The sequence below is a fragment of the Mesonia profundi genome (assembly GCF_031085155.1).
Lineage (GTDB): Bacteria > Bacteroidota > Bacteroidia > Flavobacteriales > Flavobacteriaceae > Mesonia > Mesonia profundi.
This window is the reverse complement of sequence record NZ_JAVHUL010000004.1, coordinates 1-57,671: the sequence shown is the minus strand read 5'-3', so window position 1 is coordinate 57,671 and position 57,671 is coordinate 1. Positions and strand designations below refer to the sequence as shown.

The window sequence follows — 57,671 nt, the reverse complement described above, 5'->3', positions numbered from 1 at the left end:
AGAATGATGAAATCAAGAAAAATAAACCCAAATACAATCGCGCTTTAAAGAAAGACATCTTTAATTATGCGGTTGAATCTTTTACCAACGAAGCCGGTTACATAGAATTTAAGGTGATGAAATCTTCTTTGGTAGAAGCGCCTCTAACGACTTTTACCACGTTAAAGCAAGCTAAAAACTTTATGGAAATACTTACGGAGACTTATGGTCTTTGTCAAAAATTTACGGGCTTGCATAAAACCGATTCTAGTTGTTTTAACTACTTCATAAAATCATGTGATGGTGCTTGCATAGGCGAAGAATCTCCCGAAGCCTACAATGAAAAAGTCCAAGAGGTTTTAAAACACTTTAGCTACCTTAATAAGAACATGATCATCGTAGACCGCGGAAGAGAAAACGGAGAAAAAAGCATTTTACTTATAGAGGATGGTAAATTTCAAGGCTATGGTTATGCATCTCTCAACCACCAAATTAGCAATATTGATATTTTAAAGAATATCATCGCTCCTATGCCCAATAATAGGGATGCGCAGCATATCATCCAGAGTTATATGCGCAGAAAAAAGAACATTAAGGTAATTGAATTTTAATACCGGAAGTTTATTCCTATTTTTATCATCTTAAAAAAATAAAAAAATATTGAAAAATAAATCCTCACTTACGTGGCGAGAAAAATTGCATGAAGTTATTTATGAAGCGGATACCGCCAAAGGAAAAACCTTTGACGTTCTTTTGCTCATACTTATTCTACTAAGTGTATTCTTTGTAGTGATTGAAAGTATCAAAGGTCTAGATGACTGGATGTACACGTTTTTATTTTATGCGGAATGGGTAGTGACTATTCTTTTTTCATTAGAATATATTGCTAGGGTCATAAGCATTAAACATCCAAAAAAATATATTTTCAGTTTCTATGGAGTCATCGACTTTTTATCTACGATTCCTTTATACCTTTCTTTTTTCTTAGCAGGAAGTACGGCTTTCTTAACCTTTAGAGCCTTACGTCTTTTAAGGATTTTTAGAATTTTAAAAGTAACGCGATACATTGGGGAAGGAAATAAATTGGCATCAGCTTTAAAAAGTAGTAAAGCCAAAATACTAGTATTTCTTTTTGCCGTAGTGATTCTTTCTTTAATTGCAGGTACACTTATGTACCTTATTGAAGGAGAGGATAGCGGCTTTACAAGTATTCCTATTGGTATTTATTGGACGATTGTTACGCTTACTACCGTTGGTTTTGGGGACATACACCCTGTAACTCCTTTAGGACAATTCTTAGCTTCTATCATTATGATTTTAGGATATGGAATTATCGCCGTACCTACAGGAATTGTTAGTGCTGAATATTCTAAATCTACAAGCTCTGGTTCTTTAAAGAACACGCAATCTTGTTATAATTGTGGAGAAGACAAACATCTAGACTCTGCTAAGTATTGTAATAACTGCGGATATTCATTACACGTCGATGAGTAAACCTTACCTCATTAATATTGTAGGTCCTACGGCAATTGGTAAAACCTCTAAAAGCATTGCTTTAGCACAGCATTTTTCTTCTGAAATACTCTCGGCAGATTCTCGTCAGTTTTATAAAGAAATGTGCATAGGAACCGCTGTCCCTACTCCAGAAGAATTAGCAGCTGCGCCACATCATTTTATACAGCATGTTTCTGTTTCAGAGCAGTATTCGGTGGGGGATTTTGAAAAAGATGCTTTCAAAAAGCTCGATGAACTTTTTGAAAAACATAAAATTCTATTCTTAGTTGGAGGAAGTGGATTATATGTGGATGCTGTGAACAAAGGATTAGATCATTTTCCTAAAGTAGAAGCTTCCATTCGGGAAAAATTAAATGTACAAGTACAAGAACACGGACTAGCATCTCTTCAGCTTCAGCTAAAAGAACTAGATCCAGATCATTATAAGAAAGTAGCACTCTCTAATCCGCAGAGAGTCATTAGGGCTTTAGAAATTTGTTTAGGAACAGGGAAACCCTACTCTAGCTTTTTAAATCATTCTGCTAAAGAAAGAAATTTTAACTCCATTAAGATTGGTTTAGAAGCACCCCGCCCATTAATTTATGAGCGTATAGAGAAAAGAGTGGATTTTATGCTAGAAAACGGACTTCTTGAAGAGGCCAAAGAATTATATCCGTTAAGAGAATTAAATGCGTTAAATACGGTAGGCTACAAAGAATTGTTCCAGTATTTTGATGGCACTTGGAGCTTAGAATTTGCCCTCAGCGAAATCAAGAAAAATACGCGTAGATTTGCCAAAAGACAACTCACCTGGTTTAGACGGGACGAGCATACGTTTTGGTTTCCCTATGATGCAGCACCACAAGAAATAGCAGACTTTATAACGCAAAAGGTTGACTAATAAAAACACAAGTTTTTATTAGTCAACCTTTGAAACTGAAAAGCTAATTTTTTTCTAAAAAATTATTTACTTTCCTCTTCTTTATTTCTGATCACAAGTCTAAATCCTTCCCCGTGAATATTTAAGATCTCTACATTTTCATCCTTTTTCAAGTATTTACGTAATTTTGCAATATAAACGTCCATACTTCTAGAGGTGAAGTAGTTATCATCTCTCCATATTTTGGTTAGCGCTAATTCTCTTGGCATTAAATCATTCTCATGCAAGGCCAATAATCTTAACAGCTCATTTTCTTTAGGAGATAGTTTAGATGGTTCTTCTTCATTAAAGGTTAAGAATCTCAATTTAGAATTCAGGAAGAAACCTCCTATTTGGAATTCAAATTGCTTACTATCTGCAATGCTATCTGTAGCTTTTCGCTGCATAATAGCTTTTATCTTCATAAGAAGTACTTCACTATCAAAAGGCTTGTTTAAGTAGTCGTCTGCTCCTACTTTATATCCTTTTAACACATCTTCTTTCATCGCCTTAGCGGTTAAGAAAATAATAGGCACTTCTTCGTTTTTCTCTCTAATTTCTTTAGCTAAGGTAAATCCGTCTTTATAAGGCATCATTACATCTAGAATACAAAGATCGAAATCGTCTTTTTTGAACTTTTCAAAACCTTCCATTCCGTTTTTAGCATGCACCACTTCATAGTCGTTCATAGCTAAATAATCTTTAAGAACGATTCCGAAATTTGGATCGTCTTCTACTAATAAAATCTTCTTGCTTTCAGTTTCCATATTTTTATGATATTAATGGTAATTTAATTATGAATGTACTTCCTTTTCCTTTTTCACTAAGAAGGCTAACTTCTCCGTGATGGTCAGTAACAATTTGTTTTACATAGGCTAAACCTAAACCGTGACCTTTAACGTCGTGAACGTCTCCTGTATGTTCTCTAAAAAACTTTTCAAACACTTTTTTCTGAACGATTTTACTCATTCCTTTTCCTTGATCTCTAATCTTTAGAATGACAAAATTTTTGACATTCTCTGTATAGATATCTATTTTTGGATTTCCTTCTGTATATTTTACTGCATTATCCAATATGTTTACAATCACATTGGTAAAATGAGTTTCATTCGCCAAAATAGAGGATTTTAACGCTCCAAAATGAGTTTTCACATAACCTTCTCTATCATCTACAATCAACTCAATATGTGTTACTGCATCTTCTATAAGCTCATGCAGCTTTAAACGTTCTTTCTTTATGTTAAGCTCGTTCTTTTCTAATTTTGAAATGCGAAGCACATTTTCTACTTGGGCATGCATTCTCTTATTTTCTTCCCGTATCATGCGCATATAACGCTGCATCTTTTCTGGATCTGAAGAAATTTTTGGATTCTTCACCGAATCTAAAGCCAAGTTAATAGTGGCAATAGGCGTTTTAAATTCGTGCGTCATATTATTGATAAAATCTGTTTTAATTTGAGAAATTTGCCGCTGCTTTATTAATTGTGATAAAGCACTAAAATATGCGATGATGATGATAAGTGTAAAAACAATGCTCAAAATCGCCATAAAAGCGATGGAAGAAAACACCTCTTTCTTTTTTTCAGTAAAATTAATGAACAGCTTATAGTTGGTGTTATCTGATTTGAAGATTGGAATCCCATAAGTTGCTGGAGAATTAAGTACGAAGCCTTCCGACTTAATTTTTGTGGCCAATGCGTCACTAAAGATTCCTATTTCAAATTTAGAATCTATATCTCTTGTTTTCATTTCAGCTTTCACCAGATGCCTAATTAAAGTGGTATCTACCCTCTTATATATAGGAAGTTCTGCTGCTTTTTCTTTTATTGCATCCAATAAAAGGAACTTTTCATTATCTTCTAATCTAGAAATTCTTTCAAATTTCTCTTGTGCCGAAAGTTGATTGGTACCATCAATATCATCATTTCTAACAATTCTCGTTACCTTACGATTGACTAACTTTTTAAAATCTATACTATCTTTTTCTTCACTTAAAAAAGAAGAGGATAATTTATAATCTTCTTGTAATACACTATTGGTGTAAAAGAAAGTCTCGTTGGTTAACTGGTCTTGTTTTATCTGAAAAAGCTCACTTAGTCTTGCGCTAGTAGGCTTGCTAGAATCAGCTAAAATGGCATATTGAATATAATACTTGTCAACTTCTTGGCTCTCTATCTCGCTTACTACATTAATAAGAATTTGCTTAGCATTGAATGAGAATTGTTCCTCATTTGTTTCTACCGTATTCTTAATCCAGTAGCCTTGCACAAATATGATCCCTATCAATGATAAACTCATTAAAAGAACAAGAAATAAGAATACTTTCTTTTTCATGTCTTCAAAAGTAAGATTTTAACATTTAGAGATAAACTGGTTTAACCAAAAGTTAACATATCATTTTCTAAGCTTTAACAAGGCTTAAGAGCTTGTTGTGAAGTTGGTAAACTTGAGCTTTGGTATCTGCTAAATCTATGTTCGTAATTACGAAGTCAGCGAGTTCTATTTTTCTAGAATCTTTCCACTGCTTGTCCATTCTATCTTCAATCTCTTGCAGGCTGCTATCGTCTCTTTTCTGAAGTCTTTTTAGCTTTATATTTTTGGGAGCTGTAACCAAAATGGTGTAGTCACATTTATCTTGAGCATTGTTTTCAAAAAGAATGGCCGCTTCATAAATAATGTAAGGAGCCTCTTGATGATTTGTCCAGGTTTTAAAATGTTTTTCTACCTGCGGATGAACAATCTGATTTAATTTTTCAAGTAAGTCTTTATCATTAAACACTTTTGAAGCAATCCACTTGCGGTTTAATTCATTGTTTTTGAAAGCTTCTTCACCAAATAAAGCAGTTAATTCTTCTCGTACTAGTGGAGAAGTATTCATGAGTTGCTTTGCTTCTACATCGGCAATATAAATAGGAATCCCTAAGTCTTTAAAAAAGTTTGCTACAGTTGTTTTCCCACTACCTATTCCGCCTGTGATTCCTATAATCATCATTTCTTTAAAACAAATTGAACCTTATTAATATTTAATCGTATAGCATTTACGCTACTAGGTTTCTTCTTGATCTTCGGAATTAAAAAATTTTGATTTTCACTTAAATCTGAAAAATCACACACTACCACAAACTCATTTTTAGATATCATTTCAAAACCATCAAGACTAACCCTATAAATTACAATCACTTCTTTAGGAAATATACTTACGGAAGCATCTTTAGGCGCATTCAAGATTTCTATAGGGATATTTAGTCTGCCTTCCGTAAATTTTTTAGTCTTTACAAGGTATTCTACTTCCTGCTGATAATAAGTTACCTTGGGATATGGAGTAGTATCAATCCCCACCATGCCTTTGGTATTGGAGCTTATATTTTTAAGTATCACTTTTTGGGTATAAATAGATTTAATCGAATCCAATACTTTTTTTGATCCACTAATTTCAATGGAATCCGGCTCAATTACAAATTGCTCGTCTGAGTTGTATCCCGGAGCATAACTTACTTCAATATCGGGAATTACAGACACTACTTTTGTCTCCTTCTGAATAAAGGGAATCTTTATTTTTTTGGTAATAAAATGAACATTATCATAATCTATCCGAATTTCAGAAAGAATTTCTGCTTCTTTATCGTCGGTATGATAGGTTATAATATTCCCACCAACCGGAAGCTCCTCCAATGAACTTGTAATGCTAGGACTTCTTAAGGAAAGCCAAGCCAACACGAAACCATTCTCTGTTACTCTCAGTTGGATGGAAGACTTAGTTTTTTCAACAATCTTGTCTTTAGGAGTTTCAATAAACTGTATAGGAACCGAAATCTCCTTGGTATAGGTTTTAGAAAATTGAATTAATAACCAAATCATTAAAGCGAAAAAGAAGAAAAAGAAGAACGCCTTAAAATTGGTTTTTTTAAAGGTGGTTCTATTTAAACGTTGTATTTGCTCTTTTAACATTATTCGAAAAATAATTCAGGAAAAACTTCTTTAGGTTTTCTTTTGAGCAACCTAATATAATAGGTAGACTTTAGAAAGCCAACTCCGTAACCATAAAACTGTACTAAAAGTGCCATCACAGATAAAAATCCAATTTTTATGCTTTTATTTTCTAGGCTTGAAAGAAGAAAAATTAAGCATAAATATCCAAGTACTAAAATAAAAGGTAAATAAAATTTTAAAAGCAATAAAGCTATTGATGCAATAAAAGAAAGAATAAAACAAGCCGGGAACCAGAACGCAATGCTCGAGGTTTCTGGATGCCATGAGGTTAAAATGGGTCTTACTTTTCCAAATTTATTGACTTGAATAAAAAACTTATTCCAATCAATTCTGCGTTTATGGTACACGAAAGCCTTCTCAATAAAGCCGGTTTTAAATCCTTTATTTTTAATCCTAATGGCTAAATCTGGGTCTTCTCCTGGATGAATTTTCCCAAAGCCTTTTGTAGCTAAAAAGGCTTCCTTTGAAATCCCCATATTGAAACTTCTAGGTTCATATTCTTTTACCGCATTCTTTTTACCTCGTATTCCTCCAGTAGTAAGAAAAGAAGTCATCACAAAATTAATGGCTTTTTGGATAGGAGAAAATACTTGATGTGCCGCATCTGGGCCTCCAAAGCAATCTACTTTATTTTCACTTAAATAATTTCCTACTTCGTCTAGATAATTTTCTGGCATAATAACATCACTATCCAGAATGATAAAGAAGTTCCCCTTTGCTCTTTTCATTCCATAATTTCTAGAATCTCCAGGTCCCGTATTTTCCTTTTCAAAATATGATAGGCTTAATCTATTCGCAAACTCATCTACAATTCTTTTGGATGATATAGTAGACCCATCTTCTACCAAAACTACTTCAAAAGGAATTTTAGTAGTAAAAGCCGTAAAGGAGGTCAGTAATTCCTCCACTTCATCGGGCCTGTTATAGACTGGGATAATAAATGAGTACTTGATATTCATTTGGCTAAAATACGTAAACAAAAAATTCCAAAAGAACTTATCTACGGACTTTTTAACAAACAAATAAATAGGGAACAAGAGGGAACAATTTTAACCAAAAAAAACCCAAAGCAACTGCTTTGGGTTTTCAAATTTTAAATTAAATGATCGTTAAATTTAGTTCTTGATCACTTTAAACGTCTTGATATCTCCATTAATGCTAACTCTTAGCATATAGGGTCCAGCTTGTAATCTACTTAAATCTATTTTCGCGTTAAGCGAATTAGGATTTAATACAATAACTTCTTGACCTAGTAAGTTGTAAACAGATACTTTCTCTATTTCTAAACCTGCTTTTAAGCTTAAGTTAGCTTTCACAGGGTTAGGATAATAACTAAAGTTTTGGAAATTAGAGTTATTTACAGAGAATTCATCTGTAGTAAATGTCTCTACAGCAGTCCAATCACTTTGAGTTCCATCTGCACAAATAGCACGAACATAAACATCATAAGTGGTTTCTGGTGATAGGTTTTCTAAAGTTTCCCCTAGAGTACCATCATTATCTTGAACGACAGTTCCTGTTCCAGGTGCGAACCCTGGCTCACCATACTCAATCTCCCATTCTACTGCAGTACCGTTTTCTGTCCACGATACATCTGCCGTAGCATCAGTAATTGGATCTACAACAATATCTGATGGAGCTGCACAAGGATTAACTGTTCCTTCAGATACATTTACCATGTAGTCTTCTATTTGACCATAACTATTCGATGCGCAAGGATCTGTTACTGAAGAATTATAGTTTTTATAAACTCTCATTCTAGTTTCACCAATCATAGCATCTGCAGGTACTGCGATGGTTCCCGTCGCTTGCTGACCGTCAGTTCCTGTAGAACCAGTTATAGAACCAATTTCATACACCTCAGAGGCGTCATCTAGCAAACCATTCTGGTTCCAATCTACAAATACCGTAAAGAAATTATCAAAACCTCCTCCAGTATTACCTTCTAAAGCAATAGCATAACTGTCGCTTTGCTCAACTTCTACAATTTGGTCTGTAAAGTTTTCAACTGCTGGACTACCATCTACAGCTGCATCACTTACATTAGAAATGTTTGCAATTTCAACCAAGGTGATTGGCTCTACAGAAAAATCAATTATAGGCTGACAATAGGTATCTACTGTACTTACTGTTAATGGACCTAAAGGGTTACTATCTCCACCTGTACAATTGGCAGTTACATAAAAGTCATATTCTGTTAAACTGTCTAATCCAGTAATGGTGATTCCTGGCGTTCCATCGCTATCAACTTCTACTGTTCCATCACCTAAAGTGAATCCTGAAGCACCATATTCAATGGTCCATTCTGTAGCGTCTCCTACTTCTGTCCACATTAAATCTACACTGTCTATAGTGATGTTAGATGCTGTTAAAGCTTCTGGTTGTAAACATCCTTCAATATATTCACATTGACCTGTGATACTAAAGACTCCGTCTGCATCACCAGCAGTCCATTCCGTTGTATTTTCGTTATCAAATACATAAGGATTTCCTATTTGATTTAAAGTAGTAGTCTCCCAACCTAATTGTGTTCCTGCTGTTGTTGGTACGCCTACAAGTTGCACCCAATAAGTTACGGCATTAACGCCATCTCCTGCAAAATCTACTGGAGTTGGTAAGTCTAATACTACTTCATGAGCATCAAAACCAAAAGCATCTCCTATGATGTCTTGAGAAGTAGGAACCACATCTTCAAAAGTTTGAATCTCTGTTCCTGGAACTCCATCATTATCTTCATAAAAAATAATGTCCATAGAGTCTATTCCTCCTTGAGAAAGTATATTTGCTGTAATATTATCTACAGAAAAATTTAAGGTGTTTGCTGAAACGATAAAATCGTTAGCTAGCAACTGCCCTCCTTCTTCCATAAATAAACCATTTTCAAAAGCATTACTAAATTGCTCTTGTCCACAATCTTCTGTCGTAGAACCACCGCCGCCTGTAGATGTTACTAATAAATCAAAAGCCCCTTCTGCATTATCTGTAGAACCGCTCCAATTTGCTATATTAACATAATAGTTAGTTCCTGCTTCTGAGGTAAATGTCAATTCTTCAACATCATTTGTCGTATCAACATTATCTACACACGTAAAGCTTCCACAGCTTCCTGTAAATACTCCAATTTCTGAATCCCAAGAAGAGGTTTCTGTTACTTGTACAGTAATATCTCCTCCATCTCCAACAATAGTGTACCAAACGCCGTCATTAGCACTTCCACAATCAGTAACAGCTATAAAACCGTCGTTATTAGTTGCTGTACTTGCATCTTGTGAATTAGTATAAGGAAAAGCTGCAATTTCAATAGCATCTTCACAAGCGTCATTGGCTGGTGGAGGTGGTAATGTTCCCACGCAAACATCAAAAGTTGCTTGTGCTGAATTTGTTGATCCCCAACCATAAACACGTAAGTAATATGTACTTCCTATAGTTAATCCTGAAACATTGAAAGAATTAGGATCTGAGTCATCTACTAAAACTAAAGCTTCGCAACCTGCTGTTCCATCATAAACAGCCATAGCCATATCTAGAGAGGTTCCTAAAACTGCAGTTATATTAGAAAGTTCAATTCTATGTTGAGTATCTTCTGCTTCAAAGCTAAACCAAACATCATTGTCTGGAGTTCCAACAACATCATCTTCTTGTGAAGAAGCAGTGGCAGATACTGTTGTGCCAGAAGTAACTACTGCACAATCTAAATCTTGATTCACAGTTAAAGAAATAGCATCATCACATTCGTCATTCGCTGGTGGTGTTGCTAGGCTCGTAAAACTAAGAGGTCCGGCATAATCACTTTCATCATTCACTGCACATATTGCTTTTACATACACCTCATATGGTGTTGCAGAAGTCAACCCAGTTAAAGTAGTTGCTGCAGTTCCTCCTGTAACACTAACACTCGTACCTTCAGTTGCAGTATCAAAACCAGTTTCTCCATATAAAACTTCCCATTCAGTTTCTGCATTTCCAGCGGTCCAAGAAACATCTGCTGAATCGGAGTTTGTATTATCTGCCAAAATATCGGTTGGTTTTGGACAACTAGGTGGCGCACCTACATAAATATTATCGACCAACCAATAATAATCAAAAGATCCTACATATCTAAAACGCACTTGTGCATTAGTAATACCTTCCACCTCATTAGAGATGTCAATAATTACTGAAGCTGGATTACTTGTATCCGAATTATACATTGCAACTTCCACCCAAGAAGTACCATCATAAACTTCTACAAAAGCTTCTCCATTGGTAAAGGTTGCATCTTTAAAATAATGATCAAAGCTTAATTGAACAGCGGTCGCTGCCGAGGCATCAAAAACATTGGTTTCTAATGCTGCATTTTGATTATTTCCACTACCATAATTATCACTATCTAAAATAGCTATAGGTTCAGACATTGGAGCAACTATCGTTCTTCCGGCTGGGTTGTCAAATTGCCAAACATCCCCAGATCCTTCAATATCATTATTGACCCACCCAGATGGTAAACTCCCATCAGAAAAGTCTTCTTCTACATATACCTGAGACCACCCCAAGTAACTAGTAAGAAATAAACAAATTAATAATGTAATTTTTTTCATAATAAAATTTTTAAGTTAAATATTACCACAAAATAAGAAATATTTGTTAAACAGACACTTCTTTGTTAATAACTTTTATCGAAAGTAGTTGAAACGAAAAAAAAGCCGCTCAAAGCGACTTTTTTTTAACAAATGGGTTGAGTTTTTCTATTCCTTCTCTACAAAGGCTTCCATGACTTGCTGGCTCACACCCATATTGGAGAAACCTCCGTCGTGATATAAATTTTGTAAAGTAACTTTTTTGGTTAGATCAGAGAATAAGGTTAAAGTATAATCTGCACATTCATCTGCCGTAGCATTTCCTAAAGGCGACATTTTTTCCGCGTAAGCGATAAAACCATCAAATCCTTTTACGCCTTGCCCTGCAGTAGTTGGTGTTGGAGACTGAGAAATAGTATTTACACGTACCTTTTTATCTTTTCCGAAGAAATAACCAAAGCTTCTAGCAATAGACTCTAAATAAGCTTTATTGTCTGCCATATCATTATAATCTGGGAACACACGTTGCGCAGCCATATAGGTTAAAGCTACAATACTTCCCCACTCACTCATTGCATCTTTTTTGTACAATACCTGCATGGTTTTGTGAAAAGAGACCGCAGAGACATCCCAACCTTTGGTAGTGAAATCATAATTCATGTCTGTATAATGATTTCCTTTACGCACATTAACAGACATCCCTATAGAGTGAAGTACAAAATCTATCTTTCCTCCTAAAATTTCGGTTGCTTTTTCTACCAAGTTCTCTAAGTCTTCTACTTTGGTGGCATCTGCTGGAATAATTTCAGAACCTGTTTTTTCTGCTAAATCTTTAATTTTCCCCATTCTCATGGCAATAGGCGCATTGGTCAATACAAAAGTTCCTCCCTCTTCATGTACTTTTTCGGCAGTTTTCCAAGCTATAGAATGCTCATCTAAAGCTCCAAATATGATTCCTCTTTTTCCTTTTAGTAAGTTATATGACATGTTTCTTGTTTTTTATAATTGTTAAATATATGAAAACTAACTTAGTTCAATAATTGTTTGGCATGAGCAATTGCCGAGCTGGATTTTTCTTTTCCTCCAAGCATCTCTGCGATCTCCAAAATTCTTTTTTCTTCGTCTAATTGTTCAATATTAGTCGTGGTGATGTCTTTTTGGGTTTCTTTATATACTTTTAAATGCTGCTTTCCTTTGGCTGCAATTTGTGGTAGATGCGTAATGGCAATAACTTGCATCTCGGCACTCATACGAAGCATAATGTCTCCCATTTTTTGTGCTACATCTCCAGAAACTCCCGTATCTATCTCATCAAAAATAATGGTGGGTAATTTTCCATAGACCGCTAAGATACTTTTTACCGCCAGAGTAATTCTAGATAATTCTCCCCCAGAGGCTGCCTTTTTGATTTCTTTGAAGCTTCCTCCTTTATTCGCTGCCAAAAGCCAATTCATTTTATCTATTCCGTGGACATTAAATTCTTGCTGCGGAAGTATTTCTATGTTCAATTTAGCATCTGGCATTCCTATTTGAGCCAAAATAGCTTCCATCTTTTTTATAAAATTAGGAATTTCTTTCTTCCTTGCTTTATAAAGTGCTTGCGCGATGCTTAAAGCTTGCTTCTTCGCAGCTTCAATTTTATTTTCCAAATCTTTTAATTCTTCCTCGGCATTTTCTGAACTGGAAACTTTCTCTTCCAACTCATTCCGTAAAGCGAGTAAGTCTTCCACCGATTCTAAATCGTGCTTGCGTTGTAAATTATAAAGTTGCTGAAGCTTTTCATTTACCAATGACAATTCTTCGGGATCATCTTCCATTTTATTTTCTAGACGAGCGACTTCTTCAGACACATCTTCCAATTCCAATAAGCTGCTTTGCACGCGTTCATAGAGTTCTTTATAGCTTTCGCTGAAGTTTTCTAAACGAGAAAGATTGTTTTTTACCTCTCTTAAGACTGCCAACACCCCTACTTCTTCTTGTTCTAAATGAAAGGAAGAAGCCGAAAGGTTTTCTTTTAACTCCTCTACATTATTAAGGGTCTTAAATTTCTCTTCTAAGTCTTCTTGGATTCCTGGTTTTAAATCGACCTCTCTTAATTCGGTCAACAAAAACAAATTGTAATCGTAAGCGGCCTTAGCTTCTTTTTGCGACTCTTTTAAACGCTCCAATTCGTTCACAAGCGATTTGTAAACCGAAAGCTTTTTCTTGAATAGAACTAAATTGTCTTTATGATTTGCTAAAGCATCAATGATCTTAAATTGATAATTGACTTCTCCCAAGGATAAGGTTTCATGCTGACTGTGAATATCAATCAATTGATTTCCCAATACAGCTAATTTTTGAAGCGTAACCGGCGTGTCATTAACAAAAGCTCTAGACTTCCCCGAAGGTAAAATCTCTCTTCGTATAATGGTATCTGGTTCGTAATCTAAATCATTTTCCGTAAAGAAAGCTTCTAATTGGTAAGCAGAAACTTTAAAAAGTCCTTCCACGACACATTTCCTTTCAGGGTTTCTAACCGCATTAAGATCTGCGCGCTTCCCAATAATTAAAGATAGGGCGCCCAATAAGATAGATTTTCCTGCACCGGTCTCCCCTGTGATGATCGTAAAATCATTTTGAAGCTGTAAGGATACATCTTCAATAAGTGCAAAGTTTTTTATAGATAAGTTGGTAAGCAAATTCTCTTCAGTTTTAGGGTAAATATACAAGAGAAATTAATGGTAGACATCAAAAACAAAACAGAATTTTAGAATTTAATCTTATTCCAGTTTTTATTGTAAAGTGGTGCAATTCGTTTTAAATTCTCCACTACTTCGGTTAAGGATACGGAAGGGCCTCCACTAAAAACACTTTGAATTTCTGAAGACTTAGCATCAAAAAAAGCACGCATCGGCGCTGAATTTGGTCGGCTATTATTTACGTCTCTCAATAACTGAATAGAGTTAACGATACTTTCTTTTCCTGCTTCTAAATCTTGGTGCATCACATCCAAACCTTGACGATGGTACATATACATTGCTTCTCTAAATTTAGAAAAATTACTAGACAGGAGATCTGCGTTAAGCTTATATTTAGATTGATTACCGTCGTTAGCTTTCCATCCGCCGCCGCCTTGCTGAGCAGAAATATTTACAATTTGCTTAGCTTCTTGGAGGTAATCTTCTCCGCCTTCTAAGGCATAAGTATCTGCGTCCAAACCTAAAATCGTGAAGGCATAAAAGCTTAAGTTAGAAACCAGATTGGAGTTGTAGGTATTCTTACTGTAACGTAAAGGTTGATATTCGGTATAATTAAAGTTAAAGTCGTTGTCCTTAAAGTTCAAAACAGGCGTGGTATATGTGCTCCCATAAATAGGTCTCGACGACTGCACTTGCAGGGTAGCCTTAAAACTATCTGAATTGTAATCCTTTATCGTAATAAAGATATTACACTGTATTCTTTCATCATCTTCTAGGTCTAATTCTGTCCAACTTTGATTCATAAACTCTTTCACCGAAGTTTCTAAAGTTTTAAATACAGAAAGCTGTGTTTTACCGGTCTGCTCTGCATTTACAGTGACGGTACAATTAAGTTCTTGCGCACTTAAGCCACAAGAAAACAATATAAATAAAGAATATACTAAGAGGTTTTTCATACTAATCGATCCACTAATTCATTAAGGATATCTTTGGCTACTTTTTGCTTCGATTTTAACTCGTAAGACTTTACATGATCTGCATCAATAATTCTAACTTTATTGGTCTCTTTTTGAAAACCAGCGCCTTTATCTTGCAACGAATTTAAAACAATAAAGTCTAAATTCTTTTTTTCTAACTTCTTTTGAGCGTTTTCTACTTCATTTTGGGTTTCTAAGGCAAAGCCAATTAAAAACTGATGCTTTTTCTTTTGCCCCATAGTAAACAGAATATCTTGGGTTTTTTCCAATTCCAGCGTTAACGTGGGATCAGATTTTTTTATTTTTTGAGTGGCTTGGGTAACCGGTCTATAATCTGAAACTGCCGCCGCCGCAATCGCTACATCTATTTTTTCATAAATGGCATGAACCGCTTCGTACATTTCCTTTGCGGAAACTACATCTACTCTTTTTATACTAGCGTCATGTAGCTGAAGCACACTAGGTCCGCTAATCAAAGTCACTTCTGCTCCCAGTTTTGCGGCTTCTTCTGCTAAAGCATATCCCATTTTTCCGCTAGAATGGTTTCCTATAAAACGCACCGGATCTATAGCTTCGTATGTGGGGCCTGCCGTAATCAATATTTTTTTTCCGTTTAACGGCAATTGACTGCTAATGTCTTTCTTGATAAAATTGATAATTTCCTCGGGCTCTGCCATTCTTCCTTCTCCGCTTAATCCGCTGGCGAGTTCCCCAGTGCCTACAGGAACTATTTTATTGCCAAATGAATTTAGCTTTTCTAAAGAGTTTTTGGTAGAAGGATGCTGGTACATATCGAGATCCATTGCTGGAGCGATATATACAGGACATTTAGCCGAAAGGTAAGTAGCTAGTAAAAAATTATTGCTTTGCCCACTGGCCATTTTTGAAAGCGTATTGGCTGTGGCGGGTGCAATGAGCATAAAATCTGCCCATAAGCCCAAATCGACGTGGTTGTTCCAAACATCAGAATCTTTTTCCGTAAAGGAAACCACCACTTCATTTTTAGAGAGCGTAGATAAGGTTAAAGGGGTCACAAACTCCTTAGCTTTGGGCGTCATCACCACTTTAACCTTTGCTCCTTCTTTAATAAATAAACGAACTAAAAAAGCGATTTTATAGGCTGCAATTCCTGCAGTGACTCCTATGAGTACCTTTTTGTCGTTTAAAGAGATCATAAATTATGCGTTATCGCTCTTGGTATCTCTGTAATAAATCTTGTCATCTAACCATTCTTGTACGGCTAAAGAATGCGGCTTAGGTAATCTTTCGTAAAACTTAGAAACTTCAATTTGCTCTTTGTTTTCAAAAATTTCATCTAAGCTATCGTTATACGTAGCAAATTCATCTAATTTCTCTAAAAGCTCTTTCTTAATCTCACTATTGATTTGAGTGGCTCTTTTAGAAATAATTGCGATGGCCTCATAGATATTATCTGTAGGTGCATCTACTAAATTCTTATCGATAGTAGTTGTACTTACCGGTGCATTTACATTTTTTATATCCATTGTTAAAGTATTAACTGTTATAGTTTTCTAATCTCTCATTAATATCCAAAAGGATGATATTAGCTTCTTCTGCTAACTCTCCTTCTGGGAAATATTTTTTGTAACTTTCGTGGTATTCTTTTGCGGTTAGCAAACGCTCTTTCACCAAGTATTTGTAACTGTTGATCGCCAATAAATAAGCAGAATCCATCTTGTAGAAATATGCTTTTTCTCTATAAATAGAACCTGGATTAGCTTCAATAAAATTATCAAAGGATGCTATTGCCGATTTATAATCCTCAGTATGGTGGTATTGTTTTGATATTTCGTAAGATTTTTTCTCTAGCTTCTCTCTTAAAGCTGAAGACAGCTCATTAGCGTTCCCTATATTTTCTCCATCAGGAAATCGAGTGATGTAATCTTGAAATTTATCTATTGCCTTATAAGTCTCTTGTTGATCTTTACTGAATCTTGGAGACACATGGTAATAACTTTTGGCACTTTTAAAATAAGCCTCTTCTACCTTGTCACTTTTAGGATAAGATTTGGTGAAACGCTCAAATTGATATCCTGAATCAAAATACGCCTCCATAAAATAATAGGAATTAGCGTGAATGTAAGAAATTTTCTCCCCTTGAGGCTTTCCTCTATATTGAGGTAAAATTTGCTCTATTAACCGAAGAGATTTTTTTACTTTACTTTTCTTATCTTGCTCTATACCCTCATCATACAGCTTTGTAGCCATATCATACTTTGCTTTAACATCATCGTTCTTTAAAACTTTTTGGTATTCTCCACAAGAATAAAAGCTGGCAACTAAAAGTAAAAGGAGTGTTATTTTTCTCATAAGTCTATAAAACATCTTGCAAAAGTACTGCTTTCTAACGTATTTAAAAAACTCTAATGCGTTAGAAATATTGTTTTGCACTAATTATTATTTGTTATCTATAAATTCGGCTAACCTCAACTGCAAATTTTCTGAAGCTTTCACCAACGGAAGTCTTACCTCATCTGTCGCTAAACCTAGCTTTTTAAACACCGATTTAATCCCAGCAGGATTGCCTTCTTCAAAAATCATATCAATCGCGGCAGCCATTTGGTAGTGAATCTCATAGGCTTCATCTACCTTTCTATCTAAACCTAGAGCGACCATATTGGAAAACTCTTCGGGGAAACCTTCGGCGATTACCGAAATTACTCCTGCTCCACCCGCTAAAACCATAGGAAGCGTAATCATATCATCTCCAGAAATCACCAAGAAATCTTTAGGACATTGCTGAATCATTTCCATCGCCTGTACCAAATCTCCAGCAGCTTCTTTTATCGCAATAATATTTTCAAAATCGCTGGCCAATCTCGCTACCGTGTAGGGCAACATATTGCTTCCCGTTCTTCCTGGAACATTGTATAATATGATAGGTAAAGGAGAATTTTCTGCTACTTGCTTAAAGTGCTGATAAATTCCTTCTTGCGTAGGTTTATTATAAAATGGAGAAACCGATAAAATGGCATCAAAACCTTCTAAATTCTCTTCTTTTAACTGTTGCACCAATCCTGCGGTATGGTTCCCTCCTACTCCTAAAACTAACGGTAATTCGCCATTATTGGCTTCTACAATCGTTTGTTTCACCAAGGTTTTTTCTTCCGCGCTAAGCGTAGCACTTTCGGCGGTTGTTCCCAATACCACAATATAATCTATGCTATTGTTAATTTGAAACTTCACCAACTTCTTCAATGCTTCTACATCTACAGATTGATCTTCCTTAAACGGAGTGATGAGTGCCACTCCTGTTCCTACAAATTTTTCCATGAGTCCGTAATTATATTGACGTATTTTTTTAATTCTGACATAAATAGTTCAATTTCTTCTTCTTTCACCACAATCTCTATGTCATTTAATCTTTTTTCTTCGTTTGCTAAGCCTACTTTTAATTTCGCTTCCGCGGAAGCTGAAACCCAATGTAAAACTAATTTATCTTCTGAAAAATAATTTATCAGTAAATCAAAATCTTGTGCGAGGAATTCATTTAACTTGCTTTCTTTCTTTAGCCTTCCTCTCCAGGTAAAATCTTTTTCAGAAAAATAGATTTCCTGCTCCTTTTCTTGCTCTTTATTTTCTTTAAAAATAAGGCTACTCAACTGATTCTTTGACAAAGAAAAAACCGATAACAATTTCGATTGAAGCTTTTCTACCTCAGCAGCATCGGCATCAACGATAAGACCTACGCGTTTTAGGCGGTGTAAATCCTGCTTTTTTCGAGTCGAAAACCGCTTTTCCATAGCTTTTTCTATGCTTAGCTTTTTAATTCCCTTAACCATTATATTATCTTCTTAAGGGTGTTTTTTCTTATCATTTTATTCAAAGTAACTGATTTTGTAAAGGTAAGTTTATTCTTTGTTTGCTCAAATTTGTGGTAAAAAAAAGCGGTATTTCTACCGCTTTTGTCTTAAATCTATAGATTTACATTGATCAATATCCGTTTAAAATACTTTAAACTTGATGAGTTCTTTGATTGTATGAAATCTTAAAAGATAAATTACTTTTTTAAAATGATTTATCTAGAATGAAACGCTAATCTCAATTTAGAAAAAATGTTGCTTAACAATTAGCTAGAATCTAGTCTTGATTCTTGATTCTAACAGCGCCCGCCCGAACGTACCACTTCGGTACGGGCGGGTCTTGGTTCTTTATCGAAAATGATATATATTAACCTCTTAACCAAGCTTCACGCAATTGCACACGTGCATCTGTTGCTGGCAAATCTAAAGGTTTGTAACTCGTTTTCATTAAAGTGGCCGGGGAAACTTTTCCTTTTAAGGTCATTTCTTTTCCATCTCTATCAATAATCATCTCAAGCTCATCTCCTTCTTTCCAACCTTGAGAAGTCATAATTAATGCATAAGCATTATCAATCGTATATTCGGTTCCATTAATCGACTTAATGATGTCACCTCCTTCTAACTTCATTTCTTTTAAGAAAGAATTAAGGGCGATTCCCTTACGAACAAAAATAGCTTTAGTCTCTGCACTTCCATCAATAAACGGTACTTGTCCATTTAAGAAATACCCCGACTTCACTTCTTGCTCTGTTTTTTCTACGCCTACTTTAGCAAAGAAATCTTGATAAGGAATAGGAGTTGTTCCGCTCACATATGTCGTTAAGAAGGTACTTACTTCTGGGTAACTTAAGGCTACGATATCATCAAATAATTCATCATCTTTAAAAGGATTGTCTTTTCCGTATTTAGCACTTAATTTCTTCATTAAGTCTAAAATCCCCATTTTTCCTTCGCTTAACTCTCTTAAACGAATGTCTAATGTCATTCCTATTAAAGCTCCTTTTTGATATACGTTGTAGTAACTAGGCTCATATTTATCATCCAAGATATTCTCGCTCAATTCCGTAAAGGGCATCGTATCATCAAAACTTCTAGAAGAAGCTATTTTCTCTGCCATTCTTTCGTAAAACGCAACATCTTTAATTAAACCTTGATTTACTTGAAATAAATTTGCAAAGTACTCGGTCACTCCTTCATACATCCATAAATGTTTAGACATTTTTGGATTGTTGTAATCAAAATAGTGAACCTCGTCTGAATGTACGCTTAACGGAGTAATAATATGGAAGAACTCATGAGAAACCACATCTTTCATCGACTCATTTAAAGCCTCTAACGGCATCGTTTCTGGCAAAACTACAGAGGTTGATGTGTGGTGTTCTAAAGCTCCAAAACCTTTAGCATCGGTTTTTTGCATGTCTGCCAAATACAATAAAATAGCATACATATCGGTATTGTCAATATCTCCTAAGAATCTCTTTTGAGCTTCTAATATTTTAGACATATTAGGCTTAATCGATTCTGCCGTATGTACTCCATTAGGAGAATACACATCTAGAATCACCTTCATATCTCCTAGTTGAAAATCTACACTCTCTGAGGCCGAATACATAATAGGATTATCAGTGATTTCAAAATAACGACTCGCTGCATATTCGTCTATCGTTGCGTCGCCTTCAGGCTTTGAAACTAAGCTAGATTTCAAAGAAGTTCCTGCTACAAGAGCATTAGGTCTTTTTACCAATAATTGATAAGGCGTTTCTGTTAATCCATCAAAGTAACCTACGAATGCGTGAAGATTCAGCATAAAATTTTCGTTGGCAGCGATATTGGTTCCTGCTGGAGAAAACACACCTTCTTCACCTTCAACGTCAAAAGAATCGTTTACCCAATAGGTAACTTTATCCAATTGGGTCGCATCTGCAATCTGCCAAGAATTTTCGTCCAATTTGGTAACGCTCAAATTTTCTCCTTTATAGTTGTAAGCTTTTAAATTCTCGATAAATTTTCCGTAGTTATCGGCAGAATAGGTTCCTGGAACTGTTTTCGGAATGTAAAACACAATCGTTTCCTTATCAATTTTCCCAGGATCAACGCTCACCATCACCTTATCGTCTTGTATATCTACCAAATCGATATTGGTTACAATAGTGTCGTTTTCTGCTGTTTTTACTGCGGTACTCTTACACGAGAATAGCGCAAAAGCTAAAGCCGCAGTATAAATCATTTTTTTCATGTAGTATGGTTTTTTAATAAGACTCCTCTTTCAGGCAAATGTTACATTTTTAAGTAAAAAAATACAAAAATTAGTCTTCATCCAATTTAGCTTAAAATGCTATCTTTACCTTTGCAAAAAAATGATTCAATGAGAAATATTCTTTTTATCCTTTACGGAATTGTGATCTTCTCCTTTTCGGGATGTAAATACCAAAATAAAAATACGAAAGTACCTTTAGCAGTTTCTAAAATTGAAGGAAAACAGCTTTCTATAGAAAAGTCCCTGACCGAAGATGAAGAAATCAAGACTTTTGTCGCTCCCTATAAAGACCGCATTAAAGATGAAATGAATAAAGTCTTGTCTTACACGCCCAACACACTTTCTAAATTTAATGGAGAATACAATACCGCTATAGGAAATATGATGGCCGATGCGCTTTTAGAAATCACTAACCCCGTGTTTCATCAACGTACAGGAAAAAATATAGATGCGGTTTTACTCAACCACGGCGGAATTAGGTCTAGCATCAACCGCGGCGATATCACCACCAAAACTGCTTATAACATTATGCCATTCGAAAATGAAGCGGTCGTAATCGAATTAAAAGGAACACAGGTTTTAAAAATGTTTGAATACCTTTCTAAAAGTGAGGTGGCGCACCCTGTCGCCGGAATGCAGTTAACTTTAACTGAAGACAATCAAATAAAAACCGGACGTATACAAGGAAAAAAAGTAGATCTCAACAAATCTTATTTTATCGTCACCAACGACTACCTGATGGATGGAGGCGACCATATGAACTTTTTTGCCATACGCGAGAGTGAAACTTACCTAGACTATAAACTACGTAATGTTTTTATCGATTATTTTAAAAAACACGATACCATTAATCCTGTTCGCGATGAGCGTTTTATAAAACAATAAGCCATGAAAAGAAGAGATTTTATACAGAAAACAGCCGCAGCAGGAATTTTTACAGGAATAGGTGGCACCGCTTTACTCAGCAGTTCTTTTGCTTCCGCGGAAGCGAAACACATCACCATTTTACATACCAATGATGTACACAGTCATATTGATCCTTTTCCTACCAGTGATGACAGCTACCCTGGGCAAGGAGGCGTAGCCAAACGCTATACGCTGATTAAAAACATTAAAAAAGAGAATCCCAATGCCTTAGTTTTGGATGCGGGAGACATTTTTCAAGGAACGCCCTATTTCAACTTTTATGGTGGCGAATTGGAGTTTAAACTGATGAGCAAACTGGGTTATGATGCTGCAACCATAGGGAATCACGATTTTGACAATGGGATTGGTGGCTTACACGCACAATTACCAAATGCAAAATTCAACTTATTGAATGCCAACTATGATTTTTCGAATACCGTTCTCGACGGACAAATAAAACCGTACCAGGTTTTTCATAAAGGCGGAGTGAAAATTGGAGTATTTGGAGTAGGAATACAGCTACAGGGCTTAGTGAGCAAGAAAATGTATAAAGAAACCGTCTATCACGATCCCGTAAACATTTCTCAAGACATCGTGAAAAAGCTCAAAGAAACTGAAAAATGTGATTTAGTGATCTGTCTTTCTCATTTAGGTTATAGCTATGAAAGTGATAAAATAGACGATTTAAAATTAGCTTCTCAAACCAAAAACATCGATTTAATTATTGGCGGACATTCTCACACCTTTTTAGAAAAACCCACCGTCACTAAAAACGCTGAAGGAAAAGAAGTACTCGTTAATCAAGTAGGTTGGGCAGGAATTATGCTAGGCCGTATCGATTTCTATCTGGACCATGCCAATAAAGTCAATGGAAAAGGCGCGAGTATCTTGGTGTAGAATTATAAAACTTTCATTTTAAAGAAGAAGAAACTATTTCACTTGTCAAAAACGTAACTATTATTTTTACAACTCAAATTATTCTTAAACTTTTAATACTTCACATTTGGATAGAATTATACTAGAACACCGGTTTAACACCCATCAAAAGTTAGTTATACTACTCGGAATTGGATTCCCTCTAATTATTACCTTTATAACATTATGCTCTCTCATACCATTAATGCACTTTGTGATTTTTTTATTTTTACTGATAAATCTTTTACTATATGGCATCTTGGTAGCTATCGCTTTTTTAAAAAGAGGTTTTTATAAAAAGAATGCCAAGCTATATAAAGCTTCTTTTTTCTATACTAAGCTAATTTTCAAGTCGAAGATTAGTCTCGTCAACCGACCCAAACTAGCCATTTTAAAATTTAAAAAATCTCAAAAATACGCTTGGTTTAATGTTGCTAATCCAGACATGACCTCCTCATTTAATGCATTTGAAATAAACATTTTAAGCGAAAACCACACTCAAAGAGATTGTATCCTTATTCTGAAAAATGAAGATAATGCCAATAATGCCGTAGAATTTCTAAGCAGTAATTTTCCATTAAAACTTGAAATGTTTAATCCAGATTTTTCTAAAGGTACTCCGTAGGAAGTAGTTTTTTGAGGATTTTACCCTTCCGTCATTGCTTTGCAATGCCATACTTCGTGTTCTCGCCAGAATGAATTCTTTCGGGCTGGCGCTCAGCACAGGCTCTTCCTTTAAATAAGAGAAGGAACTTTTAAAATTAATAAAGCTCCTGTTTAAAAAAGATAGAAACGAATTGAAAATCACTCTTCAACACTAGATCAAAAGCTCCCCTCCTTATTTTGAAGGAGTGGGAAGTTTCCGCTTGTGGAAACGGGGGTGGTTATTCTCCCCCACTAAACTCTACCATCTCCAAAAACTCATCTTCAGAGATAATCTTCGTCCCTACTTTTTCCGCTTTAGCGAGCTTACTGGGTCCCATACTTTCTCCAGCTACCAAATAATTTGTTTTTGCCGAAATAGAACCAGTCACTTTACCTCCGTTATCTTCTATTAATTTCTTAAGTTCCTTTCGAGAAACTTTTCCAAACACTCCCGAAATGACAAAGGTATTTCCTTGTAGCTTATCAGTGAGACCTTCCAAGTCTTCTTCAGAAATCGCCAATTGAAGTCCGTAGTTTTTGAGTCGGTTGACGGTGGCTCTGTTTTCTTCCACTTCAAAAAAGTGAACCACACTCTCGGCGATTTTCTCTCCTATTTCTTCAACATTAATCAAGATTTCCTGTGAAGCTTCCGCTAAGGCATCAATACTTTTAAAATATTTAGCCAATTTTTTAGCCACCGTTTCTCCCACATATCGAATTCCCAAAGCGAATAAAACCCGCTCAAACGGAATGCTTTTAGAAGCCTCTATTCCGCTAATGAGATTATCTGCCGACTTCTCTGCCATCCGTTCCAGCGGAAGTACTTCTTCTCTCTTCAACTCGTAAAGATCGGCGTAATTTTCAATGAGTCCTTCTTTGACAAGCAAAGCCACGGTTTCACCGCCAAGACCTTCAATATCCATCGCTTTACGCGAAATGAAATGCTGAATCCTACCTACAATCTGCGTGGGGCAACCCGTCGCATTGGGGCAGTAATGCTGTGCTTCTCCTTCTTGCCGCACCAATTCGGTTTCACATTCTGGACACTTGGTAGCGTATTTTGTAGGTTCTGAAGCTGGATCGCGCTGAGTAAAATCTACGCCCACAATCTTGGGAATGATCTCGCCACCTTTTTCTACGTAAACGGCATCGCCAACGCGAATGTCTAGTTTTTCAATTTGATCTGCATTATGTAACGAAGCTCGTTTTACAGTAGTTCCCGCTAACTGAACTGGCTTTAAATTCGCCACTGGCGTAATGGCGCCAGTTCTTCCTACTTGGTAGGTAATACTTTCTAAAATCGTTTCTTCTTGTTCAGATTTAAACTTGTACGCCATCGCCCAACGTGGCGCTTTGGCAGTAAATCCCAATTCTTCTTGCTGACGCAGGTTATTTACTTTAATCACCACGCCATCGGTTTCATAAGGCAAATCGTGCCTATGCGCATCCCAATAGTTTAAAAAAGCTTCCACTTCTTCCATTTGAGAAGCCAATTGCGCCTCTTTGGGCACTCTAAATCCCCATTCTCTTGCTTTTTGCAAACCTTCAAACTGAGTTTTAAAAGGTAGATTTTCACCAATCACACTGTATAACAAACACTCTAAGGGTCGCTTAGCCGTCTCACTGCTGTCTTGTAGCTTTAAGCTCCCCGAAGCCGTATTGCGAGGATTCGCATAAGGTTCTTCTCCGTTTTCTACGCGTTCTGCATTGAGCTGCGCAAAACCTTCGTAAGGCAAAACAACCTCTCCCCTAATCTCAAATTTTTGAGGATAATCCCCCTTTAATTGTAAAGGTACAGATCGAATGGTTTTTATATTATTGGTGACTTCATCGCCTTGCGTACCGTCTCCTCGGGTTACAGCTCTCAATAATTTTCCGTCTTCGTAGGTTAAACTTATGGAAGCACCATCGTATTTCAATTCGCAGGTATATTCTACTTCTCCATCACTCAATTTCTCAATACGCTTTTCCCAATCCTCTAAATCTTCTTTAGAATAAGAATTAGCCAGCGAATACATTCTATTTTCGTGAACGACAGTAGGAAAATTCTTCGTTACCGTTCCGCCAACGCGTTGGGTAGGCGAATTTTCATTCTTGAATTCGGGGTGCGCGGCTTCTAATTCTTGAAGTTTCTCCAGCATTTGATCAAACTCATAATCTCTTATTTCTGGCTTATCCAGCGTATAATAATTATAATTATGCTGGTGTAATGCTAATCTTAGTTCGTTTATTTGCTGTTCTGCCGTCTTCATATCAAGGAAATTAAAAGCTATTCAAGTAAAGGTTTAAGTGAGGGTTATCTTAAGTTTGATCTTCTTCATTCATCCATTTCGCCTCATGGGTAGATTCATATTTTTCCATTTTATCTAAGAGCACTTCCACCGCATCTGAAACCACTATCAAATCTAAATTTTCTTTTTTCAATAAACCTTTAGTGACCATGTTGTTAAACATCATCAATAAATCGTTGTAGTAACCTTCAGTATTTAGAATGCCGATGGGTTTTTTATGCAATCCCAATTGTCCCCAAGTGACAATTTCAAAAAACTCTTCTAAGGTTCCAAATCCTCCCGGAAGCATGATAAAACCATCACTCATCTCATGCATTTTCAGCTTACGCTCGTGCATATCTTGCGTTGTAATCAATTCGGTTAAATCGCGATGTACAATTTCTTTGGTTTTTAAAAACTCCGGAATAACGCCGTAAACGAGTCCGTCGTTGTCCAAAGCACCATTTGCCACTTGCCCCATTAAACCGAGTTTGCTTCCGCCAAACACTACATCAATATTTTTATTGGCTAAGGCACGCCCCATTTCATAAGCCTGATTGTAAATATATTCATCGTTGCTATCACCGCTTCCGCAGAAAACAGCGATACTATTGATATCATTTTTTGAATCGGAATGCTTTGTTGTACTCATACTTAATTTAACTTTTTGGGGTTATAAAATAGCTTTGATCATTCTTGATTTGTCAAAAATATCATTTTTTATTTCGATAAAAGAGAAACCTATTTCATTTAATAATTCTTCTGTTTCTTTAGCGAGGTATTCGTTAATTTCAAAATACAATACTCCTTTTTCTGACAAAGCTTTATAAGCCAATTGGGCTATTTTTCTATAGAAAATTAAGGGATTTTCATCTGAAACAAATAAGGCTAGATTGGGTTCGTGCTTTAACACATTTTCTTGCATCATTTTCTTTTCCAGTTCTCGCACGTAAGGCGGATTGGAAACGATCACCTCAAATTTGGCATCTAATTTTTCTGTTTTTAAAATGTCTTGCTGTAAGAATTCGACCTCCACCTTATTGAGGTTGGCGTTTTCTTTGGCGGTTTTAATCGCTTCCGCGGAAATATCTATAGCACTTATTTCTGCTTGCGGAAGTGATTTTGCCAAGCTGATAGGAATGCAACCACTCCCTGTTCCTATATCTAAAATCCTGAAGGCTTCTTTCTTATCTTTCAAATCTTCCACCATCCAAGCTACCAACTCTTCGGTTTCTGGACGCGGAATTAATACGGAAGGATTCACTTTTATTAAACATCCATAAAACTCGGTTTCTCCCACAATATACTGAATGGGTTCGTAGTTTTTTAACCGACTTGTAGCTATTCTAAAACGTTCCATTTGCTGTGTATGGACTTCTTTTTGAGGATCTAAAGCCATTTCTAAGCGAGAAATATTCAATTCACTTTGGGTAAGCCAAAAGAAAAAGCTCTCTATTTCTGTCGCAGGATACTGCTCATTTAATTCCGTAAAGAAATTTAATTTTAGTTCTTGTAAAGTCATTCTAAAATTCGTTTAACATCCAAGTGGTACAACTAAAATGTCCTGTATTGCCCAAACGCTCTTCCAAATAAACAAACCCGGATTTCTGATAGAGTTTTTGCGCCGCAAGCATAGAAGGCAATGTTTCTAGATAACACTTTTTATAATTTGCAGCTTGAGCAAAATCTAAACATTTCCTCATCATTTGCATTCCTAAACCTTTTCCTCGTACTTCCTGTAAAAAATACATCTTTTGCAATTCGCAAATCACGCTACTTCCCTCCAAAGAAGCGATTCCTGCACCGCCATAAATTTTTACCCCATCAGTCAACACAAAATAAGCCGAGCTTTCTTCTTGGTAAAATTCATATAAAGCATCTAGATTTTCATCTTCGTAAGCGGTTCCCGTTTTGGGGGCATTATTTTCGATGAGCACCGCCCTAATCATCTCTGCCACAAAAGGATTGTCTGCTTTTTGAATAGGTCTTATTTTTAGGTGTTCCATTCTAAATTTTTCATGCTATTTTTGAAGTGTGAAAATACACGAAAAATATATAAAACGCTGCATTCAACTGGCTAAAAATGGACTGGGAACTACCTATCCAAATCCACTGGTGGGCAGCGTAATCGTTTATAAAGACCGCATTATTGGAGAAGGTTGGCACCAAAAAGCCGGTGAAGCACACGCCGAAGTTCGTGCGATTCATCAGGTGAAAGATGCATCCCTACTTAAAAAGGCAACGATTTATGTAAGCTTAGAGCCTTGCAGTCACTTTGGAAAAACTGCACCTTGTAGTGATCTCATCATCGCCAATGGCATTAAAAAAGTGGTTATTGGCACTATAGATCCCTTTGCTAAAGTCGCAGGAAAAGGAATTCAGAAACTAATACAAGCAGGTTGCGATGTGGTGGTTGGCGTGTTAGAAAACGAATGCCAAGAGCTCAACAAACGTTTTTTTACTTTTCATCAAAAAAAACATCCTTATCTTATTTTAAAATGGGCCCAAACCAAAAATGGATTTATGGCTCCAAAAACGCAAAACCTTCGCGAACCAGTTTGGATTAGCAATCGCTACAACAAGCAATTGGTACATAAATGGCGTAGTGAAGAGCAAGCGATTTTGATAGGCACGCAAACTGCGCTGAAAGATAATCCCCAACTCAACACCCGACTTTGGAAAGGAAAATCGCCTTTACGACTGGTTATCGATAAAAACTTAAGCATTCCCAAAGATAGCAAGCTGTACAATGCAGAGGTGAGAACTATTTTCCTTACTGAAAAAGAAGCAGGAGACTCAGAGAATATAGAGTTTAAGACCTTAGATTTTAGTCAGAATATTATTCCACAGCTGTGTGATTATTTATATAAACTGGGCGTACAGAGTGTGATTGTAGAAGGTGGAGGAAAAACTTTAGAAGCTTTTATTGCGCTTGGTTATTGGGATGAAGCTCGCATCACACAAAACGAAGCTGAATGGAAAGAAGGAATTTCAGCCCCAGTATTAAAAGGAAATATGACAAAAGAAATAAAGCTTCAAGATAATTTAGTCCGCTATTATGAACCCAAATAAAGAAAAAACTTCAGCTTTAAGCGCTTCTTCAGAAGCCTTAGAAATTCCTTCTGCCAAGAAAATAAAAACCTTGCTTTTTGATTTTGGCGATGTGTTTATCAACCTAGATAAATCCGCGACAGCGAAGAAATTAGTCGAGTTTGGCTTAGAGGATTTTGATGCAGAAATGATTTTGCATAACCAAAGCTACGCAGTAGGGAATATCAACTCCAACTCGTTTATTTCGTATTATGAAAACAAGGTGCAAAACGCTTCCGCGGAAGCGATAACAAAAGCTTGGAACGACATTTTATTAGACTTTCCGCAACATCGCTTGGCATTTCTAAAGAAATTAAAAGAAAAAGGAGATTTTCAATTGATTTTATTGAGCAACACCAATGATTTACACATTTCTTGGGTCAAAGAAAATGTTGATTTTTATGAAGAATTTAAAAACTGCTTTGATGCGTTTTACCTTTCGCACGAAATAAATTTGCGCAAACCCAATGGGAACATCTATGAATTTGTTTTAAAAAAACACCACCTCAAACCCGAAGAAGTTTTATTTATAGACGACACCCAAGAAAATACTGATGCGGCAAAAAGATTGGGAATAAAGGTTTGGAACATCAATCCAGCCACCGAAGATATGACCAGTTTGTTCACCACTAATCAGCATTTATTTTGATTTATCTCTTACTAAGTATTTTATCTTCCAGCCTTATTTATGTGGTTTTTAAACTGCTAGATAAGTTTAATATTCGAGTTCCTTACGCCATAGTTGTCAACTACTTAACCGCGGTGGTCGCTGGATATTTGGGACATTCTAAGAGTTTTAATGTGGAAACCATTACTTCTGCCAGTTGGTTTTGGGGCGCATTGGTTTTAGGAGTTCTTTTTATCACCGTGTTTAATTTGATGGCGTTAACGACAAAAATCAACGGACTTTCGGCCGTATCTGTCGCCAGTAAAATGAGTCTATCGATTCCCATCGTTTTTGTTATTTTTTATTATAATGAATCGGCGAGTGCTTTAAAAATTATAGCTATTGTTTTGGCGTTGATTGCGGTTTATTTGGCTTCCGTAAAGGATAAAAAAGGGATTTCTCTACAAAAAGGATCTATCATTTTTCCTGTACTCGTCTTTTTTGGAAGCGGAATCATAGAAACAGGAATCAAATTTTTAGAACAAAATTATGTTGCCAAAGACGATGTCGCGCTTTTCTCTATGACCTTATTTGTTTTTGCTTCCATTATTGGGATTGTAGTAAGCCTCTATTTATTGCTTGTAAAAAAAATAAAATTTACTTACAAAGAGCTCCTTGGCGGAATTGCTTTAGGAATTCCTAATTATTATTCTGTTTATTTCTTTATTCAGGCGTTGCGAGGAGATTTGGACAGCGCTACGGTTTTTTTAATCAACAATGTCGCCATTGTCATGCTTTCTACCCTCTTGGGAATTGTCTTGTTTAAAGAAAAAATATTAAGAAAAAACTGGATTGGTATTGCGTTGGCGGTGGTTAGTCTTATTTTAGTGGCATTAACAACGCAATAGATTTGGAAAAAGACATTTACAAAACCATTCATCAAGCCGGCGAAGAAGTTTTATTTAAGGATAAAGGAAGTAAATTCTTTGGCTACGCTTTCCCCGTTAAAACCGAAGACGAAGTAAAAGCTCATATAGAAGATTTAAAGACGAAACACCACCAAGCGAGACATTGGTGCTACGCTTGGCAATTAGGTAAGAATTATGAGCATTACAGGGCCAATGACGATGGCGAGCCTTCTAACTCTGCCGGAATGCCTATTTACGGTCAGCTGCAATCTTTTGAGGTGACCAATATTCTCATCGTTGTGGTGCGTTATTTTGGCGGAACTAAGCTTGGCGTAGGCGGATTAATCACTGCCTACAAAACTACGGCGCAAATGGCTTTGGAAGCTTCAAAGATTCTAACCAAAACCATCGACGTAGAATATGAGATCTCTTTTGATTATCCAAATATGAATAAAGTCATGCGAGTAATCAAAGAAAAGAACCTACACGTAAAAAATCAGGTTTTAGAACTCGATTGTAAAATTTATCTTTTAATTAGAGAAAAAGAAGCCGAATCCATTTTTGAAAAATTTGACAGCATTTACGGAATTAAAATCAAAGAAGTCGAATAATTTTTAAAGATTAAGTTTTTCTAAAATATAATCTGGACACCTCATGGGTTTTCTAGAATTGATATCTACAAACACCAAAACCGTATAGGCAGTTGCTAACAATTTTTCTTCCTGATTGTAAATTTTATAGTTGAACTCAATCTTCACATCAGGTATCTTTATTAAGATTGTTTCTACCCTTAAAATATCATCAAATTTTGCCGGGCGTTTAAATTTAAAATTCATTTCATAAACTGGAAGCATTACCCCGCTCTCTTCCATTGACTTATAAGAAGTTCCAAACTGCTCTAACCAGTCACACCTTGCTAACTCTAGGTATTGGGCATAATTACCGTGATGAACTACTCCCATTTGATCGGTTTCTGCGTATCGTACTCGTATATTTGTGGAATGCCTTTTCATGTTATTTTTCGAATTAAGTCAATTAGTTTTTGTAAGTTTAAAAAGAATTTAAGTATGAGAATAAAATACCGAAAATTCAAGCGAAATTTTATTTTTTATTAGCTTTTTTGTTCACATATTTGTTGCTCCAAAATGAAGGTCTTTAAAACTTATTAAAGAAACATTCATTTTCATTATTTTAGATTATTAATTTATAAAAACATATTTTTAACATGGGTGAAACTGCGCAATCAGTTTGGGTAAAATGTCTTTCATTTATTCAAGATAATATTACTCCTCAAGCCTACAAAACGTGGTTTGAACCTATCAAAGCGGTAAAGCTTACTGATAACGCATTGAGTATCCAAGTACCTTCTAAATTCTTTTATGAATGGTTAGAAGAACATTACGTTAAACTTTTAAAAGTTTCTCTTACTAGAGAGCTTGGCGATAACGCCAAATTGGTTTATGTGATTAGAATGGAAAATACCTACGGCAACAAACAACCTTTTACAGAAAAAATACCAAGCTCCCAGCGAACTAGAATTTCTTCACAAGATATCGATAGTCCGTTAAGAAATAAAAGTCCAGAATTAAAAAATCCTTTTATAATTCCAGGAATCCGAAATGTAAAAATTGATTCTCAACTCAACCCCAATTATAGCTTCGATAATTTTTTAGAAGGTGATTCTAACCGATTGGCAAGAAATGCGGGGATGGCAGTTTCAAATAAGCCAGGAGGAACGTCTTTTAACCCTTTATTGGTCTTTGGAGGTGTTGGATTAGGAAAAACGCATTTAGCGCACTCCATTGGCGTAGAAGTTAAAGATAAGTATCCAGAGAAAACTGTTTTATATATTTCTGCAGAGAAATTTACGCAACAATATATAGAATCCGTTAAGAAGAATAATAGAAATGATTTTATTCATTTCTATCAAATTATAGATGTTCTTATTGTAGATGATATTCAATTATTATCTGGTAAAGCAGGAACACAAGATGTATTTTTTCATATTTTCAACCACTTGCACCAAAACGGGAAACAAGTCATTTTAACCAGTGACAAAGCTCCGGTAGATATGCAAGATATTGAACAACGCTTACTATCCCGATTTAAATGGGGACTTTCGGCAGAATTACAGCATCCAGATTTTGAAACTCGCGTTTCCATTATCAAAAATAAGCTGTATCGCGATGGCGTAGAAATGCCTGAAGATATTGTAGAGTTTTTAGCTAACAATATTAAAACCAACATTAGGGAGTTAGAAGGTGCTATCATCTCTTTAATTGCTCATTCCTCTTTTAATAAAAAAAATATTACCATTGAGCTGGCGAAGAAAATTGTTCAAAATTACGTTAAACACACCAAGAAAGAAGTTTCTATAGAATACATTCAAAAGGTTGTGAGTGATTATTTCCAAATGGACGTAGAAACACTTCAGTCAAAAACAAGAAAAAGACATATTGTACAAGCAAGACAGTTAGCGATGTTCTTCGCCAAAAAATTAACCAAAGCATCTTTAGCCAGTATTGGCACCCAAATAGGAAAAAGAGATCACGCTACGGTTTTGCACGCTTGTAAAACGGTGAACAACCTCTCTACCACCGACAAGCAATTCAAAAAATTTGTAGAAGACTTAGACAAAAAACTTACGCTTTAAGATGAAAACTAACGTACTCATGGTTTGTCTTGGTAATATTTGCAGGTCTCCTCTTGCAGAAGGCCTTTTAGCTTCTAAAGTGAATCCTGAAAATATAAAGGTAGATTCTGCAGGAACTTCAGGTTATCATATAGATCACAGTCCAGATAAGCGCTCTGTTGCTATTGCCAATTTGCACGAATTGGATATTTCGGAACAAAGAGGGCGTCAATTTGTTGCCGAAGATTTTGATCGCTTTGATTACATTTATGTGATGGATAATTCCAATTATGAAAATGTGATTAAATTAGCTCGAACTGAAGAAGATCAGCGAAAAGTAAATCTCATTCTCAATAAAATATTTCCTAAAGAAAATGTAGATGTACCAGATCCTTATTACGGAGGAGATCAAGGCTTTAAAAATGTCTACGATATGCTAGATGAAGCCACTTCTATAATTGCTAAAGAAATAAGTTAGCCCACATTTTTTTCGTATTCTTAAGGGACTTTAACTTCTTTTGTCATGAAAAATCTATTTCTTTAAACGGCAACTCCTACATTAACCAATTTATTTTTCAGTAAATGACAGCGACTATCAAAGGAAAATTATATTTATTACCAGCTCCCTTAGGGGAGAATGCCCATGCTGAAACCATGCCGATATCAGTAAAAAATAAAATCGAGGAGCTAAATTATTATGTTGCAGAGAACGAAAAAACGGCGCGACGATACATTAAAAGAATCGCACCAGATAAACCCCAACCCGAACTCAAATTCTGGATTTTAAATAAACATACCGAAACCAGTGAAATCCCTACTTTTTTAGAAGCTTGTATTAACGGAAATGATATGGGTTTGTTAAGCGAAGCAGGATGCCCTGGAATTGCAGATCCGGGTGCCGAAGTGGTGAGAATCGCTCATGAAAAAGGAATCCAGGTGGTACCGCTTGTAGGTCCGTCTTCTATTTTACTCACTATGATGAGTAGCGGTTTAAACGGACAAAATTTTGCTTTTCACGGTTATCTACCCATAGATAAGCACGAAAAGAAACAGGAAATTAAGCGATTAGAAAGAATTTCATTAGAACAAAATCAGGCGCAGATATTTATTGAAACTCCTTATAGAAATGAAAAATTTTTTGAAGATTTAAAACAAAACCTTCATCCCTCTACCCTACTTTGTATTGGTTGTGATGTGACCTTAACTACAGAGTATATTAAAACGCAATCTATTGCCCAGTGGAAAAAAACAAAGCCGGATTTACATAAAAAACCGGCTATATTTATTTTTCAGAAAGAGTAATTTAAAGCACTCCTTCGTATAATTTTCTTTTTACTATAGCTTTTGCTTTCCTATTGGGAGTTACAAAAGAAGTGTCGTACCCTTTAAATTTGTTAAGGTAATATTTAATACTGGTTCCAAAAGCATCAGAAAAACCTTGCACCCCACCACTTCTTAAATATTTTTTTACACTTCCAGGACCCGCTAAGTGAGCTGCAGCCAAAATACCAGATTCTGTGATTTCGACTCCATTCATAGTCTTTCCTACAGACCTAGCAATATCTTTACGTAAAATCCATTTATTTCTCGAAGCATTGGCATAAAAGGCAGCTTCTTGAAGTTCGGGATTGTTTAAAAAGGTTTTAGCGTCATAAATACCAATAAGGTGGAGAGTTCCAATCCCAAACTGGTATTTACCCAAATAACCAAATTGGTTGATGATTTGGTAATCACCCCTAGATTCTTTAAAGCCAACAGCTTCTTTAAAACCTAGGTAGCTCTTTTTTAGAACGGGATAAAAAATAGTTTCATCTACCTCGTCCAAAATTTCATCATTCATTTTTACCGTGTAAGCCTCTGGTAAATTCATAGTACTCACACTTGCAGTAATAGCTTCTTCTTTATTCGAAAAACTTAAAAAAATCACTGCTCCAATTGCTGGTAACATTGATATTTTTGCGATTTTTTTCTTCAAATCAACTTTTTTCTAAAGGACTTTTATAAGTCATATGACCGCCTTTAATTTTGCGGTGCAAATATACGATAAGTTTCATATAGCAAACAAGTGAAATGTTAAAGTTTCTTAAATACTAAACTCAGGTATAAGCTACTGTTTTTTAATCAATTAAGAAGAAAATCGACAGTAAAAACGCCTGCTTTCCAACCAGATCTCTTCAAAAAACCTTCTTATAAACTGTCATTTTCTTAAAAAATTTATCATTTATTTATGATCTATAGTAGCAATTTGCCTCTTTAATATGTGCTGTTTATGCTTAAATAGACTCATCAAATTAGCCTATATTTGTCCAAATTTCCAAAAGATGTGCAAACACTTTTTTCTTCTGTTAAGCTTAACTTTCTTTCAAGTTGGCTTTTCTCAAAACTATAGCGTCTCTGGAGTTGTTAAAAACACTGAAGATAATTTTCCTGTTTTAGGTGCGAATGTAAGTATTGAAAACACACCTAAAGGAGATGTCACCGATTTAGACGGAGCCTTTTCTATTCAGTTAAAAGAAGGTGATTACATACTCTTAGTTAGTTATTTAGGTTTTAAGGAATACGCTCAAAAGATTAAAGTTGATAAAGACCTCTCCATAAACATTCTGCTAGAGCCAGAATCCCAGAGTCTAGAAGAAGTGATCATCACCAAAACCAATGACCGCCTAAAGCTAAAAAAACCTCAAATGAGCGTGAATAAAATCACGACTAAAGACATTGCAAATATTCCCTCGGTTTTAGGAGAAGCCGATATCATAAAAGCCATCACGCTTTTACCCGGAGTCACTAACAGCAGCGAAGGCGCAGGAGGATTTCATGTAAGGGGCGGCGCTGCAGATCAAAACCTGGTTTTGTTAGATGGCGCAAGCATTTATAACGATTCCCACCTCTTCGGGATTTTCTCGATTATGCATCCAGGCGCCGTAAAAGACCTGACCTTATATAAAGGAGGAATTCCCTCCAAGTATGGCGGGCGAGTTTCCTCGGTGTTAGAAATAAATCAAAGAAAAGGTAATTTTGATCAATTAAATATTGATGGTAGTATTGGTTTGGTGAGTAGCAAACTACTCTTTGAGGGTCCTATTAATAAAGGTAAAACTTCATTTTTAGTAGCGGGAAGAAGTTCTTATGCACATCTTTTTTTAAAGTTGATTGACAACCCTAATTCTGCTTATTTTTACGATATCAATACCAAGTTAAGCCATATTTTCGACGAGAATAATGAATTGGAGTTTTCAGGATATTTTGGTCGGGATGTCTTTAATATCAACGATAGTTTTAAAAATACCTATGGCAGCTCGGTCGCTAAAATAGATTGGACACACCGCTTTAATGAAAACACCAATTCTAAACTCTCTTTAGGATTATCTGATTATTATTTTGGACTCACCCTAGATTTTATAAGCTTTAACTACAACAGTGGGATTCGGGATTATTCCTTAAGGTACCAACTAAACAGCAAATTATCAGATAAGATTGACCTAGAATATGGCGTACAGAGCAATTATTACAGTTTTAATCCCGGCTATATAGAACCCTCTAATGAGAATGCGGGCATCATAAAAGAACAGTTTACTAAAAAATATGCGTGGCAGAATGCTTTTTACGCTTCCGCGGAACAAAAATTTACTGAGAAATTGACTGTAAATTACGGTCTACGACTTAATCTTTTTAGCCGTTTAGGACAAGAGGAGGTGAACCTTTACGAAAACGGAAATCCGTTAGTATTTAATGAAAACCTTCAGATTTACGAAAAAGCACCTATTATAGGAACAGAGAATCAGTCTAGAAGCGATTTCGCTAAAACCTTTGTGAATTTAGAGCCAAGAATATCAATAGCCTATCAACTCAACGAAAAGAGTTCCGTTAAGGCCAGTTATCAATTCATCAATCAGTATTTACACCTTATTTCTAACACCGATGCTCCTACTCCCCTTGACATTTGGGCGCCCAGCGGAAAATATATTCAACCACAACAATCACATCAATACGCCTTAGGGTATTTTAGAAAATTTGAAGTATTCGATTTAGAAACCGAGATTTTTTATAAAAGTATCGACAATAGACTCGATTATATAGACGGTGCCGACTTAATTGCCAACGATGCCATTGAGCAAGTACTCCTTAGCGGAAGAGCTCGTGCTTACGGTATTGAAATCTTGCTAAAAAAGAATGTAGGTAGGTTTACCGGTTGGTTGGCCTACACCTTTTCTAAATCTGAACAACAGACTCCAGGAAGAACTGCTAATGAAGCAGGCATCAATAACGGAAACTGGTACAGAACGGGTTGGGACAAACCACACGACATCTCCATTACAGGGAGTTACCAATGGAATTCTAAATGGAAATCAAACGCAAATTTTGTATTCCAAACGGGAAGACCAAGTACGTTTCCCAATGCCAAATATTACTTTGAAGGACAAACCGTCCCCGATTATGGTCCGCGTAACGCTAATCGATTACCCGCATACCACAGGTTAGATTTTTCTGCCATCTACACACCTAAACCCGAAAAAACTAAGGGATGGCAAGGCGAATGGGTATTTAGCATTTACAATGTTTACAATAGGAGAAATGCCGCTTCCATTAATTTTGGAAGAAACGAAGATAACGGAAATATAGAAGCGGTAAGATTGTCTATATTTGGGATTGTGCCTTCTGCTGCCTATCGTTTTAAATTTTAAGAAATGAAAAAATTATTCTTTTTACTGATTATCTTTCCAGCTTTTTTAGTGAGCTGTCAAGATGTTATTGAGGTAGATTTAGAAGAAAGAGCGCCTAAATTGGTGATTGAAGCTGTAGGAATTCAGCAAGAAAACGCTACTGAAGGACTATTAAAAGTTCTACTGTCTACGACCACTCCATTTTTTGAGACAAGCCCTTCTTATGTAAACAATGCACAAGTAAGTCTTTTGGTAAACGAGCAAGAATATGTGTTGAGTAATGAGTTCTCAATGACTTATATAGATACTATTCCTATGCTAGAAAACTCAACTTATACCTTAAGGATTGTTTATGATCAAGAAGTATATGAAGGAGAAACTGAACTTTATTCCACGGTTCCTTTTGATTATGTAGAACAAAGCACCAATAGCTTTTCTGAAGATTATACTGCCATTAATGCTTATTTCACTGATCCTCCAGAATTAGGAAATAATTATTATTTTTATTTTCAAGCGGCTGATTTTAACGCAGTATTTGATACCACTGATGATAAATTAATTAATGGGAATCAAGTTTCTACTTTTTATTCGGAAGAATTGCAAAGCGGAGATGTGGTTAATATAAAAATACAAGGCGTAAGCGCAAGGTACAGCACTTATCTTTCTACCGTTTTACAACAATCCAACGATTCCGGAAGTCCGTTTTCTACAGCATCGGCTTCTGTACGAGGAAATATGGTCAATACGACCACACCCAATAAGTTTCCATTAGGTTATTTTAGAATTTCACAAGAATACCAAACCACGTATACGGTAGAATAATATGGCAAAATTTATAAAAACTACAGAACAATCCAGTAATCACGAGCATTTAGAAAAAATGTCTTTAACAGAATTGCTCACTACTATAAATCAAGAAGACCAAAGTGTTCCTCTAGCAGTAGAAAAATCACTTCCGCAGATAGAAAAATTAACGCAACAAGTAGTTGCTAAATTGAAAGATGGAGGAAGATTATTTTATATAGGTGCAGGAACCAGCGGAAGATTAGGAATTTTGGATGCTAGCGAATGTCCGCCTACTTTTGGAGTTTCGAAAGAATTGGTGATTGGTATTATTGCAGGCGGCGAAAAAGCGATTAGGGATGCGGTAGAAAATGCCGAAGACAGCAAAGAACAGGCCGTTCTAGATCTCAAGAAGCATCAAATTTCGAGTACTGATGTTCTTATTGGAATTGCCGCTTCTGGCACCACTCCTTATGTGATTGGAGCGGTTGAATTTTGTAACCAACAAGAAATTATTACAGGTTGCATTACGTGTAATGCTGGAAGTCCCTTATCTTTGGTAGCTCAATTCCCCATTGAAGTGGTTGTAGGTCCAGAATTTGTGACGGGAAGTTCTCGTATGAAGGCAGGAACCGCTCAAAAGTTGGTTTTAAATATGATTTCTACCAGTACGATGATTCAGTTGGGACGTGTGAAAGGGAATAAGATGGTTGATATGCAACTGAGCAATGAAAAATTGGTGCAACGAGGAATTAAAATGATTATGGAAGCTACCAAGGTAACCCATAAGGTTGCCAGTGAGCAATTAGATTTCCACGGAAGTGTAAGAGTAGCAATTGAAAATATTAAGACACATGAAAAGAACTAATAAAGAAGTATTATTTAAGGGCGTAAGGTATTTGGCGGGAGCTTTACCGCTCATGTTTATAGGCCCTTCTGTTATCTATAGTGCTTTCAACAATAGAGAACATCCTTTATATGTTGCTGTTTTAATCTTGGGCATTCTGGCTTGTGGAGGCGCGATGTTTCTTATCTATAAAGGAATCAATACGATTATGAAAGCGATGTTTGATTCTTAATACCAATTAAGCTAGTATAAAAAAAGCTCCCAACTAGGGAGCTTTTTTTATACTATACTTTTAAGATCTCATTAATTGTTATCATATACAAATACGCCTGATTCAACCACAATCTCATTTCCAGCATTATCTTTTGCTGTAAAGTTAAAAGTACCTTCTAAAATACCTCCTACAGCCGAAGTAATGTCAATTTCTCCTGAATCAGCTACCGAATCGTAAGAGACAGCATCTAAAGTTACCATAGCAGAATAATCATTTAGGCTATCTGTAATAGAATACGTACCTACGTCAACATTATTAGGTAACGTAAGTTGTATATCTGTATCTAAATCATTGTCGAAAACAATAGCAAAGCTAGAACCCCCAGTTACGGAAGCCCAAGCAAATACGTTAGCTTCAAAAGCTTCTCCGTCTATTGTAGCTGTAGCCATATTAGGAGATTCTTCCGTAGAGAATTGAACATCTTCAAATACTCCGTTGGTCATCGCAATATCTGCACCTTCGCCTAAAGCTTCTTCTAAAGCTCCTGAGAACGTACCCGCAACTACGTTGTTATTCATATCTAAAGATGAAATGGTCAATGTACCAGAAACAGAGGAGTATACTGCACTTTCTTCATTTGTACTATCTACATCATATAAAATAAATCCTTCCGCTCCAGCGTCACTACCTAAAGTAAACGTTCCTACACTAGGATCAAAAATCTGGATTACAAACTGCTCATTTCCTACAAGAACCTGCATCGCAAGTCCGTCTTCATTTAAAACTGCTTGCACGTCATCATTGGCAAACAAATCTCCATCTAATTCTACCTCAAAAAGTGTATTAAGATCAGTAGGTGCTTCATCTGAAGTAAGTGAAATATTGGTAAAAATACCATTGGTCAAAGCTTTGGTTTCTACTAGGTCTTCTCCATTTTCATCTTCAACAGTATGGACTACAGAATAGCTAAAAGTTCCTGATGCCACTCCTGTTTGCATATCATAATCGGTGATCACTACTTCTGCACTCGTATCTTCATTATCGATCACGTAAGGGGTTTCACCTGCTACCGCATAACCTCCTGCAGCAATGCCTGAGCCAAAAGTATAGGTTCCTGTTCCACTTCCCATAAGACTTATCATTACCGAAGTTCCATTACTTTTTATTCCTGAAATACTAGTAACTCCATTTTGAGTAACCATTTGAGATTGATCTGCAGTAAAAGTAACTCCGTCAACATCTACTTGAAAGTTAGATTCTAAATTGGTACCTGGGTTGTAAGACTCAAACTCTCCTTCTAAAGGTTCATTATCACAACTCGCCAAGCTAATCACAGTTAAGATTAAAAAAAGACGTTTAAATAGGTTCATATTTTTCATTATAAAGTTATTTATTTGGGTAAGACAAACTTAACTAAAATTTATTTATTTTTAACATTTTGTTTAGGTACTCGTAAAAGAAATATGACTCCCAATACAAAAAAGACAATAAAAAAGAGAATGGTAGTACGTATACTTCCCGTTTTTTGGGCGATGAAACCATAAGAAAGCATCCCGATTACAATTCCTATTTTTTCTGAAACATCATAAAAACTAAAATATGAGGCCGTATCTACCGCATTTTCTGGTAGCAATTTAGAGTAGGTGGATCTTGATAAAGACTGAATCCCCCCCATAACCAACCCAACAAACGCGGCGGTGATGTAAAACTGAAAAGGCGTTTCTACAAAATAAGCAAATGAACAAATGGCTATCCAAATGAGGTTTAAGCCTATAAGCACATTAATATTTCCTAGTTTCGCTGAAAGCCTTGAAGTAAGGGTTGCTCCTAAAACAGCCACCAATTGAATCAATAAAATACTAATGATAAGCCCTGTTGTAGGGTCTTGCTCGCCCCAGTTTAATTCTTCGATTCCAAAATAAGTCGCAATCAACATGATGGTTTGCACCGCCATACTGTACATAAAGAATGCATAAAGGTATCGCTTTAACTCAGTGTTTTCTTTGATTTTATTCCAGATTTGCTTCAGTTCTTTAAAGCCATTAAAAACTACATTTCTCGTTAGTTTTTGCTTTTTATTTCCCTGCGGAAGGTAATAATAGGTATACTGACTAAATCCAATCCACCACACTCCAGTGAGTACAAAAGAAAGCCTGGTAAGTAAACTTTCATCTTCAAAACCGAAAGTATCATACATAAGAATCATCGCTAAACAGATAAGCAACAAAATCACGCTACCTATATATCCTAACGAATAACCTTTGGCACTAATCCTGTCTTGTTGGTTGGGAAAAGCGATATCTGGAAGGTAAGAATTGTAAAAGACTATGCTCCCCCAAAAACCTATAAGCGCTAAATAATAACACAATAACCCAAACCATAAGTGTTCTAGATTGAACCAAAATAAACCAATACAAGAAACAGCTCCCATATAGCAGAAAAACTTCATAAAGCTTTTCTTGTTTCCTACATAATCTGCTATTCCACTTAAAAACGGACTCAAAATCGAGACGCTTAAAAATGCTAATGCGGTAACATAACTTATTAAGGTATCGTTATTCCATTCAACTCCTAAGAAGTCTACGCTATCGTTTAATACATTGCCTTCGTCATCTTTTAAAATGGTTAGCGCTCCATAGAAAATGGGAAATATCGCTGAAGAAATCACCAAATTATACACCGAATTGGCCCAATCATAAAAAGCCCAAGCATGCAATAGTTTCTTATTTCCTTTTGGTAATGATTGCATTTATATAAATTTTTCCTAAAAATAGAAAAACCTTTCTAATTGAATAGAAAGGTTTTAAAAAAATGATATTATTTTTAAATGTACAAAGGATAGCAGTGGCAGCATTTTGTGATGTTTTTACAAAGCAAAAGCTACAACGAATAGCTTACCTAAACAGGAAGGCCTGACCCGCGGGCTTGCACCCAAATAATTAAGCTTTAACGCTATACATTTTGTCTCTTTGTTCTTTAATTTTTGGATCGCTCATATACTCATCAAACGTAAGGTAGCTATCAATAACGCCGTTGGGAGTTAATTCTACCACCCGATTACCTACAGTTTGCGAAAACTCGTGATCGTGCGTGGTGAATAAAATGGTTCCTTTAAAGTTTTTAAGGGAATTATTGAACGCCGTAATCGACTCTAAATCTAAGTGGTTGGTAGGTTCATCCAACATCAACACGTTGGCACGCATCATCATCATTCTACTTAACATACAGCGTACTTTTTCTCCTCCTGAAAGCACTCTTGCCGTTTTTAAAGCTTCTTCACCGCTAAACAACATTTTCCCCAAGAAACCTCTAATGTGCACTTCTTCTCGTTCTTCTTCAGTTTTAGCATATTGTCTTAACCAATCTACCAAGGCAAGGTCTTCCTCAAAAAAGGCGGCGTTGTCTAATGGCAAATAAGATTGGTTGGTGGTGATTCCCCATTGGTATTTACCGCTGGCGGCTTGCTGCTTTCCATTAATAATTTCGTAAAAAGCGGTGGTAGCCCTAGAGTCTCTAGAGAATACGATTACTTTCTCCCCTCTATTAAGGTTAAGGTCTATGTTTTTGAATAAGGTTTCTCCTTCTATGGTGGCTTCCAGCTTTTCGATGTTTAAGATTTGATCTCCGGCTTCTCTTTCTCTTTCAAAAATGATGGCAGGATATCTTCTACTAGAAGGTTTAATCTCTTCGATATTTAATTTATCGATCATTTTTTTACGCGAGGTAGCTTGCTTAGATTTTGCTACGTTAGCGCTAAAACGCATGATAAATTCTTGTAATTCTTTCTTTTTCTCTTCGGCTTTTTTGTTTTGCTGAGAGCGTTGTCTTGCTGCTAACTGAGAAGACTCATACCAAAACGAGTAGTTTCCGCTAAAATGGTTAATTTTTCCAAAGTCAATATCAGAAATATGCGTACAAACGGCATCTAAAAAGTGACGGTCGTGAGAAACCACAATCACCGTATTGTCATAATTAGCCAAGAAATGTTCTAACCAAGAGATGGTTTCATAATCCAAGTCGTTGGTAGGCTCATCCATAATTAACACATCTGGATTTCCAAAAAGCGCTTGTGCCAATAACACCCTTACTTTTTGTTTCCCATCTATATCTTTCATGAGCGTGTAATGCAAATCTGCTGGTATTCCCAAATTAGAAAGCAAAGAAGCGGCATCACTTTCGGCATTCCAACCGTTCATTTCTTCAAAGGTGACTTGCAGCTCCCCTATTCTATCTGCATTTTCATCTTTATAATCTTCGTAAAGCGCATCCATTTCGGCTTTTACATCATATAAAGGTTGGTTTCCTTTTAACACGGTTTCTAATACCGTGTGATTATTATATAAGTTGTGATTCTGTTCTAGCACAGACATACGCTTGCCAGGTTCTAAATGGACGTGACCAGAGGTAGGATCTGATTTTCTAGAAAGTATCTTTAGAAAAGTTGATTTTCCCGCGCCATTAGCTCCTATAATTCCGTAGCAATTTCCTTGCGTAAAAGTAGTATTTACTTCGTCAAAAAGAACCCTCTTCCCAAACTGAACCGATAAATTAGATACTGATAACATATTTCTCTTAAAATTTTGGCAAAAGTAATGATTTAAAACTACTTCGAGAAAGATTAACTTTTCATCTTTCTCTTTTAACGCCTAATTAACAATCAAAGACTTTTCAAACTCTATATTTGTGGGTAGTAACTCCCTCATAATTGCTCATATTATTGATTTATAACTACAAATGAATTCTAAATTATTTTTAATAATTTCATTGTTGTTTTTGCTGTTTTCATGTAAAAATGATACCGCTATAAAAACGACTACTTACTTAGGAGGAGAGATCGTTAATAATAATAATGATTATATCACCCTAGAAAAAGATAATATACTTATTGATTCTATCTTTTTAAATGAGGATAAAAAATTCTCTTACTCTTTTAAAGAAAAAGATTTTTCTTCTGGACTTTATACCTTTAGGCACTCGCCAGAAAGCCAAGTTTTTTATATTGAAGAAGGAGATAGCTTACTTTTACGTGTAAATATGGATGAGTTTGACGAGTCTTTAATGTACACAAAAGATAAATCTCAGGAAAACAACTTCTTGATGGAGATGTATCTTTTAAATGAAAAAGACAACGACCTTATTCTCTCCTATTATAAAATGAGTCCGAAGGATTTTGCTCAAAAAACCGATTCGATTAAGGATTTTAAATTGGAAAGATTATCCTCTTTAAAAAATAAATATGATTTTTCTAAAACCTTTACGGAAGTAGCCAAAAAAACAATTGATTATGAGTATTATGATTTAAGAGAACGCTATGCCTATTTGATTAACAGGTATTTTAGTGATTTTAGAAGTAGAATCCCAGAAGATTTTTTCACCTATAGAAAAGATGTGAATTTTAATGATGAATCCATTCAGTCTTATTATACTTATCAGCGTTTTTTAGATAATTATCTAAAAAATAAAGCGATAGAAAACTGTATTAAAAATAAGTTTAATGACTCTTTAAAATACTGTTTTAGAGTCAATACCGTAGAAAACTTAAAGCAACGCTTGCATCTTGCCGACAGCCTATTTGAAATTAAAGGTTTACGAAATAGGTTTTTGAGCAACCTAGCTAAAAAACAAATCAACTTCTCGGTGAACGATAGCCAGATAGATTCTACGCTTCATTTACTAAATAAGTTTGATCTTCCTAAAGACCAAGTGACAGAACTAAAAGCTTTAGGAAATTTACAAAAGAAATATTTTATAGGAAAAAACGTATCTCAAGCTAAACTGCTATCGGCTAATGGAGGTAAATTAAACCTCGGTAAGATTTCTAAAAAACCTATTGTTACATATACTTGGTCGTTATACCAAGAAAGTCATAAAATACACCATCACCTTATTAATGAGCTTAGAAATAAATATCCAGAGTTAGCTTTTATCGCCGTTAATATTGATGAAGAAGATACAGAGCTTTGGTTAAAATCTATTGAGAACTTTGGTTATGATAGAGATTTCGAGTACCAAATAAGAAATAGAAAGAACAAACGCTACCTCTATAAAAGTCTTTTAGATAAAGTCTTAATCCTAGACCACAAAGGAAATATTGTTCAAAATAAATTGAATTTAGACAGTCCCAATTTTGAAAACAAAATCCTTCAGTTTTTAAACCAATAAAAAAGCGCTCAAATGAGCACTCTTTTATTGTGAATGCCTAATGTTTAATCAGAAACCTCAAGGAATTAAACCCTCTGGATAGATTAAGCATTCGTTTTCTTATAATCTGCTAAGAACTTTTCTAATCCAATATCAGTTAAGGGATGTTTTAATAAACCTTCAATAGAACTTAAAGGTCCCGTCATCACATCGGCCCCCAATTTGGCACAGTCAATAACGTGCATGGTATGTCGTATAGAGGCTGCTAAAATTTCGGTGGCAAAACCATAGTTGTCATAAATAAGTCTAATTTCATTAATTAAACTAAGTCCGTCGCTAGAAATATCGTCCAATCTTCCTATAAAAGGAGAAACATAAGTAGCTCCTGCTTTGGCAGCCAATAAAGCCTGACCTGCAGAAAACACCAAGGTACAATTGGTTTTAATTCCTTTATCGCTAAAGTATTTAATTGCTTTAACGCCTTCTTTAATCATAGGTATTTTTACCACGATTTGATCGTGTAAAGCGGCAAGTTCTTCTCCTTCTTTAACCATACCATCAAAATCTGTGGCAATTACTTCTGCACTCACATCGCCATCTACAATTTCACAAATATCTTTGTAATGTTGTAGAATACTTTCTTTTCCAGAAATTCCTTCTTTAGCCATTAAGGAAGGATTGGTGGTCACTCCGTCTAAAACCCCTAAATCTTGGGCTTCTCTAATCTGATCTAAATTTGCGGTATCTATAAAAAATTTCATATTACTAGTTTTTATTAGGTAAAGGTAAAGTTATAGTTTATAATGCTTCATCAGCATTTTTTCATACATTTTATCGGGTAGAATATGCTTTAAGGCGATACTTGCTTTTTGCAACCACTCTCCTACTTTATAATGAATTGTAGGGTTTTTTTCTTGCATCACTTCATGTACTTTTTTGGCCATCACAATAGGATCTTCCCCGCCAGATACGTGTTTATCCATAAGCTTCAAGGTGTTTCCGTAATTCTTTTTATAAGGCGAATCTTCTTTTACTGGCGCGTGATATCTTCCTGCCGCGATGTTGGTTGCAAAATCTCCCGGCGCGATATTGGTCATTTTTATTCCAAACTCTTTTAATTCCATTCTAAAAGCTTCGGTAGTAAGCTCTAAAGCTCCTTTGGTGGCTGAATAAATTCCGCGGTAAGGCAATCCCATATAACCTGCAATGGAAGTAATATTAATCACAAAACCGCTTTTTTGAGCACGCATACTCGGCAAAACCGCTTTGATGACCTTGATTACCCCAAAATAGTTGGTGTCAAAAACTTTTTTAATTTCTTCATCTGGCGTTTCTTCAATAGGACCTGTAATTCCCATTCCAGCATTATTGATAAGAAAATCTATTTTTCCTTCTTGCTGAAGTACTTCCGCTACAGCGGAAGAAATAGTAGACGTAGAAGTCACATCGAGTGCTACAAAGTGAATTCCGTTAAGTTCTTTCTGTTTAGGATTTCGGCTGGTACCATAAACCTTATAATTTTTTTGATGCAAATACTCCCCTATAGATTTCCCTATACCTGAAGATGCTCCAGTAATTAATACAACTTGTTTTGACATGTAGATTGAGATAAAAGACAAATATCGACTTTTGAAGCGAAAGTGAAAAAAATTGTAGGAATTTACTAAAGAGAGGTCACTAAGGAGGAGAAAAAATCCTTGAGTTTTGGGTACAAAAAAAGGCAAGCGACCCACATCACACCGCTACGACCGCGTACCCTTGCTGCGTTCCCGCCCTGGGGGATTCAGCAGGAGCTGGTTGTGTGGGACTTGCCAGTGCAAATATACAAGGAATATCGTTTTTAGCAAGCTTTTTTTGAAAGGAATTAACTAAATTAGCCACTCTATTTTAAGATAATTATTATGCGCGTCTATAAGCCCCTGTTTATCATTTTTTTAGCCTCTATCCTCTCCTCTTGTGGCGATGGTCTAGAAGAGAAAAAAGAATCCATTTCTATTCAAATAGATCATAATAACAAGAAAATACAATCTGGAGATGCGATAAATGTGAGTTTAAGCAATCCCAAAAAGATTTCGATAGACTCGGTTCAGTATTTCTATCACCAACAAAAAATTGGTTCTTCCGCGGCAAGCGAAACTATTTCGGCCAACTTAGAGAAGCCTCTAGGCAAAAATATGATTGAAGCTAAAATCTTTACGGAAGGTGAAAACTTCAGCATTCAACAGGAATTGGTTCTACATCATAATAAAGCACCAAAAATTTACACCTATGAGGTGATTAACACCTATCCTCACGATCCCGATGCTTTTACACAAGGCTTGGAGTTTTATAAAGACACTCTATATGAGGGAACGGGATTAAACAAACTTTCTTCTTTGAGAAAAGTGAATTACGAAACTGGAGAGGTTTTACAAAAAGTAAAGCTAAAAGATATGTATTTTGGGGAGGGAATTTCTATCCTTAATGACAAGATCTATCAACTCACTTGGCGTTCTGGCGAAGGAATAATTTATGACGTCAACAATTTAAAGCAACTCAAAACGTTTAGTTATAGTGAAAGTAAGGAAGGCTGGGGTTTGTGCAATGACGGCGAGAAACTGTACAAGAGCGACGGCACCGAAAAAATTTGGATTCTTAACCCAGAAACGCTGGAAGAAGAAAGCTATTTTCAGCCGGTAACCCACACTTCCCTATCTACCAAACTCAATGAATTGGAATGGGTAGAAGGAAAAATTTACGCCAATACCTGGCAAAAAGATGGGATTGCAATTATTAATCCTAAAAGCGGAGCTATTGAAGGAATTATTGATATGCGAGGATTAAGAGACCAGCTTAACAATACTAAAGATATAGCAGGTCAAGATAATGTCCTTAACGGAATTGCTTACAACAAAAACACAAAAAAGTTATATGTTACGGGTAAAAACTGGGACAAGCTTTTTGAAATAAAAATTAAAGAAAAGTAATTTATGAGATCTATTTATGGTATTTTATTGCTTTGTTCGGTGATTCTTTGGAGCTCTTGTAGAAAAGATTTTGATACCACGCCCAGCTCGGGAAAACTCACTTTTTCTAAAGACACGGTGTATTTAGATACCGTTTTCACCAACATTGGTTCGAGTACCTACAACTTAACCGTTCACAACAAAAGTGACGATGATATTCGCATTCCCAACATTCAATTAGCGAACGGGGAAAGTTCTAATTATCGTTTAAATGTAGACGGTTTACCCGGAAAAGAGTTTCAAAATATCGATATTCTTGCTAAGGATAGCATTTTTATCTTTGTGGAAACCACCGCCAATATTGAAGATTTATCACAAACCGACAATCAGTTTTTATATACCGATGCCATTGAGTTTGATACTGGAAGTCAGCAACAAAAAGTAGAACTGGTCACCCTTATACAAGATGCACATTTCCTCTATCCCGAAAAATTTGCCGATGGCACTACCGAGACTCTTTCTTTTGGATTTGATGACGAAGGCAACGAGATTCTTATTAAGGGTTTTGTTTTAGATGACACCGAACTTAATTTTACCAACGAAAAACCCTACGTAATTTACGGTTATGCTGCTGTACCTTCTAATAAAACATTGGCGATAGATGCAGGCGCAAGAGTACATTTTCATCGTGAAAGCGGACTTATAGTCGCCCAAAACGGTTCTTTACACGTTAATGGAGCTTTAAGCAACGACCCTGAAGTTTTAGAAAATGAAGTTATTTTTGAAGGCGACCGCTTAGAACCTGCTTTTAGTGAAGTGGCTGGGCAATGGGGAAGCATTTGGTTAACACAAGGAAGCACCAACAACCAAATTAATTATGCTACGATTAAAAATGCATCGGTAGGGATTCGTATGGATTCTAATGATGGAACGAATCAACCTACATTAATCATCAAAAACACACAAATTTACAATTCTGCTAATGTTGGATTGTTGGCAAGAACTGGTTTTATTGAAGGAGAAAACCTTGTTATTAATAATAGCGGACAAGCTTCGCTGAATCTTTCTTATGGCGGAAGGTATACCTTTACCAATTCCACCTTTGTAAATTATTTTAACAATGGGTTTAGACAATTCCCTGCGGTATTGATTGAAAATTTACTAGAAACCCAAGAAAATATTTTGGTTTCAGATTTAATTGAAGCTAATTTCTACAACTGCATTATTTACGGAAATGAAAACTTAGAATTGCTATTCTCCAAATCTGATGAGGCGGCGTTTAACTATAAATTTGAAAATTGCCTCATCCGTTTTAATGATTTTAATAATTTGTATGCAGAAACCCCTGAATACGATTTTGACAATCCTACATTATTTGAAAACAGCATCTTAAATGAAGACCCTGTTTTTAAAGCTACCGAGCTTAATCAGCTCCAAATCGGGGAAGAATCGGCTGCAAACGGCTTGGCAAACCCATCTACGGTAACCGTACAAGATATTTTAGGAACTACAAGAGACATTAATCCTGACAGTGGCGCTTACGAAAGTGTTATTTTTGAAGAGTAATGAGTTACTTTTTAAAGCATTGGACCCTAAATCTAGCCCAAAATCACAAACATAAAAAAAGCATCTTCCGTAAAGAAGATGCTTTTTTAATTGTAAAGATATAAGAATTTCTTAGTTCATATATTTCTGTACGATTGGCATAATAGATTCCATCGCCCATTTTTGACTCATTTCTGTACTTTTAGTCATTAAGGTTGGAGTTTTTTCTAAAATTCTTGCTCCTGCAGGAGTTTCATAAAACTCCAACATTTTCTTAATGTCATCTTTCTCTATGGTTTCTATGTAGATGTTTAAAGTTTTTTCATACATTTTATCCATTTCTGCACTCATTTCCTTTTTAAAAGCTTCGCGATTAGCTTCAGGAATCATATTGTAGACTTGTTGCATATTAGCGTCAATTGCTGCTCCAGATTGCGCCTTGATAAGCGTCGTCAAGTCTTCTTTAAAATCATCTTGTGCAAAACTGGCAAAGCTTAACATCACCAAACCTGCAGATAAAATTAATTTTTTCATGGTTTTTGTATTATTGGTTATTAAAATTGAAACAAGGGTCTATGTCCCATCATTTCATGAATTTCATTTTTTGTTTTTTCGATAATGCTTTCGTCTTCAATATTGCTAATCACCGCATCTACAAAGCCTACTACCTTATCCATATCATCTTCTTTTAAACCTCTGGTAGTAATGGCCGGAGTTCCTATTCTAATTCCAGAAGTAACAAATGGAGATTTATCATCAAAAGGAACCATGTTTTTATTCACGGTAATCTCTGCTTTTACTAAGGTTTCTTCCGCTTGTTTCCCGGTAACTCCTTTATTTCTTAAGTCGATTAACATCATATGGTTATCGGTTCCTCCAGAAACTACATCATAACCTCTTTTCATAAATGCTTCTGCCATAGCTTTTGCATTCTTTTTCACCTGTACCATATAATGTAGGAATTCATCGGTTAAGGCTTCCCCAAAAGCAACTGCTTTAGCTGCAATAATGTGTTCTAAAGGTCCGCCTTGGTTTCCTGGGAAAACTCCGCTATTCAGTAAAGAAGACATTTTCTTTAATTTTCCACTTTTTAATTTCTGTCCGTAAGGATTTTCAAAATCTTTCCCCATCAAGATCATTCCTCCACGAGGCCCTCTAATGGTTTTATGTGTAGTTGTGGTCACAATGTGGCAATGCGGTAAAGGATCAGATATTAATCCTTTCGCGATTAAACCAGCTGGATGTGCCATATCGGCTAGCAAAATAGCTCCTACTTCATCGGCTATTTCTCTAAATTTTTTATAATCAAACTCTCTAGAATAGGCAGAGGCACCAGCAATAATCATTTTTGGTTTCTCTTTATGTGCCATTTCTCTTACGTGATCGTAATCAATTAAGCCCGTTTCTTTTATAACTCCGTAGAAAACTGGATTGTACAATTTTCCCGAAAAATTAACTGGCGACCCGTGTGTTAAATGGCCTCCATGAGATAAATCAAATCCTAAGATGGTGTCTCCTGGTTTTAAGCACACAGAATAAACGGCCGTATTTGCCTGAGAGCCTGAATGTGGCTGAACATTTACATATTCGGCATTAAAAAGTTCTTTTGCTCTTTCTATAGCAAGTGTTTCCACTTCATCTACAATTTCACAACCTCCGTAGTATCGTTTTCCTGGGTAACCTTCAGCATATTTATTGGTAAGCACAGACCCAGCAGCTTCCAAAACTTGATCGCTCACAAAGTTTTCACTTGCAATTAATTCCAAACCGTTGATTTGACGGTTCTTTTCGGCTTCTACTAAATCAAAAATCTGAGTATCTCTATCCATAATTACAATAATCGTTAAAAATTTCACCAAAAATAAGGAAATCATTCGGTTATTACATGGATAATAATATATTTGAAGAGACTTTTTTTAAAAACGATTTGAATTCAAGCTTATGCAAATATCTGCCAACAATCCTGATAGAAAAACTTGGTTAAAAATACCTAAGGGAACCGATTTTCCTATCCAAAATATTCCCTTCGGAGTATTCTTAACGAGAGACGACGTCATCACCATTGGAACCAGAATTGGTGACTACGCAATTGATTTAGGTGCTTTGCATCAATTGGGTTATTTTGAAGACATTCCGTTAACGGATGATATTTTTCTTCAAGATACCTTAAATGATTTTATTGCCGACGGGAGAAAAACCTGGCGCGCCGTAAGAAATAAAATAGCTGAAATTTTTGACGTAAAGCATAAAGCACTTCAGGAAAATAAAGAACACCAAAAAGTGATTCTCTTTACCTTGAATGAAGTTGAAATGCAATTGCCTGTACAGGTTGGTGATTACACCGATTTCTACTCGAGTGAAGAACACGCGCGCAATGTAGGCGAAATGTTTCGTGGAGCAGACAAGGCTTTAATGCCTAACTGGCTTCACATTCCTGTAGCTTATCACGGCAGAAGTTCTTCTATTATTCCTAGCGGAATTCCCATTAGAAGACCTCAAGGTCAAAAACTTCCAAACGGATCTGATACACCTATCTTTGGTCCTTCGAGAAATCTTGATTTTGAACTGGAAATGGCTTTTATTACTACAGCCGCCAATCACTTGGGAGAACCTATCCCTGTGGAAGATGCAGAAGATCATATTTTTGGAATGGTATTATTTAACGATTGGAGCGCCAGAGACATTCAAAAATGGGAATATGTACCTTTAGGGCCATTTCTAGGAAAAAACTTTGCTTCAACAATTTCTCCTTGGATTGTGACTTTAGATGCTTTGGAGCCTTTTAGAACAGAAGGTCCTAAACCGAGTACAGAACAACTTCCCTATTTGCAATCTAAAGGGAAGAAAACTTTTGATATACATTTACAGGTAGCGATACAGCCAGAAGGAAAGAAAGAAACCGTGGTTTCTAATTCTAACTTTAAACACCTTTATTGGAATATGAGTCAGCAATTGGCGCACCACACCGTGAATGGATGTCCTGTAAATAGCGGAGATATGATGGGAAGCGGAACCATTTCTGGCCCAACAAAAGACAGCTACGGTTCTATGCTAGAACTTTCTTGGAATGGTGAAAAACCAATCAAGTTAAAAGAAGGAGGAGACCGCAAGTTTATACAAGATAAAGATACCGTAATCTTAAGAGGATATTGCCAAGATAAAAACATAAGAATTGGTTTTGGTGAGTGCAGCACCAAAGTATTGCCTTCCTTTAAAACCAAATAAGCCTATTTTACCTATCTTTAAAAGCCCACTTCATTAGACCGAAATGGGCTTTTTTTATTATTTTAGTAGTTTACACCAATTTTAGACTCATGAAAAAGCTATTTTTATTGATTAGCATTTCTTTTTTTATCGCTTGTAGCGGAATTAAGAGAACTCAAAAAGCACTTTATTCTGGAGATTATCGCGAAGCCATTGATATTGCCGTTAGAAAACTGCAAAAAGATAAAACCAAAAAGAATAACGAAGAATACATCTTTCTTTTACAAGATGCCTTTAAAAAATTCACTGAAGAGAAAAAACAAGACATCAACCATTTAAGGAAAGAGAAAACTAATGCGGAAGATATATATACAAATTACACGCAACTAGCACACGTACAAAGACAGATTAAGCCTCTACTTCCACTCCATTTTCAAAACGGGAAAGAAGCTAAATTTAAATTAAATAATTATTCAGAGGAGTTGATTACCGCAAAGAATAATTATGCCGAAGACTTATATAATTCCGCGCAAAGCGATATAAATAAAGCTAACAAACTAGATTATAGAAAGGCTCACAGCAAGCTAAGCAAGGTGTCACAATTAAAGCCTAATTATAAGAATACGAACCAACTCTTAGATGATGCTCAATTCTACGGTACTGATTTTGTTTTTGTGAGTTTAGAAAATCAAACCAATCAAATCATTCCAAGATTGTTGGAAGAGGATCTCTTAAATTTTGACACGTATAGTTTAAATGACCGTTGGACTGTTTTTCACGATAACAAAGAAAACCAAATCAATTATAACTATGAAATTTACTTGGATTTTAAAACCATTTCTATCATTCCAGAAAGAATTGTTCAAAAAGAAATCCGTTTAGAGCGCGAAATAAAAGACGGCTATACGTACAAGAAAAATAGGAATGGAGATTATATTTTAGATGATGACGGGAATAAAATTAAAGTAGATCAATACATTACTGTAAGCGGTGATATGCTTAAAACAGAACAAAGTAAAGGCATCCAAGTAGTGGCTTTGGTAGAATATTTTGACACCAAAGAAAATCGTGTATATCAAAAATTTCCTTTAAAAACCACCTTCGTTTTTGGAAATGAATATGCTCGTTTTAATGGTAATAAAAAAGTACTGAACACGAAAGAAAGACAGCTTCTTTCTCAGAGTTCTATGCCCTTTCCCAGTAATGAGCAGATGTTATTAGATGCAGGAAATGATCTAAAGTATAAGTTTAGTGAAATTTTAAAACGCAATCATCTTTAGACAGTAATATCTGCCACACTAATGTCATGATGTGAAGCTTGGTGCACCACTTCTCTATTTTTAAGAACTATCATTTGCGGTGATTGGTGCATCACCTTAAATTTTTCGGCTACTGCATTGCTTACATTTCTATTTTGTAGCAAATCTAAAAAATAGATTTTCGCCTCTTCAGGGTCTAAATCGTAATTTTTCTCAAATTGTTTTAAAACCATTCTGCTTACTCCGCAACGCGTAGAATGCTTAAAAACCATCACGGGTTGCTGTTCAGATTCATCTAAAAGTTGATCCAATTGTTCTTCTTTACTCAAGACATGCCATGGAATTTCTTTCATCTCCTCTTTAGCGATATCGTCTTGTTTCTTGAAAATCTTATCAAATAATCCCATTTCTTTTTTTTACTAAAATACAATTTATGCTTCAGTTTTAAAGATAATTGTGAGAATTTAAAGAAACAGGTTTCGCATTAGCTTGTTAAAAATTTCCGTTAGCTCTTAATCACTATTTTTAGTTATGTTTTCTATAAACTATGTTTTTAGGCTCATTCTGTAGCTTTCAATTTTAAAAAGTCTTAAATTTAAGTTTTAAAATCTAGTATAGACATGCTAATCGGACTTTTTGTCGGTTTAATCTAATTAAAACGCGTCTTTTTGTCATTTTTAAAATTGGGTATATAATTTGACTTCTTCTTATCAAATCAAACAACACCATGAACTTTAATAATTTTACTATAAAATCCCAAGAGGCCATTCAGCAGGCGCAGCAGCTTGCGCAGGAATTAGGCCATCAGCAAATAGAAAACGAGCATCTTTTTAAAGCCATTAGCATGGTAGATGAAAATGTAACGCCTTTCTTGCTGAAAAAATTAAGCATTAACGTCAACCTTTTTACTCAACTACTCGATAAAACTTTAGAGAGTTTTCCTAAAGTAAGTGGTGGCGATATCATTCTTTCTCGAGAAGCGGGAAAAACGGTGAATGAAGCCAGCAGCATCGCCAAAAAAATGAATGATGAGTATGTCTCTATTGAACATCTCATTTTAGCGATATTTAAATCGAGTTCTAAAGTAGCGCAGATTTTAAAAGATCAAGGCGCTACCGAAAAAAGTTTAAAAGCGGCAATTGAAGAGTTGCGTCAGGGTGACCGCGTGACTTCACAAAGTGCAGAGGAGACTTACAACTCCTTAAATAAATACGCAAAAAACTTAAATGAACTTGCCGAAAGCGGAAAATTAGATCCGGTCATTGGTCGGGATGAAGAAATACGCCGTATTCTTCAAATTTTATCGCGTCGTACCAAAAACAATCCCATGTTGGTTGGCGAACCCGGTACCGGTAAAACCGCTATTGCTGAAGGTTTAGCTCATCGAATTATAGCTGGAGATATTCCTGAAAACCTGAAGGATAAAATAATCTTTTCTTTAGATATGGGAGCCCTAATTGCAGGTGCAAAATACAAAGGAGAATTTGAAGAACGGCTTAAAGCGGTGATCAAAGAAGTCACTTCTAGCGACGGGAACATTGTCTTATTTATAGATGAGATTCATACTTTGGTAGGTGCTGGAGGCGGACAAGGAGCTATGGATGCTGCCAATATTCTAAAACCAGCTTTGGCTCGTGGGGAATTACGTGCGATTGGAGCTACTACTTTAGATGAGTACCAAAAATACTTTGAAAAAGACAAAGCGCTAGAACGTCGTTTCCAAATCGTAACCGTAGATGAACCCGATACCGAAAGTGCCATTTCTATTCTTCGCGGAATTAAAGAAAAATATGAAACGCACCATAAAGTACGTATTAAAGATGAAGCTATTATTGCGGCAGTAGAGCTTTCGCAGCGCTACATTACCAACCGTTTTTTACCAGATAAGGCGATTGACTTGATGGATGAAGCAGCTTCTAAACTGCGTATGGAAATCAACTCTAAACCAGAAGAGTTAGATGTATTAGATCGTAAGATTATGCAGCTAGAAATTGAAATTGAAGCCATTAAACGCGAGAAAGATGAAAGTAAGCTCAAGTCGCTTAAAGCAGATTTAGCGAATATAAAAGAAGACCGAAGCGAGCTCAATGCACAATGGCAGAATGAAAAAGGTGTGGTAGATAAAGTTCAGCAAGCAAAATCTGATATCGAAAACTTTAAACTAGAAGCAGAACGTGCTGAGCGCGATGGTGATTATGGAAAAGTAGCCGAGATTCGCTACGGAAAAATAAAAGAGGCTCAAGAACGCTTAGAGAAAGTGCAAAAAGAAATGGCCGAGCAAAAAGCCAGCGGTTCTAAGTCACTGATCAAAGAAGAAGTGACCAATGAGGATATTGCAGAAGTTGTGGCGAAATGGACAGGAATCCCTGTTACCAAAATGCTGCAAAGCGAACGCGAAAAGCTTCTACATTTAGAAGAAGAGTTACACAAGCGCGTGGTAGGACAAGACGAAGCCATTACGGCAGTAAGTGATGCCATAAGAAGAAGTAGAGCTGGATTACAAGATCAAAAACGACCTATTGGAAGCTTCCTTTTCTTGGGAACAACCGGAGTTGGAAAAACCGAATTAGCCAAAGCGCTAGCCGAATACCTCTTTGATGATGATGCTGCGATGACGCGAATTGATATGAGCGAATACCAAGAACGTCACTCGGTGAGTAGATTGGTGGGTGCACCTCCAGGATATGTGGGTTATGATGAAGGAGGACAGTTAACCGAAGCGGTACGACGCAAACCATACTCGGTAGTATTGTTGGATGAAATTGAAAAAGCCCATCCAGATACCTTCAACATCTTATTACAAGTATTGGATGAAGGTAGACTAACCGACAATAAAGGGCGTCTAGCCGATTTTAGGAACACCATTATCATTATGACTTCTAATATGGGAAGCCATGTGATTCAAGAAAAATATGAAGCGGTAAAAGATATTGAAACCGCTATGGAAAGTGCTAAAGTAGAGGTTATGGGCTTGTTAAGACAACAAGTAAAACCAGAGTTCTTGAACCGTATTGATGATATTGTGATGTTTACACCGCTCGATCAAGAGAACATTCAAGAGATTGTTGGCTTGCAGTTAAAAGGAGTGAGCAAAATGCTAGCAGAGCAAAATATAACTATGGATGCTACGGAGGAAGCGATAGAATTGCTTTCTAAAAAAGGATTTGATCCGCAGTATGGAGCCAGACCGGTAAAAAGAACTATTCAGAAAGAAGTGCTTAACAAGCTTTCTAAAGAAATTCTATCAGGTCAAGTGACTGCGGAAAGCATTATCTTAATTGATGCTTTTGATGACGAATTGGTATTTAGAAATGAAACCCAATCCGTCAGTAAAAATTAATAACTTGTCTAGTCCTAAATAATCGATACAGATTAATAAAGGATTAAATTTAATATTTAAAGCTGAACAATGACTTCATTGT

At 35.9% G+C, this 57,671-nt stretch carries 52 protein-coding genes and 1 other RNA gene (1 of these 53 running past the window's edge); 23 read left to right on the top strand and 30 right to left on the bottom strand.

What is annotated here, in order from left to right; translation table 11 throughout:
• The 3 genes in view from RBU60_RS02515 to miaA are tightly spaced (at most 49 nt apart) and all read left to right on the top strand, a layout consistent with a single transcriptional unit that may run on beyond the window.
• Nucleotides 1–590: the end of an exonuclease domain-containing protein gene (locus tag RBU60_RS02515; protein ID WP_308863083.1), read on the top strand. It extends 772 nt beyond the left edge of the window; only the last 590 of its 1,362 coding nucleotides appear in the window; its start codon lies off the left edge, out of view; the stop codon is at nt 588–590.
• A gap of 49 nt (nt 591–639) precedes the next feature.
• A complete protein-coding gene (locus RBU60_RS02510) occupies nt 640–1,473 on the top strand; it encodes an ion transporter (protein ID WP_308863082.1) in 834 nt (277 codons plus the stop codon).
• Nucleotides 1,466–2,374, top strand: coding sequence for a tRNA (adenosine(37)-N6)-dimethylallyltransferase MiaA (gene miaA / locus RBU60_RS02505; RefSeq protein WP_308863081.1), 909 nt, complete (start codon nt 1,466–1,468; stop codon nt 2,372–2,374). Before RBU60_RS02510 ends, miaA begins: the two co-directional genes overlap by 8 nt.
• A 62-nt stretch (nt 2,375–2,436) precedes the next feature.
• Here miaA and RBU60_RS02500 read toward each other — a convergent pair whose 3' ends face one another.
• The 15 genes from RBU60_RS02500 to RBU60_RS02430 all read right to left on the bottom strand — a co-directional run bounded on the left by RBU60_RS02500 (nt 2,437) and on the right by RBU60_RS02430 (nt 20,656).
• Nucleotides 2,437–3,159: a response regulator transcription factor gene (locus RBU60_RS02500; RefSeq protein ID WP_308863080.1), complete on the bottom strand. Its 723-nt coding sequence runs from the start codon at nt 3,157–3,159 to the stop codon at nt 2,437–2,439.
• A gap of 4 nt (nt 3,160–3,163) precedes the next feature.
• Nucleotides 3,164–4,726, bottom strand: a complete 1,563-nt coding sequence (locus RBU60_RS02495) for a sensor histidine kinase (RefSeq protein ID WP_308863079.1) — start codon at nt 4,724–4,726, stop codon at nt 3,164–3,166.
• Nucleotides 4,727–4,793: 67 nt separating this feature from the next.
• Nucleotides 4,794–5,384 (bottom strand): dephospho-CoA kinase, encoded by a 591-nt coding sequence (gene coaE / locus RBU60_RS02490; RefSeq protein ID WP_308863078.1) that lies wholly within the window; start codon nt 5,382–5,384, stop codon nt 4,794–4,796.
• On the bottom strand, nt 5,381–6,340 hold the full coding sequence (locus RBU60_RS02485; RefSeq protein WP_308863077.1) for a YbbR-like domain-containing protein: 960 nt from the start codon (nt 6,338–6,340) through the stop codon (nt 5,381–5,383). Before RBU60_RS02485 ends, coaE begins: the two co-directional genes overlap by 4 nt.
• Nucleotides 6,340–7,341 (bottom strand): glycosyltransferase, encoded by a 1,002-nt coding sequence (locus tag RBU60_RS02480; protein WP_308863076.1) that lies wholly within the window; start codon nt 7,339–7,341, stop codon nt 6,340–6,342. Before RBU60_RS02480 ends, RBU60_RS02485 begins: the two co-directional genes overlap by 1 nt.
• A gap of 156 nt (nt 7,342–7,497) precedes the next feature.
• Nucleotides 7,498–10,959 (bottom strand): fibronectin type III domain-containing protein, encoded by a 3,462-nt coding sequence (locus RBU60_RS02475; protein WP_308863075.1) that lies wholly within the window; start codon nt 10,957–10,959, stop codon nt 7,498–7,500.
• A gap of 147 nt (nt 10,960–11,106) precedes the next feature.
• Nucleotides 11,107–11,925, bottom strand: a complete 819-nt coding sequence (locus tag RBU60_RS02470) for an enoyl-ACP reductase FabI (protein ID WP_308863074.1) — start codon at nt 11,923–11,925, stop codon at nt 11,107–11,109.
• A gap of 41 nt (nt 11,926–11,966) precedes the next feature.
• A complete protein-coding gene (recN, locus tag RBU60_RS02465) occupies nt 11,967–13,619 on the bottom strand; it encodes a DNA repair protein RecN (RefSeq protein ID WP_308863073.1) in 1,653 nt (550 codons plus the stop codon).
• Nucleotides 13,620–13,687: 68 nt separating this feature from the next.
• Nucleotides 13,688–14,575, bottom strand: coding sequence for a type IX secretion system protein PorD (gene porD / locus RBU60_RS02460; RefSeq protein ID WP_308863072.1), 888 nt, complete (start codon nt 14,573–14,575; stop codon nt 13,688–13,690).
• The gene (gene coaBC, locus RBU60_RS02455; RefSeq protein WP_308863071.1) at nt 14,572–15,771 is read right to left on the bottom strand and encodes a bifunctional phosphopantothenoylcysteine decarboxylase/phosphopantothenate--cysteine ligase CoaBC; all 1,200 of its coding nucleotides are present in this window, start codon (nt 15,769–15,771) and stop codon (nt 14,572–14,574) included. Before coaBC ends, porD begins: the two co-directional genes overlap by 4 nt.
• 3 nt (nt 15,772–15,774) lie before the next feature.
• Nucleotides 15,775–16,101, bottom strand: a complete 327-nt coding sequence (locus tag RBU60_RS02450; RefSeq protein ID WP_308863070.1) for a DNA-directed RNA polymerase subunit omega — start codon at nt 16,099–16,101, stop codon at nt 15,775–15,777.
• 10 nt (nt 16,102–16,111) lie between these two features.
• On the bottom strand, nt 16,112–16,927 hold the full coding sequence (locus tag RBU60_RS02445) for an outer membrane protein assembly factor BamD (RefSeq protein WP_308863069.1): 816 nt from the start codon (nt 16,925–16,927) through the stop codon (nt 16,112–16,114).
• A gap of 87 nt (nt 16,928–17,014) precedes the next feature.
• Entirely contained in the window at nt 17,015–17,890 is an 876-nt protein-coding gene (dapA, locus tag RBU60_RS02440) for a 4-hydroxy-tetrahydrodipicolinate synthase (protein WP_308863068.1), read from the bottom strand.
• Nucleotides 17,875–18,399 carry a DUF6913 domain-containing protein gene (locus RBU60_RS02435; RefSeq protein ID WP_407660187.1) on the bottom strand — a complete coding sequence of 175 codons (525 nt, stop codon included), beginning with the start codon at nt 18,397–18,399 and terminating at the stop codon, nt 17,875–17,877. Before RBU60_RS02435 ends, dapA begins: the two co-directional genes overlap by 16 nt.
• 388 nt (nt 18,400–18,787) lie before the next feature.
• The gene (locus tag RBU60_RS02430; RefSeq protein WP_308863066.1) at nt 18,788–20,656 is read right to left on the bottom strand and encodes a M61 family metallopeptidase; all 1,869 of its coding nucleotides are present in this window, start codon (nt 20,654–20,656) and stop codon (nt 18,788–18,790) included.
• A gap of 129 nt (nt 20,657–20,785) precedes the next feature.
• On the opposite strand from RBU60_RS02430, the gene RBU60_RS02425 reads away from it, so the two are divergent.
• From RBU60_RS02425 to RBU60_RS02415, 3 genes are all read left to right on the top strand, one after another.
• Nucleotides 20,786–21,562, top strand: a complete 777-nt coding sequence (locus RBU60_RS02425; RefSeq protein WP_308863065.1) for a 5'-nucleotidase C-terminal domain-containing protein — start codon at nt 20,786–20,788, stop codon at nt 21,560–21,562.
• 3 nt (nt 21,563–21,565) lie between these two features.
• Nucleotides 21,566–22,480 carry a bifunctional metallophosphatase/5'-nucleotidase gene (locus tag RBU60_RS02420; RefSeq protein ID WP_308863064.1) on the top strand — a complete coding sequence of 305 codons (915 nt, stop codon included), beginning with the start codon at nt 21,566–21,568 and terminating at the stop codon, nt 22,478–22,480.
• Nucleotides 22,481–22,712: 232 nt separating this feature from the next.
• A complete protein-coding gene (locus tag RBU60_RS02415; protein WP_308863063.1) occupies nt 22,713–23,123 on the top strand; it encodes a hypothetical protein in 411 nt (136 codons plus the stop codon).
• A 259-nt stretch (nt 23,124–23,382) separates the two neighbouring features.
• Here RBU60_RS02415 and ligA read toward each other — a convergent pair whose 3' ends face one another.
• From ligA to RBU60_RS02395, 4 genes are read right to left on the bottom strand one after another with little or no spacing between them, the layout of a single operon-like run.
• The gene (gene ligA, locus RBU60_RS02410; protein ID WP_308863062.1) at nt 23,383–25,395 is read right to left on the bottom strand and encodes an NAD-dependent DNA ligase LigA; all 2,013 of its coding nucleotides are present in this window, start codon (nt 25,393–25,395) and stop codon (nt 23,383–23,385) included.
• Between the two features lie 49 nt (nt 25,396–25,444).
• On the bottom strand, nt 25,445–26,065 hold the full coding sequence (locus RBU60_RS02405; RefSeq protein ID WP_308863061.1) for an LOG family protein: 621 nt from the start codon (nt 26,063–26,065) through the stop codon (nt 25,445–25,447).
• A 21-nt stretch (nt 26,066–26,086) separates the two neighbouring features.
• Nucleotides 26,087–26,935 (bottom strand): peptide chain release factor N(5)-glutamine methyltransferase, encoded by an 849-nt coding sequence (gene prmC, locus RBU60_RS02400; RefSeq protein WP_308863060.1) that lies wholly within the window; start codon nt 26,933–26,935, stop codon nt 26,087–26,089.
• A gap of 1 nt (nt 26,936) precedes the next feature.
• The gene (locus RBU60_RS02395; protein WP_308863059.1) at nt 26,937–27,419 is read right to left on the bottom strand and encodes a GNAT family N-acetyltransferase; all 483 of its coding nucleotides are present in this window, start codon (nt 27,417–27,419) and stop codon (nt 26,937–26,939) included.
• Between the two features lie 28 nt (nt 27,420–27,447).
• Here RBU60_RS02395 and ribD point away from each other — a divergent pair, with 28 nt between their 5' ends.
• The 4 genes from ribD to RBU60_RS02375 are packed head-to-tail and all read left to right on the top strand — an operon-like array spanning nt 27,448 to nt 30,629.
• Nucleotides 27,448–28,485, top strand: a complete 1,038-nt coding sequence (gene ribD, locus RBU60_RS02390; RefSeq protein ID WP_308863058.1) for a bifunctional diaminohydroxyphosphoribosylaminopyrimidine deaminase/5-amino-6-(5-phosphoribosylamino)uracil reductase RibD — start codon at nt 27,448–27,450, stop codon at nt 28,483–28,485.
• Entirely contained in the window at nt 28,472–29,152 is a 681-nt protein-coding gene (locus RBU60_RS02385) for an HAD family hydrolase (protein WP_308863057.1), read from the top strand. The genes ribD and RBU60_RS02385 overlap by 14 nt, the downstream gene beginning before the upstream one ends.
• Nucleotides 29,149–30,018: an EamA/RhaT family transporter gene (locus RBU60_RS02380; protein WP_308863056.1), complete on the top strand. Its 870-nt coding sequence runs from the start codon at nt 29,149–29,151 to the stop codon at nt 30,016–30,018. The genes RBU60_RS02385 and RBU60_RS02380 overlap by 4 nt, the downstream gene beginning before the upstream one ends.
• The gene (locus RBU60_RS02375) at nt 30,015–30,629 is read left to right on the top strand and encodes an IMPACT family protein (RefSeq protein ID WP_308863141.1); all 615 of its coding nucleotides are present in this window, start codon (nt 30,015–30,017) and stop codon (nt 30,627–30,629) included. Before RBU60_RS02380 ends, RBU60_RS02375 begins: the two co-directional genes overlap by 4 nt.
• 3 nt (nt 30,630–30,632) lie before the next feature.
• Here the strand turns inward: RBU60_RS02375 and RBU60_RS02370 are convergent, their stop codons facing one another.
• Nucleotides 30,633–31,031, bottom strand: coding sequence for an acyl-CoA thioesterase (locus RBU60_RS02370; protein ID WP_308863055.1), 399 nt, complete (start codon nt 31,029–31,031; stop codon nt 30,633–30,635).
• A gap of 212 nt (nt 31,032–31,243) precedes the next feature.
• Between RBU60_RS02370 and dnaA the strand changes: the two genes are divergently transcribed.
• The 3 genes from dnaA (at nt 31,244) to RBU60_RS02355 (ending at nt 33,952) form a co-directional block, all read left to right on the top strand.
• Nucleotides 31,244–32,671 (top strand): chromosomal replication initiator protein DnaA, encoded by a 1,428-nt coding sequence (gene dnaA, locus RBU60_RS02365; RefSeq protein WP_308863054.1) that lies wholly within the window; start codon nt 31,244–31,246, stop codon nt 32,669–32,671.
• A 1-nt stretch (nt 32,672) separates the two neighbouring features.
• Nucleotides 32,673–33,128 carry a low molecular weight protein-tyrosine-phosphatase gene (locus tag RBU60_RS02360; protein WP_308863053.1) on the top strand — a complete coding sequence of 152 codons (456 nt, stop codon included), beginning with the start codon at nt 32,673–32,675 and terminating at the stop codon, nt 33,126–33,128.
• A gap of 104 nt (nt 33,129–33,232) precedes the next feature.
• Nucleotides 33,233–33,952: an SAM-dependent methyltransferase gene (locus tag RBU60_RS02355; protein WP_308863052.1), complete on the top strand. Its 720-nt coding sequence runs from the start codon at nt 33,233–33,235 to the stop codon at nt 33,950–33,952.
• A 1-nt stretch (nt 33,953) separates the two neighbouring features.
• On the opposite strand, the gene RBU60_RS02350 is transcribed toward RBU60_RS02355, so the two are convergent.
• On the bottom strand, nt 33,954–34,625 hold the full coding sequence (locus RBU60_RS02350; protein WP_308863051.1) for a peptidoglycan-binding protein LysM: 672 nt from the start codon (nt 34,623–34,625) through the stop codon (nt 33,954–33,956).
• A gap of 346 nt (nt 34,626–34,971) precedes the next feature.
• On the opposite strand from RBU60_RS02350, the gene RBU60_RS02345 reads away from it, so the two are divergent.
• From RBU60_RS02345 to RBU60_RS02330, 4 genes are read left to right on the top strand one after another with little or no spacing between them, the layout of a single operon-like run.
• Complete coding sequence (locus tag RBU60_RS02345) at nt 34,972–37,332, top strand: TonB-dependent receptor (protein ID WP_308863050.1); 2,361 nt, start codon at nt 34,972–34,974, stop codon at nt 37,330–37,332.
• 3 nt (nt 37,333–37,335) lie between these two features.
• Nucleotides 37,336–38,133 (top strand): DUF4249 family protein, encoded by a 798-nt coding sequence (locus tag RBU60_RS02340; protein ID WP_308863048.1) that lies wholly within the window; start codon nt 37,336–37,338, stop codon nt 38,131–38,133.
• Nucleotide 38,134: 1 nt separating this feature from the next.
• The gene (gene murQ, locus RBU60_RS02335; RefSeq protein WP_308863047.1) at nt 38,135–38,962 is read left to right on the top strand and encodes an N-acetylmuramic acid 6-phosphate etherase; all 828 of its coding nucleotides are present in this window, start codon (nt 38,135–38,137) and stop codon (nt 38,960–38,962) included.
• Nucleotides 38,949–39,173 (top strand): DUF6095 family protein, encoded by a 225-nt coding sequence (locus tag RBU60_RS02330; protein WP_308863045.1) that lies wholly within the window; start codon nt 38,949–38,951, stop codon nt 39,171–39,173. The genes murQ and RBU60_RS02330 overlap by 14 nt, the downstream gene beginning before the upstream one ends.
• 71 nt (nt 39,174–39,244) lie before the next feature.
• Here RBU60_RS02330 and RBU60_RS02325 read toward each other — a convergent pair whose 3' ends face one another.
• From RBU60_RS02325 to RBU60_RS02315, 3 genes are all read right to left on the bottom strand, one after another.
• Nucleotides 39,245–40,534 (bottom strand): DUF6252 family protein, encoded by a 1,290-nt coding sequence (locus tag RBU60_RS02325; RefSeq protein WP_308863043.1) that lies wholly within the window; start codon nt 40,532–40,534, stop codon nt 39,245–39,247.
• Between the two features lie 41 nt (nt 40,535–40,575).
• Nucleotides 40,576–41,904 (bottom strand): MFS transporter, encoded by a 1,329-nt coding sequence (locus tag RBU60_RS02320; RefSeq protein ID WP_308863041.1) that lies wholly within the window; start codon nt 41,902–41,904, stop codon nt 40,576–40,578.
• Between the two features lie 190 nt (nt 41,905–42,094).
• Nucleotides 42,095–43,720: an ABC-F family ATP-binding cassette domain-containing protein gene (locus RBU60_RS02315; protein WP_308863039.1), complete on the bottom strand. Its 1,626-nt coding sequence runs from the start codon at nt 43,718–43,720 to the stop codon at nt 42,095–42,097.
• Nucleotides 43,721–43,889: 169 nt separating this feature from the next.
• Between RBU60_RS02315 and RBU60_RS02310 the strand changes: the two genes are divergently transcribed.
• Nucleotides 43,890–45,317 (top strand): TlpA family protein disulfide reductase, encoded by a 1,428-nt coding sequence (locus RBU60_RS02310; protein WP_308863037.1) that lies wholly within the window; start codon nt 43,890–43,892, stop codon nt 45,315–45,317.
• An 83-nt stretch (nt 45,318–45,400) separates the two neighbouring features.
• Here the strand turns inward: RBU60_RS02310 and fsa are convergent, their stop codons facing one another.
• The 3 genes from fsa to ffs form a co-directional block, all read right to left on the bottom strand.
• The gene (fsa, locus tag RBU60_RS02305; protein ID WP_308863035.1) at nt 45,401–46,057 is read right to left on the bottom strand and encodes a fructose-6-phosphate aldolase; all 657 of its coding nucleotides are present in this window, start codon (nt 46,055–46,057) and stop codon (nt 45,401–45,403) included.
• Nucleotides 46,058–46,087: 30 nt separating this feature from the next.
• Nucleotides 46,088–46,894, bottom strand: a complete 807-nt coding sequence (locus RBU60_RS02300; protein ID WP_308863033.1) for an SDR family oxidoreductase — start codon at nt 46,892–46,894, stop codon at nt 46,088–46,090.
• A gap of 117 nt (nt 46,895–47,011) precedes the next feature.
• Nucleotides 47,012–47,110, bottom strand: an RNA gene (gene ffs / locus RBU60_RS02295) — signal recognition particle sRNA small type.
• 87 nt (nt 47,111–47,197) lie between these two features.
• Between ffs and RBU60_RS02290 the strand changes: the two genes are divergently transcribed.
• Together RBU60_RS02290 and RBU60_RS02285 are read left to right on the top strand one after the other, a co-directional pair.
• Nucleotides 47,198–48,262, top strand: coding sequence for a glutaminyl-peptide cyclotransferase (locus RBU60_RS02290; protein ID WP_308863031.1), 1,065 nt, complete (start codon nt 47,198–47,200; stop codon nt 48,260–48,262).
• Nucleotides 48,263–48,265: 3 nt separating this feature from the next.
• Nucleotides 48,266–49,807: a hypothetical protein gene (locus tag RBU60_RS02285; protein WP_308863030.1), complete on the top strand. Its 1,542-nt coding sequence runs from the start codon at nt 48,266–48,268 to the stop codon at nt 49,805–49,807.
• Nucleotides 49,808–49,918: 111 nt separating this feature from the next.
• Here the strand turns inward: RBU60_RS02285 and RBU60_RS02280 are convergent, their stop codons facing one another.
• Together RBU60_RS02280 and RBU60_RS02275 are read right to left on the bottom strand one after the other, a co-directional pair.
• Nucleotides 49,919–50,320 carry a DUF2059 domain-containing protein gene (locus RBU60_RS02280; RefSeq protein ID WP_308863028.1) on the bottom strand — a complete coding sequence of 134 codons (402 nt, stop codon included), beginning with the start codon at nt 50,318–50,320 and terminating at the stop codon, nt 49,919–49,921.
• Nucleotides 50,321–50,340: 20 nt separating this feature from the next.
• A complete protein-coding gene (locus RBU60_RS02275; RefSeq protein WP_308863140.1) occupies nt 50,341–51,615 on the bottom strand; it encodes a serine hydroxymethyltransferase in 1,275 nt (424 codons plus the stop codon).
• A gap of 112 nt (nt 51,616–51,727) precedes the next feature.
• On the opposite strand from RBU60_RS02275, the gene fahA reads away from it, so the two are divergent.
• Nucleotides 51,728–53,011, top strand: a complete 1,284-nt coding sequence (gene fahA, locus RBU60_RS02270; protein ID WP_308863026.1) for a fumarylacetoacetase — start codon at nt 51,728–51,730, stop codon at nt 53,009–53,011.
• A gap of 89 nt (nt 53,012–53,100) precedes the next feature.
• Entirely contained in the window at nt 53,101–54,270 is a 1,170-nt protein-coding gene (locus RBU60_RS02265; protein ID WP_308863024.1) for a hypothetical protein, read from the top strand.
• Here the strand turns inward: RBU60_RS02265 and ytxJ are convergent.
• Complete coding sequence (gene ytxJ, locus RBU60_RS02260; RefSeq protein WP_308863022.1) at nt 54,267–54,656, bottom strand: bacillithiol system redox-active protein YtxJ; 390 nt, start codon at nt 54,654–54,656, stop codon at nt 54,267–54,269. The genes RBU60_RS02265 and ytxJ overlap by 4 nt on opposite strands.
• Nucleotides 54,657–54,976: 320 nt before the next feature.
• On the opposite strand from ytxJ, the gene clpB reads away from it, so the two are divergent.
• Nucleotides 54,977–57,589, top strand: coding sequence for an ATP-dependent chaperone ClpB (clpB, locus tag RBU60_RS02255; RefSeq protein WP_308863021.1), 2,613 nt, complete (start codon nt 54,977–54,979; stop codon nt 57,587–57,589).
• Nucleotides 57,590–57,671: the final 82 nt, after the last annotated feature.

Coding starts and splice junctions, on each gene's coding strand:
- RBU60_RS02300 (WP_308863033.1), bottom strand. CDS start 46,894: ATGTCAAAACAAGTTGTATTAATTACTGGAGCATCTTCAGGTATAGGG.
- prmC (WP_308863060.1), bottom strand. CDS start 26,935: ATGACTTTACAAGAACTAAAATTAAATTTCTTTACGGAATTAAATGAG.
- RBU60_RS02320 (WP_308863041.1), bottom strand. CDS start 41,904: ATGCAATCATTACCAAAAGGAAATAAGAAACTATTGCATGCTTGGGCT.
- coaBC (WP_308863071.1), bottom strand. CDS start 15,771: ATGATCTCTTTAAACGACAAAAAGGTACTCATAGGAGTCACTGCAGGA.
- RBU60_RS02285 (WP_308863030.1), top strand. CDS start 48,266: ATGAGATCTATTTATGGTATTTTATTGCTTTGTTCGGTGATTCTTTGG.
- dapA (WP_308863068.1), bottom strand. CDS start 17,890: ATGGAAAAATTTGTAGGAACAGGAGTGGCACTCATCACTCCGTTTAAG.
- murQ (WP_308863047.1), top strand. CDS start 38,135: ATGGCAAAATTTATAAAAACTACAGAACAATCCAGTAATCACGAGCAT.
- RBU60_RS02330 (WP_308863045.1), top strand. CDS start 38,949: ATGAAAAGAACTAATAAAGAAGTATTATTTAAGGGCGTAAGGTATTTG.
- RBU60_RS02485 (WP_308863077.1), bottom strand. CDS start 6,340: ATGTTAAAAGAGCAAATACAACGTTTAAATAGAACCACCTTTAAAAAA.
- RBU60_RS02385 (WP_308863057.1), top strand. CDS start 28,472: ATGAACCCAAATAAAGAAAAAACTTCAGCTTTAAGCGCTTCTTCAGAA.
- fsa (WP_308863035.1), bottom strand. CDS start 46,057: ATGAAATTTTTTATAGATACCGCAAATTTAGATCAGATTAGAGAAGCC.
- RBU60_RS02280 (WP_308863028.1), bottom strand. CDS start 50,320: ATGAAAAAATTAATTTTATCTGCAGGTTTGGTGATGTTAAGCTTTGCC.
- RBU60_RS02480 (WP_308863076.1), bottom strand. CDS start 7,341: ATGAATATCAAGTACTCATTTATTATCCCAGTCTATAACAGGCCCGAT.
- RBU60_RS02450 (WP_308863070.1), bottom strand. CDS start 16,101: ATGGATATAAAAAATGTAAATGCACCGGTAAGTACAACTACTATCGAT.
- clpB (WP_308863021.1), top strand. CDS start 54,977: ATGAACTTTAATAATTTTACTATAAAATCCCAAGAGGCCATTCAGCAG.
- ytxJ (WP_308863022.1), bottom strand. CDS start 54,656: ATGGGATTATTTGATAAGATTTTCAAGAAACAAGACGATATCGCTAAA.
- RBU60_RS02495 (WP_308863079.1), bottom strand. CDS start 4,726: ATGAAAAAGAAAGTATTCTTATTTCTTGTTCTTTTAATGAGTTTATCA.
- RBU60_RS02290 (WP_308863031.1), top strand. CDS start 47,198: ATGCGCGTCTATAAGCCCCTGTTTATCATTTTTTTAGCCTCTATCCTC.
- RBU60_RS02425 (WP_308863065.1), top strand. CDS start 20,786: ATGAGAAATATTCTTTTTATCCTTTACGGAATTGTGATCTTCTCCTTT.
- RBU60_RS02315 (WP_308863039.1), bottom strand. CDS start 43,720: ATGTTATCAGTATCTAATTTATCGGTTCAGTTTGGGAAGAGGGTTCTT.
- ligA (WP_308863062.1), bottom strand. CDS start 25,395: ATGAAGACGGCAGAACAGCAAATAAACGAACTAAGATTAGCATTACAC.
- fahA (WP_308863026.1), top strand. CDS start 51,728: ATGCAAATATCTGCCAACAATCCTGATAGAAAAACTTGGTTAAAAATA.
- RBU60_RS02325 (WP_308863043.1), bottom strand. CDS start 40,534: ATGAAAAATATGAACCTATTTAAACGTCTTTTTTTAATCTTAACTGTG.
- RBU60_RS02310 (WP_308863037.1), top strand. CDS start 43,890: ATGAATTCTAAATTATTTTTAATAATTTCATTGTTGTTTTTGCTGTTT.
- miaA (WP_308863081.1), top strand. CDS start 1,466: ATGAGTAAACCTTACCTCATTAATATTGTAGGTCCTACGGCAATTGGT.
- RBU60_RS02265 (WP_308863024.1), top strand. CDS start 53,101: ATGAAAAAGCTATTTTTATTGATTAGCATTTCTTTTTTTATCGCTTGT.
- RBU60_RS02355 (WP_308863052.1), top strand. CDS start 33,233: ATGACAGCGACTATCAAAGGAAAATTATATTTATTACCAGCTCCCTTA.
- RBU60_RS02475 (WP_308863075.1), bottom strand. CDS start 10,959: ATGAAAAAAATTACATTATTAATTTGTTTATTTCTTACTAGTTACTTG.
- RBU60_RS02345 (WP_308863050.1), top strand. CDS start 34,972: ATGTGCAAACACTTTTTTCTTCTGTTAAGCTTAACTTTCTTTCAAGTT.
- RBU60_RS02500 (WP_308863080.1), bottom strand. CDS start 3,159: ATGGAAACTGAAAGCAAGAAGATTTTATTAGTAGAAGACGATCCAAAT.
- RBU60_RS02435 (WP_407660187.1), bottom strand. CDS start 18,399: ATGGTTAAGGGAATTAAAAAGCTAAGCATAGAAAAAGCTATGGAAAAG.
- RBU60_RS02430 (WP_308863066.1), bottom strand. CDS start 20,656: ATGAAAAAAATGATTTATACTGCGGCTTTAGCTTTTGCGCTATTCTCG.
- RBU60_RS02470 (WP_308863074.1), bottom strand. CDS start 11,925: ATGTCATATAACTTACTAAAAGGAAAAAGAGGAATCATATTTGGAGCT.
- RBU60_RS02405 (WP_308863061.1), bottom strand. CDS start 26,065: ATGAGTACAACAAAGCATTCCGATTCAAAAAATGATATCAATAGTATC.
- RBU60_RS02420 (WP_308863064.1), top strand. CDS start 21,566: ATGAAAAGAAGAGATTTTATACAGAAAACAGCCGCAGCAGGAATTTTT.
- porD (WP_308863072.1), bottom strand. CDS start 14,575: ATGAAAAACCTCTTAGTATATTCTTTATTTATATTGTTTTCTTGTGGC.
- coaE (WP_308863078.1), bottom strand. CDS start 5,384: ATGATGATTATAGGAATCACAGGCGGAATAGGTAGTGGGAAAACAACT.
- RBU60_RS02340 (WP_308863048.1), top strand. CDS start 37,336: ATGAAAAAATTATTCTTTTTACTGATTATCTTTCCAGCTTTTTTAGTG.
- RBU60_RS02360 (WP_308863053.1), top strand. CDS start 32,673: ATGAAAACTAACGTACTCATGGTTTGTCTTGGTAATATTTGCAGGTCT.
- dnaA (WP_308863054.1), top strand. CDS start 31,244: ATGGGTGAAACTGCGCAATCAGTTTGGGTAAAATGTCTTTCATTTATT.
- RBU60_RS02445 (WP_308863069.1), bottom strand. CDS start 16,927: ATGAGAAAAATAACACTCCTTTTACTTTTAGTTGCCAGCTTTTATTCT.
- RBU60_RS02395 (WP_308863059.1), bottom strand. CDS start 27,419: ATGGAACACCTAAAAATAAGACCTATTCAAAAAGCAGACAATCCTTTT.
- RBU60_RS02275 (WP_308863140.1), bottom strand. CDS start 51,615: ATGGATAGAGATACTCAGATTTTTGATTTAGTAGAAGCCGAAAAGAAC.
- RBU60_RS02370 (WP_308863055.1), bottom strand. CDS start 31,031: ATGAAAAGGCATTCCACAAATATACGAGTACGATACGCAGAAACCGAT.